The following is a 54,722-nucleotide window of genomic DNA, read 5'->3' as shown; positions in this document are numbered from 1 at the left end:
CGGCTGGAACCGCATGGCCGTTGGCTTCGGCCTCTGGTTTGAACCAGCAGCGGCAAAGGCTCCGGCCCAAAAGACTGCTGAGGCGGTCGCCTGATGGCAGGGGGGGCGGCGCATGACGATGCAGCGGAGATTTTCGATCCGCTGCGTTCGAAACTGATCCGTGTCGCCTATCGCATGCTCGGCTCCGTCGCCGATGCGGAAGATATGGTGCAGGAGGCGTTCATCCGCTGGATGAACGCCGACCGCAGCGCGGTGCGCGAGCCGGAAGCTTTCCTGCGGCGCACGGTGACGCGGCTTTGTCTCGACCGGCTTAAATCCGGCCAGCGACAGCGCGAAACTTATTTCGGCCCGTGGATTCCAGATCCGGTGGTCGAGGAGGAAGAGGAAGACGACGATGTGACCCTGCCGTTGATGCTGGCGCTGGAGCGTCTTTCACCGCTGGAACGCGCGGCCTTTCTGCTGCACGATGTCTTCGGTCTCGACTTCGACGAAATAGCGAAAACAATTCAGCGCGATGCGGCGGCCTGCCGACAACTCGCGACCCGTGCGCGCAAGCATGTTCGCGAAGAACGACCGCGTTTTCAGGTCGATAGAGCGCGCGGGATTGAGCTGGCGCAGGCTTTCTTCACGGCATCGCGTAGCGGCGACATGAATGCGCTGGGCACCATGTTGGCCGCCGACGTGCATATGCATGCGGATGGCGGCGGAAAACGCCCGGCCTTCCCGAAGCCGATTTTCGGCTTTACCGATGTTATGGAAATTCACGAGAAGCTTGCCGGCTATTTCAGGGCCAATGGTTCAACGCTGGTGCGCACCACCTTCATCAATGGTCTGCCGGGCTTCATCTCGCTGGAATCGGATGGTCAGATCCAGACCACGGCGCTCGATATCGAAGACGGAAAGATTGCGGCGATCTATGTCGTCCGCAATCCCGACAAGTTGCAGCACCTGCACTGACCTGTGCTGCCGCTATCCGATCAGGTAGCGGCAGAGACCGGCAGCACCGATGCCGATGATCACGGTCGGCAGCATGGAAAAGCGCGTGGCGGCGAAAATGGTGATCGCCAGAGCCAGAAGATCGGCGGGCTTGTCGGAGACGAAATCCGGTGCGATCACCGATATCAGCACACAACCGGGCGCGGCTTCCATAACGGCGGTCGCGCGTTTGCTGAGTGTGCGATTGCGCAGCAGTACATATCCGCCGATGCGGGTCAGATAAGTGACGCTGGCCATCAAAACGATGGTGAGAACGGCTAACGGATCGATCATTCTTCACCTGCCAGAAGATAGGCGGCAACGAGGCCGGAGAGTGCACCGGCGGCGACATACCAAGCGCCGGGAATGGTGAGATAGGTAACGGCGGCGACGACAAGGCTGACCAGCCACGGGCGCGCTGCGGCGATGCCCTTCCACATGCCTGCCAGCAGCACCAGAAACACCGCCGGAAACGCCATGTCGAAACCATAGGGCCGCAAGTCGCCCATCATCGGGCCAAAGGCGGCGCCGAGCGTGGTGAAAAGCACCCATGCAATGTAGAACGGGATGGCGACACCGGCATAGAATTTGAGGCTCAGCGCCGGATTGACGCCCTTCGCCTGACGGCGCTTCGCATCGGCGAGGCCGAGCGCCCAGCTTTCATCGCACATCAGAAACAGGCTGGCGAAAGCCTTGCGCTTTGGCAGATGGCGGATGAAAGGCGCAAGGGCGGCGCCCATCAAAAGATGGCGGCTGTTGACCAGAAGCGTGATCGCGGCAATGAGCAAAACATGCGGCGGCGAGGTCCAGAGCTGGATCGCGGCAAATTCGGAGCCGCCCGCGAAATTCAGGCCCGTCATCAACGGCACTTCGAGGACGCTTAGGCCCTTTTGTGCAGCCTGCGCGCCCAGCACCAGAGCATAGGGAATAATGCCTAGCAAAACCGGTAGTCCGGCGGTGGCACCCCGACGGAATTCCGACGCCGGTTTGCTTTGCTGTGGCACATAGGCCTGTGAAATATCCATAAAACCGCCGTTGGCTGGCCTCGCGGCTGCCCCTTGTCTATTACCCCAGCATCTTTGCTTGAGAGCGAACGGCAATATAGCCAATGTCTTGAGCAATCGGATTGCAAAGATTGGCCGATTGCAGCAATATTTGGCAGTGAATGCCAACAATATCGGCATAAATGGAATTCGTGGCCAATGAAGCGCGGGGCGATATAGAAGCTATCCGATAAAGTGGCGGCAAAGACCGGCAGTGCCGATGCCGATCAGCACGGTCGGCAGCATGGAAAAGCGCGTGGCGGCGAGAACGGTAATCGCCAGCGCCAGAAGATCGGCGGGCCTGTCGGAGACGAAATCCGGTGCGATGACTGAAATCAGTACACAGCCGGGCGCGGCTTCCATCACCGCCATCGTCCGTTTGCTGAGTGTGCGATTACGCAGCAGTACATAGCCGCCGATGCGGGTCAGATAGGTGACGCTGGCCATCGCGATGATGGTGAGCAGGACTAAGGGGTCAATCATTCTGCACCTGCCAGAAGATAGGCTGCAACGAGGCCGGAAACTGCGCCAGCGGCGACATACCATGCGCCTGGAATGGTGAGGTAGGTGACTGCGGCGACGGCGAGGCTGACGAACCACGGACGCGCTGCTTTAAAGCCTTTCCACATGCCTGCGAGCAGCACCAGAAAGACCGCTGGAAACGCCATGTCGAAGCCATAGGGGCGGAGATCCCCCACCATCGGTCCGAGGACAGCGCCCAACGTGGCGGCGGACAGCCATGCCACGTAGAATGGGATGGCAACGCCCATATAAAATTTCAGGCTCAGCGCCGGGTTGACGTCCTTAGACTGGCGGTGCTTCGCATCGGCTAGACCAAGCGCCCAGCTTTCATCGCACATCAGGAACAGGCTGATGAAGGCCGTGCGCTTCGGCAAATGGCTGATGAAGGGCGCAAGGGCGGCACCCATCAGCAGATGGCGGCTGTTGACCAGAAAGGTAATCGCCGCGATGAGCAGGACATGCGGTGGCGACGTCCAGAGCCGGATTGCCGAAAACTCCGAACCGCCCGCGAAGTTCATGCCGGCCATCAACATGACGGACAACAGGCTGAGGCCTTTGTGTACAGCCTGCGCGCCCATAACCATGGCATAGGGAAAAGCACCCAGCAGAACCGGAAGCACGGCAATGGCTCCGCGGCGGAATTCTGACCTTCTAATTTGATGGCTGCTAAATGTGCTTTCTTGAGATGCATAGAACGGTGGAGTATCCATAAAAATCCCGTTGGCTGGCCTCGCGGCTGCCCCTTATCCGGGTGGTTTCCAGTCCAGACACAGCTGCTGGAACCACTTGATCTCTTTCTTGCTTTGCGCGGCAAACTGGCCGCTTCATAACCTTTGCCGGAAATTCGCGCATGCGGTGCGCTGATCTGGAAGTACTCGATAATTTAATCAATATCTTGAGCGATTACCTTGTAGGAGCTAGTATATGGCATCAATATTTGGCAGAAAATGCCAATAGTTTGGGTGTAAATGAAATCGGTGGCCCATGAAGCTGGATGAGATCGACAAGCGGATATTGCGTGTGCTGCAACGCGACGGGCGCATCGCCAATAATGATCTGGCGCGCGAGGTCGGACTGTCGCCGTCGCCGTGTCTGCGGCGGGTGAAGCTTCTGGAAGAGGCGGGCGTGATCGACCGCTATGTTGCGGTGCTTAATCCGGCCAAGATCGGCAAGGGGCTGACCTTCTTCACTCGCATCCGGCTGGACAGGCAGGATGAGGAAACGCTTCAGGAGTTTGCGCGCGAAATATTGAAGCTGCCGCAAGTGCTGGAATGTTATTTCATGCTGGGCGATTACGATGCGATGATCCGCGTGGTCGCGGCGGATATCGAGGAATATCGGCGTTTCCAGTCGGAATATCTAAGCCGCATCAAAGGCGTGCAGAACCTGAAGACCGACGTTCCGAGCCAGACGGTCAAGCAGACTTCGGCGATGCCGCTTTAGGCGTTCCGGGAAGCGCGAGCAGGCTCACAAGCGCTATGGCCGAAAGAGTCGCTCCGGCGAGGAAGGTTGACGACGAGCCATAGGCTTCCCATAGCCAGCCAGCGCCGACATTGCCCGCCAGCATGACAAAGCCGGTGATCACATTGAAGATGCCGAAGGCGGTGCCTTTGAGATGCGGGGGTGCGGTATCGGCGATAAGCGTCGCCAGAATGCCTTGTGAAAAGCCCATATGCAGGCCCCACAGGACAATACCCGCCAGAAACGGATAGATCGTCGTTGAATGAGCGATCACCAGATCGGCGGCAACGAGAAAGCCGAGGCTTGCGGCGAGCAGGCCCTTGCGGCCCATCCGGTCCGACAGGCTGCCGACGGGATAGGCGGTCAGCCCATAGACGGCATGCATGACGACCATGGTGATTGGCACCCAGGCGGCGGCGAAACCGGCTTCTTGCGCCTTGAGCAGCAGAAATGCTTCGCTGAACCGGGCCAGCGTCGGGACCGACGCGACGGCGATGACGATCCAGACGGCGGTGTTCACCATCATCGCGGATGCGCCCAATCCCGCCACCAGATAAAGCGGCAGCAGCGTCTGCACCATTTCGGATGAAATATCCATCAACAGGCTGACAACGCCCAGAACCCACACGGTTGAGGGGATTGCGTGCGTCTTGTCGGTGGAAGCTGAACCTGTCGCCATGCAGAAAATCCGAACCTGTCGAAGGATTATGTGTCTGATAGCACGGGTTGATGAAATATGAGCGCTGTGCTCACATTATTTGAGATAGGCGCGAACGACGTCCACAAGTTCGCCAGCGCCTTCGTCGCGCTCTTTCTGCGGCAGATCACCATCGGCGACATGCATGAGAATATGATCCTCGATCACCTCGGCCATCAGCCCGTTCACCGCGCCGCGCACTCCGGCAATCACCTGCATGACTTCAGAGCAGCCCTTTTCCTCCTCAAGCATCCGCTCCACACCTTCAAGCTGCCCGCGAATGCGGCGCACGCGGTTGATAAGCTTCTGCTTTTCGCGGATGGTATGGGTCATGGGGACTCCTGATTTTGCGATATGTCAGGCGGGGCGGACTTCCACCTCCACCGTCACATGCGACAAATCGTGTATCGCTGCAAGCTTCTTGCGGTAATAGGACGGCGCCTTTGGCGTGGCCGTGACAATCGACACGATGGCACCGTGATGGCCCGGCCCAAGCTGCCAGACATGTAGATCGGCGATTTCGCCGCCTTCCTTCTCAATGATTTCACTGATCTCTTCGGGGAGGTCCTCGCCTTCAGGGATGTAATCGAGAAGCGTCGCGCCCGCATCGCGAATGAGGCCCCAGGACCAGCGCGCAATCACCAAGGCACCGACAATGCCAATGGCCGGATCGAGCCAGAGCCAGCCGTAAAGACTGCCGAGAAGAAGGGCGGCAATCGCCAGCACCGAAGTCAATGCATCCGCCAGCACATGGATATAGGCAGCGCGCAAGTTCTGGTCGTGACCGCTTTCGTGGTGATGGGCGTGGTCATGTCCGTGGTGGTGATGCGCGTGATCGTCTTTCAACAGCCAGGCGCAGACGAGATTGACCGCGAGGCCGAGGCAGGCAATCAGAATGGCTTCATGGAAGTTGATGGCGACCGGGGCGCTGAAACGCTGGAAACTTTCCCAGCCGATCAGCAGCGCAATCAGTGCTAGAACGATGGCGCTGGCAAAGCCCGCCAGATCGCCGAGCTTGCCGGTGCCGAAGGTAAAGCGCGGATTGTTGGCGTGCTTGCGGGCATAGAGATAGGCGAGTGCTGCGATGAGCATCGCTGCTGCATGGGTGGACATGTGCCAGCCATCGGCAACCAGCGCCATGGAACCATAAAGGTTCCCGGCAACGATCTCGATCACCATCATTGCGGCGGTAATGGCGATTACCATCCACGTGCGCCGCTCGTTGCGCTGGTGGTTGTCACCCAGAAACACATGGTCGTGCCGCGCTTCCAGCTGACGTTCATACGGATGATGCGTGCCCATATCGCCGCCTCCTATAAAATAGGGGGGTATACTATTTTTGACGGTTCGACAAGAAGTGGAATCGGATGTTTCAAATGATGGGAATTAATCTCGATCAGTTCGCACTGCTTTGAGACGGACGGGAAAATGCCAAAAAACCTGCACCTTTGGAGGTAGGTTTTACGCCTGTTTATGGAGGGTTTCGTCCGTTTTGCCGGAATATTCAGCGGGGCATGATCGGCTAAGATCAGAAACGTAGTCTTGGGGCAAAGCGTTCGAAACGACGAATTTCCACGTAATGGCGAGCGGCGTTTCGGGTTTTCAATCTGCGCATCGTGCTTTGCAAAACTCCGCACTGGTTTTCTGGCCGATGTTCAACTGCATTTCCGGCAAAAGCGCGCGGCGCTTGATGCTGGCGATGCGTCGAAACAGACAGACGGAGCGGAGGGACTTATGTCGACAGAACAACAAAACAGGCATTCACCACGCAATCGTGCGCGACGCCATTTTTTAGGAGTGGCGGGCGCTGCTGCCGCAAAGGCCGCCGCGCTTGGCGCTTTGGCGTCGTCTCTCACAACGCCAGCCGGCGCCTTGGGGACGAAATGGTGGGAGGATGGCGGTGGTGACGGCGGCGGTGGCACCAACTGCCTTTTGAAAGGCACGCTGGTTGAAACAATGAGCGGACCCGTTGCCGTGGAAAACCTGGCCGTTGGCGATCTTGTCGTGACCGCCAATTGCAAGGTGGTGCCGGTGAAATGGATCGGCTGGCAGCGCTACAGAAAGGGCGGTGCGGAATGGGGCGAGGAAGTGATGCCGATCCGTATTGCACGTCACGCGCTCGACCGCATGACGCCGCGACGCGATCTTTATCTGTCGCCCAACCATGCGCTTTTCATCGATGGCGTTTTGATCCGCGCCAAGGATCTCGTCAACGGGCGTTCCATCACGCGTGTGCCGATGGAGCAAGCAATCGACTACTACAATATTCTGCTCGACAGCCATGAAGCGATATTCGCCGAAGGGGCTGCGGTGGAGACCTATCTGCTGCTGGGCGACAGCTATAAGAGCTTCATGAACTTCGCCGAATATCAGGAGCTTTATACCGACGAGCCGAACATCGTGATGCAGCCCTTCGCGCCGATCATGGGCTATGAGGGCGGACGCGAACATATGCGCGCCTTGTTGTGCCTGAGCGGTGTTCTGCCGATGCGCGATGTGGTGGAGGAAACCTATCAGCGTCTGGCTTTGAGGGCCGGGGAGCAAATAGTGTAAGGGGAGCGGTCTGCAAAAATGCAGGTCGAAGAAAGGCGAGGCGCCAAATGGCGCCTCGCCTTCATTTCATATCCGATCCATCAGCGCATACCATGACAGCGCAAGGAAGAGCAGCGGCGCGCGGAATGTGCGCCCGCCGGGGAAGGCGGGAATGCGCAGTTCTTCGAACAGTCTCAGTTTGTCGCGCTTGCCGGAAATGGTGTCGGCATAAAGCTTGCCCATGAAATTCGCCAGCATCACACCATGGCCGGAATAACCGCCTGCCGAAATGACGCCGGGCATCACTTCGCGGACAAAAGGCTGGCGCGGCATGGTTATGCCGACCGAGCCGCCCCAGGCATGGGTGATCTCGACATTGCCGAGTGCGGGATAGATTTCAGCGATCTGGCGGCGGATATGCGTGCTGATCTCACGCGGATTATCCGCCGTATAGGCTTCGCGACCGCCGAACAACAGTCGCCCATCTTTCGAGCGGCGGAAATAGCGGACCACAAAGCGGGAATCGTCGACGGACTCGCCGCCCGGTATCACTGGGCTTTCGTCGCCCAGCGGCACCGTCGCCCCGATGAAGGAGCGGATCGGCATGACATGCGATGCGCTGGTCGGTTCCAGCGTTCCACCATAGGCATTGACCGCGATGAAGGCATGTTTCGCAACAATCGTGCCTTTTGTGGTCGGCACTTCCACGCGTCCGCTGGACGTGCTTATCCCCGTTGCCCTGGTGTTTTCATAAAGCTGCGCACCCGCCGCTTTCGCCGCCTTGGCCGTGCCGATGAGCAACTTCAGCGGATGGATGTGGCCGGTGCCCGCATCATAAACGCCCCCGTGATAGCGGCTCGACCCTAACAGAGAGGCGGTTTCATCGCGGGTGACAAAACGCAAATGCGGATAGTGGAAGCGGCTCTGCATCAGTTCCGCATGGCGCTCATATTGCTTGAGATAGCGCGGCTTGTGCACGACGGAGATCTGTCCGGGGACATAGTCCATGTCGATCTGATGTTCGCTCGCAAAGGCGAGCAGATAGGCTTTCGCTTCTTCGGCCACATCGAACAGGGCCTTGGCGCGCTCGAAGCCATATTCGGCTTCAAGGTCTTCTGCCCATGTGCGCTGACCGGTGCCGAACTGGCCGCCATTGCGCCCCGACGCGCCATCGCCGAAGCGTTCGGCCTCGATCAGAACCACATCTGCGCCCTGTTTCGCCAGATGATAAGCAGCCGAAAGCCCCGTATAGCCGCCGCCGATGATAACAACATCGGCCTGCCGCGAACCGTCAAGTTCCGGATATTCTGGCCGCTCGGGCACACTGGCTTCGTACCACGAAAGGCCGGGGGAGATTGGGGACTGGTGGGGCATCGGCGATTCCGCGCTTTAAGGAAGTAGGGGAATAGGGGAGTAAGGGAATAAGGGAATAAGGGAATAAGGGAGTGTGTTAGCCGTCCGATAGCTTGCGAATGAGAAGCCTAAGTAATTTTCCAATACTCTCACTCTTCGCCATGATCGGATCGATAGTGTCTTGTTTGATGAATCCCAATCTCTCAGCAATCAGTATATGGGTTTCCACTTCTTTCAACGAACCTTGCGCGATACGCAAAAAGTTCTGGTAGGCGCCACGTGTATCCCGCCCGTAACCTTCCGCTATATTCGCCGGAATTGATACTGCTGCGCGACGCACCTGACTTGTCAGCCCATAGACCTCTTCTTTTGGCCACATCTCCGTCGATTTATAGATTGCCGTTACCAGCTCCATTGCCTGCTGCCACGCAAGAATATCGCGATAAGAATTGATTGCCATATCTATGCCCCCGCATATTTTCTACTCCCCTACTCCCCTACTCCCCTACTCCCCTACTCCCCTACTCCCCTAACCTACACATTAAGCAACAGGAACTCGCGTTCCCACGGGCTGATGACTTCCATGAAGGTTTCGAACTCGGCGCGCTTGATGGCGGCATAGGTCGTGACGAAGGAGCTGCCGATCAGATTGCGCAGTTCGTCGTCCTTTTCGAACAGTTCTACGGCGTCGATCAGGCCGCGCGGCAGCTCCACTTCCTTGGTGTTGACGCTGGTGGTGGCGGGCTGTTCCGCCTCGATCTTGTTGACGAGACCGATCAGGCCGCAGGCAAGCGAAGCTGCCAGCGCAAGATAGGGATTGGCGTCGGAGGAGGGGATGCGGTTTTCCACGCGGCGCGCATTGGGGTCGGAGCGCGGCACGCGGAAGGCCGTGGTGCGGTTGTCATAGCCCCATTTAACGTTGACCGGCGCGGAAGCGTCCGGCGTCAGGCGGCGATAGGAATTTACATAGGGCGCGAACATCACCAGAGCATTCGGCACATGGCGCTGCATGCCGCCGATGAAGTGGCGGAAGGCTTCGCTTTCGCTACCGTCTTCGTTGGTGAAAATGTTGCGGCCTGTTTTCTTGTCGACGATCGACTGGTGGATATGCATCGCCGAGCCCGGCTGGCCCTGAATGGGCTTGGCCATGAAGGTGGCATACATGTCGTGCTTGAGCGCCGCCTCGCGGATCGTGCGCTTGAACATGAAAACCTGATCGGCCAGTTCGACAGGATCGCCATGGCGCAGGTTGATTTCCAGCTGACCGGCGCCTTCTTCGTGGATCAGCGTGTCGATCTCCAGACCCTGACCCTCGGAGAAATGGTAGATATCGTCGATCAGTTCGTCGAACTCGTTGACGCCCGCAATCGAATAGCCCTGTCCGCCGCCAATGGCGCGGCCCGAGCGACCGACCGGCGGGGTCAGCGGATAATCCGGGTCGGGGTTTTTGCGCACCAGATAGAATTCGATTTCCGGCGCAACAACCGGCTTCAACCCGCGCTTGTTGTATGCGGCGACGACATTGCGCAGCACATTACGCGGGGTGAATTCGACCAAGCGTCCGTCCTGATAGACCAGATCGCAGATTACCTGCGCCGTCGGGTCAGATTCCCACGGAACCGCCGACAGGGTGGAGAGGTCGGGCAACAGTCTGAGATCGCCATCGTCTTCGGGATAGTGGAAGCCGTAGCCGTCTTCCGGGTAATCGCCGGAAATCGTCGTCATGAAGACGGCGGAAGGCAGGGCCAGCGATGTGTTGGAAGTGAACTTCTTGGACGGCATCATCTTGCCGCGCGCGACCCCCGCCTGATCGGGGGTGATGCATTCGATGTCTTCGATATCCCGCCAGGCCAGCCATTCGGTTGCCTGCTTCCAGTTCTTCACCCCACGCAGGGATTTGACATAGGCAGGCGTACGGCGACGCGGCGCACGCGTAACCTTCTTTTCCGTCGTATCAGCAGACATCCATCACCAGAAAATGATTTCGATGGGTGCATGATAGCTGCGTCGGCTGTGGTTGACAAATGGGGCCAGCAGGCTTTTTTGGGAGCCGGAAAACGGGTCCGGCTGGCAGCGTTGTGGTGGTCTTAAAGGCCGAACCGCGCCTTCAATTTCCGAAAATGCTCTTTGATCTCGTCCGCGAGGAGGTCGTCCAGTTCCCGAATGTGACTGAGGGCATGCAAGCCGACATGCCTGATCTGCTCCATGGTCAGACCGCTTGCTTTCAGCGCGGCGAGCCCCTTCAGCAATGCGCCGATTCTCTCGCCCGCAAGATTGCCGGCAGCATTGGCGATCCAGCTGAACAAGCCGCCTTCCGCGTTTTTGGCCATGACGTCATTGGCGTTGGCCAGTTCTTCCGCGCCTGGAATTTTGTCGAAAAGGCGTGTCGCCAGATCCGGTCTTTCGTGTTGAACGACGGAAAACATGATCCCTGCAACGCGTTCGGCGACCGCAGAGTCGATGCCGGTCTTCAATGCGACGCTATCGATGATGGACTGGACGGACATTTTATCCTGCGTGATCCGGACGGTGTTGAATGCCCAGAATGATCAGGATCGTTGCGGCTTTCTACGGTCAGAAAAGACAGGAGCACGCAGGAGCACCGGACCGCAACTGTTCTGTCCTTGACGCCCGGGTGATGAGGGGCTGATGCGATTGCCGTTACCATTGAGGCCAAGCTGCGGGGAGCCTTGGGAACAGGTAATCCGCCGGACCTCCCGCATCCTGGCAATTACCTGCTGACGCGAGAAGCTTGGGCTGATGCCCAAGCTCCATCTGTGAGTTCTTACTTAAATGGGCACCACTTGCCGAAAGGTGTTACGATGCAAATAATGCTCTTGGCCTGGCCGTCCGCGGAAAGCTGGCTCTGAGCATCCTGAAGAGGGCTTGCATAAGATTGCCCAGCAGTAGCAGCCATGGTTGCAAGTGCAAGTGTCGTGTATACAAAATATTTCTTCATAATATAGATCCTAATGTTAATTTTAAAATTAAATGTTAATTAATGCATCTAGAGTTAAGCACAATGTTTTTCGATTTATACATTCCAATAATGAATTATTTTTTTGCAAGATATTTCATATTCGTTTGAAATTGATCTTATTGGCATGCTTTGTCAAAAAAGCACGGCGTCAATAACGATTGGGTGCGGCCTGAAATTTCTGCGTAAATATGTGGCGCTGTCTGGAACGCCCGGTGTTCTTCCCTTCGCGAGCGTCAGCATGTCGTCTGACTGATATGGGATAGAATAAAGAAAAATCTGCGGGAGGCGTTGGCGGAGGACGTTCATGCGCTACCCGCAGACAATCGACCTCTTTATAGTTCCGATTTGCGGGGCGAGCATAACTCTCGGCTATCAACGCATATGGGAAGCTTGAGATCTGCGGAATTTGGGTTCGATACTTGCTGCGCTTTTAACGCGTCAGCATTCGCATCTTTAACAAACGAATATTTTTGCCCGAAAGCCAGTGCTATAAGCGCCGTCGCCAGAAATATGAGAAGTGAATTCATAGGAATATCCTTATGCTTATTGGGTGCCACTTGCGTTTATGAATACCAGCATTCGAGATGGAGAAATCCCTTCTCGTAGAAGCAAAACAAATCGTTGATAAGGCCGCGCACCGCTTGATCCGGGCGCAAATCAGCACTCATTGCACTGGCGGCGGAATAGTTTGCTTCGGAAATTAAAGCGCTTGAAACAATTGAAAGAATGAAGATATACTTACTCATATTTTTCTCCTTTTCGCTATATTGCGCTTTTATTGAAAACACAGAATTTATTTTACTTCGATATCCAATATAGAATTAAATTTATATTCACAATTATTCAAATTTCGATAAATGCAGTATTTATTGAAATAGCGTCTGTCGACTGTCTGTTTTTCTTTTCCGGCGCAAAAAAATCCCCGGCTGGAGGGGGCAGCCGGGGTGGAGTTCAGGCAAGGAAGGCATGGGACAGAGAGCCGGTCAAAGCCTTTTGAAGGCGTTGGCCGGGGTGGGATTGCTGCCGCCGCCACCGGCATGAAGAATAGTTATGGTGGCGACGGCGATTGTCAGGATCGGCATCATTTTTCGTGGGTGACGATGAGGGGGATCAAGAGTTCGCCCCAGTTACCGCCGCCATTCCCGTGTTGCCGAAGGCACACAAAATAAAAGAACATGGTGGCGACGGCGATTGTCAGGATCGGCATCATTTTTCGTGAGTGACGATGACGGGGATCAAGAGATCACCCCAGTTACCGTCGCCACCATGATGCCGGGCGGAGCGGACCAGTTCCACCGAGACGCCTGCCTCGACCGCCTTCATGACGGTGTAGTTGAGGCGATGCAGATCGTTGGCGAGCATGCGGATAACGGTCTGCTGATCCGTGGTCATGCTTGACGATTGTTCTTCTGCTCTTTCCTTGACGCGTGCTGGCGAATTCATGGAACTGTTCCTCCTATTGGTCGCCGGGCTGTTATTCAGCAGCCGGTCTGAACTGTGCTGTTTCAGTCGATTCCTTCATGGCGGTGGTCGAAGACTGGCCGCCGGTGATTGCAAGTGACACGGCATCGAAATAGCCGGTGCCGACTTCGCGCTGATGCTTGGTTGCGGTGTAGCCGTTGGCTTCGGCTGCGAATTCCGCCTGTTGCAGTTCGGAATAGGCTGCCATCTGCCGGTCCTTGTAGCCGCGCGCCAGTTCGAACATGCCGAAGTTGAGCTGGTGGAAACCGGCCAGCGTGATGAACTGGAACTTGTAGCCCATCGCGCCCAGCTCGCGCTGGAACTTGGCAATCGTGGCGTCGTCGAGGTTCTTCTTCCAGTTGAACGACGGCGAGCAGTTATAGGCGAGCTTCTTGCCCGGATGCGCCTTGTGCACGGCTTCCGCGAAGCGACGAGCCTGTTCGAGATCTGGCTTGGATGTTTCCATCCAGATCAGATCGCAATAAGGCGCATAGGCAATCGCACGGGCGATACATGGCTCGATGCCGTTCTTCACCTGATAAAAGCCTTCCGCCGTGCGGCCTGCGTCGTAATCGACGAAGGGCCGGTCGCGCTCGTCGATGTCCGAGGTCAGAAGCTTGGCAGCTTCCGCATCCGTGCGGGCGATGACCAGCGTGGCCGTGCCCATCACATCTGCCGCAAGGCGCGCCGCGTTGAGGTTACGGATATGCGCTGCCGTCGGGATCAAAACCTTGCCGCCAAGATGGCCGCACTTCTTTTCCGAAGCGAGCTGGTCTTCATAATGCACGCCTGCTGCACCGGCCTCGATGAAAGCTTTCATGATTTCAAAAGCGTTCAGTGGTCCGCCAAAGCCTGCTTCGGCATCGGCGACGATCGGGGCAAACCAGGTGTCGACCGAAAGTCCCTTGCCTTCGGCGGTTTCGATCTGGTCGGCGCGCTGCAAGGTCTTGTTGATGCGCTTGGCCAGTTCCGGGGCCGCATTGGCCGGGTAGAGAGACTGGTCCGGATACATGGCCGAGGCGGTGTTGGCATCCGCCGCAACCTGCCAGCCGGAGAGGTAGATCGCCTTCAGTCCGGCGCGAACCATCTGCATGGCCTGATTGCCGGAAAGCGCGCCCAGCGCGTTGACGAAATCTTCCTCATGGATCAGCTTCCAGAGGCGGTTCGCGCCCATTTCAGCCAGCGAATACTTGATCTCCACCGAACCGCGCAGCCTTTTTACATCTTCGGCCGTATGCGCACGTTCGATACCGTCGAAACGACCCTTGGGCGCCGAAGGAATAAGGCTGTAAAAATCTGTCATTTCGGTGTCTCCTCACACTTATCACTGGTTTTTCAAGAGCGGTTGGTCGCTGCTCTTTCTGTGACTGAATTTACATTCGCAGTCGGTGGGACGCTAGAAAAAGCAGCAAATACGCCTGATAATTGAAGTTAAGCTGTCGGGACTTTGACGGACTGGCTCTGTAAATTTGTAAAGATTGTCAAAAGTAGAATTTACGGCTATTTTGTCATGAATTGTAAAAGTCGCCGTTGCGGGTTTGGGAGGACGGAGTTGAGCGAACGCAAGATTTTTGCCGGACCGCGCATCAGGCGTATTCGCAACGAGCGGTCCCTGACGCAGACGGCTATGGCCGAAGCGCTCGGCATTTCACCGTCCTATCTCAACCTGATCGAGCGCAACCAGCGGCCCTTGACGGTGCAGCTGTTGTTGAAGCTCGCCAGTGTTTACAAGCTCGATCTCGATAGTTTGCAGGCAGAAAGCGGTGCGACGATCACCGGACTGAAGGAAGTGTTTTCCGATCCGCTTTTGACCGGCGAATTGCCGGGCGATCAGGAACTGGTGGAGATTGGCGAGGCGGCCCCCAACGCAGCTGTGGGTATAATGAAGCTTTATCGCGCCTATCGCGAACAGCAGCAGCGCCTGTCCGATCTCTCGCAATTGCTGTCGCATGAGGGGAGCGCTGCGCAGCTTTCCGCCACGCGCCTGCCGCTGGATGAAGTGCGCGATGTGATGGCGCGACGGCCCAATCATTATCCGCGTATCGAGGAAGAGGCGGAAAGTTTTTTCGCGTTGTTGAAGCCGGATGGCGATCTGTCGGCAGCTTTGAAGGATTGGCTGCGGCGTGAGCATGGCATCACGGTGCGCACTTTGCCTGTCGCGACCATGCCCAATTGGCGCAGGCGCTATGACCGCCATTCGCAACGCCTGTTCATTTCGGAGCGTCTGTCGCCTTTCGATCAGTTGCAGGAAATCGCCATGGAGGCGGCGCTGATCCGTATGCAGGTGGTGATCGGCGCAGAGACCGAAGGGCTGAAACTGTCTTCCGGTGAAGCAAAGCGCATCGCCCGGTTCGAGCTGGCGCGCTATGCCGCGCAGGCGCTGATGATGCCCTATCGCCAGTTTCGCGATGCTAGCGTGCGGATGCGCTATGATGTCGATGCGCTGCGCTCGCGATTTGGCGTTTCGTTCCAGCAGGCGGCGAGCCGGCTGACGACCTTGCAGCGGCAGGGGGCGAGCGCGCTGCCCTTCTTCGTGATGGAAATCGACCATGCCGGCAATCGGCTGCGCGTTGCAGGCGCGGAGGGGTTTCCGGCGCGGTTTGGCGGCCAGTGCCCCAAACTGCCGGTCTATGCGGCTTTTGCGCAGGCGGGGCAGGTGCTGGTCGAACCGGCGGAACTGCCAGACGGGACGGCATTCCTGACCATTGCCCGTACGCTCGAAGGGCCGCAAGGCGCATTTAATGAGCGCCCGCGCCGCACCGCGATCCTGCTTGGCTGCGCGCTCGATGCGGGGGAGGAAACCGTTTACGGCGGAGCTATCGCCAAGGCTGGCAATACAGGGATCGGCCCCGCCTGCCGTTTGTGCGAGCGGCAAGGCTGCGTGACCCGCGCCGAGCCGCCGCTGACGCGTCCGCTGGGGCTGGACGAGATGGTGGCGGGGTTGTCCGCCTTCGACTTTCAGTAGGAGCGCGATATTTCGGCTTTGCTGACCTGCAAATGGCGTGGCTTTTCGCTTCCGGTGCTCACGTACCCAAAAGTACGCTCCGCTCCGGTTCTCATGCCCCACCATTTTCGGCTCAGCACAGCCGAAATCTCATCGCCCCACTTAGCTGCACTCAGGTTGCAATTTTTTATGTTCGTGATGGCCGCAGGCGGTTGACGAAACCGGTGCAATCTAAAAAAGTGCAATCAAGGAATAGTATATCCAAACCTGTACCTGCACCGGAAATGACCGTGTAGAATGGAGCAAAAAATGGGGATCAAATCCTTCCTTCTGGCCACAACCGTCGTGACGAGCGTTGTCGCCGCCGCCACATTCTCCGCCAGCGCGCAGGAGCGGGTGGTCAATATCTATAACTGGTCGGATTATATCGACGATTCCATCCTGAAGGATTTCACCAAGGAAACCGGAATCAAGGTCGTCTACGACGTCTATGATTCCAACGAAATCCTCGAAACCAAGCTTCTGGCTGGTGGCAGCGGTTACGATCTCGTTGTCCCGTCGGGCGAATTCCTGGGTCGTCAGATTCCAGCTGGCGTGTTCCTGAAGCTCGACAAGGACAAGCTGCCGAACCTCAAGAACATGTGGGATGAAATCTCCACCCGCGCTGCCACCTACGATCCGGGCAACGAATACTCGGTCAATTATATGTGGGGCACGACCGGCATCGGCTACAACAAGGCCAAGATCAAGGAAGCGCTCGGCACGGATACCATCGATTCTTGGGATGTGCTGTTTGACCCCGAAAAGTCGGCCAAGCTGAAGGATTGCGGCATTTATCTGCTGGATTCCGCCAGCGAAATGCTGCGTCCGGCCCTGAATTATCTCGGTCTCGATCCGAATTCGCCGTCGCCGGACGATCTGCAGAAGGCGCAGGACCTTTATCTGAAGATCCGTCCGAATATCCGCAAGTTCCATTCGTCGGAATATATCAATGCGCTGGCCAATGGCGATATCTGCATGGCCATCGGCTATTCAGGCGATATTTTCCAGGCGCGTGACCGCGCCGAGAAGGCCAATCAGGGCGTCGAGATCGGTTACTCGATCCCGAAGGAAGGCGCTTTGATGTGGTTCGACCAGATGGCGATCCCGGCTGACGCCAAGCACGTGCCGGAAGCGCTGGAATTCATGAATTACATCATGCGTCCGGAAGTGGCGGCCAAGGCTTCGAACTATGTGTTCTACGCCAACGGCAACAAGGCGTCGCAGGAATTCATCGACAAGGAAATCCTTGAAGATCCGGCGATTTATCCGACGGACGACGTCATGAAGAAGCTGTTCGTGCCGACGCCTTACGATACCAAGACCCAGCGCGTCGTTACCCGTGCCTGGACCAAGATCGTCACAGGCCAGTAATAATCGAACGCTAGAGCATTTCCAGCAAAAGTGCGTAGCGGTTTTGCGTAGGATAATGCGTAAAAATAAATAGATAGAGCGGTTGCCCGATTCCGTTTTAACCGGAACCGCTCTAAGTCGGGGTGTGATCCCGGAATGCCCTTGGGCATGACATTGTGAAGAGCGGCTCACTGTTGGACAGAGAGCCGCTCTACGTCTTGTAAAACCTGACGAAACATCGGGCATGGCCAGATCGATAGGGGAACGGAATGGAATCTTTTGGCAGCTTTCGCCGCAAATTTGCACCCTGGAACGATCCGGCGGCCAAGCCCTATATTTCTTTCGAGAATGTGACAAAAATCTTCGGCGATTTCACTGCCGTCGATGATCTGTCGCTGAATGTTTTCAATCGCGAATTCTTTGCGCTGTTGGGCGCTTCTGGCTGCGGCAAGACCACGCTGATGCGCATGCTGGCAGGCTTTGAGGAGCCGACATCGGGTCGCATCACGCTGGACGGTCAGGACATGCGCGGCATTCCGCCCTATAAGCGCCCGGTCAACATGATGTTCCAGTCCTATGCGCTGTTTCCGCATATGACGGTGGAGAACAATATCGCCTTCGGCCTCAAGCAGGACGGCATGGCGAAATCTGAAATCGATGCGCGCGTTGCCGAAATGCTCAAGCTGGTGAAGCTGGAGCAATATGGCAAGCGCAAGCCGCATCAACTGTCGGGCGGCCAGCGCCAGCGCGTCGCGCTCGCCCGCTCCGTCGCTAAGCGTCCCAAGGTGCTGCTGCTCGACGAGCCGCTTGGCGCGCTCGACAAGAAGCTGCGCGAGGAAACCCAGTTCGAACTGATGGATTTGCAGGTCAAGCTCGGCATGACCTTCATGGTCGTGACCCACGATCAGGAAGAAGCCATGACCATGTCCGACCGTATCGCGGTCATGGACAAGGGCCGCATCAAGCAGGTGGCGACGCCAGCGGAAGTCTATGAAGCGCCGCGCTCGAAATTCGTGGCCGACTTTATCGGCAATGTGAATATCATCGAAGGTGAAGTCGTGAAGGCCGCTAATGGCGAGGCGGAAATCGCCACCGAAAAATTCGGCTTCCATATCCAGACCGAAACCCGCGAGGAGCTCAACCCCGGCCAGAAGGTCTGGTATGCGGTGCGTCCGGAAAAGACCCGCATCTCGCGCAGCAAGCCGGAAGAGGCTGCGGTCAACGCCGTCGAGGGCGAGCTTTGGGATATCGCCTATTTCGGCGACATGACGGTTTTCCACGTCCGCCTCGACAATGGCCGCACCATTAAGGCCGCGAGCCTCAACGCGGTCCGCAAGACGGAAAATCCGCTGACCTATGACGAGCGCGTCTGGGTCTCTTTCGATACCGATGCCGGTCTGGTGCTGACCGCCTGAGGAGGGTAAGACCATGCAGAAGCTGATCGCTTCCATTGCCAGCCGCCTCGTCATCACGGTGCCCTATTTCTGGCTGCTGGTTTTCTTTCTCGTCCCGTTCTTCATCGTCTTCAAGATTTCCCTGTCGGAAGTCGCGATGGCGATCCCGGCCTATATGCCGACTTTCGATCTGACGCAGGGCTTTGCGGCGAACTGGGAGAAGATCAAGCAACTCTCCTTCGATAACTATTTCTGGCTGCTCGACGATCCGCTTTACTACAAGGCCTATCTGTCGAGTGTCCGCATCGCAGCCATTTCGACCTTCCTGACCTTGCTCGTCGCCTATCCGATGGCCTATGGCATCGCGCGCGCGCCGACGACGATCCGCCCGACGTTGCTGATGCTGGTGATCCTGCCGTTCTGGACCTCGTTCCTGATCCGCGTCTATGCGTGGATCGGGATTCTGAAGCCGGAAGGTTTGCTGAACCAGTTTCTGATGTGGCTCAACGTGATCGATACGCCGCTCAACATTTTGAACACAGATACGGCGGTCTTTATCGGTATCGTCTATTCCTATCTGCCTTTCATGGTGCTGCCGATCTATTCGTCACTCGAAAAGATGGATTATTCGCTGATCGAAGCGGCACAGGACCTGGGCTGCACGCCGTTTGCCGCCTTCTGGAAAATCACGTTTCCGCTGTCACTGGCCGGTGTTCTGGCAGGCTGCTTCCTGGTCTTCATTCCGGCGGTCGGCGAGTTCGTGATCCCCGATCTGCTCGGCGGATCGCAGACCTTGATGATTGGCAAGACGATCTGGAGCGAGTTCTTCTCCAACCGCGACTGGCCGGTGTCGTCCGCTGTGGCGGTGGTGTTGTTGATCCTGCTGATTGTGCCGATTGTGATCTTCCAGCAGGTGCAGGCGCGCCAGCAGGAAAAGGGGAAATAAGCGATGAACAACAACTGGTCCCGTTTCAATATCGCATCGGTGGTTGTCGGCTTCGCCTTCCTCTATCTGCCGATCGTGCTGCTGGTCATCTATTCCTTCAACGAATCCCGGTTGGTGACCGTCTGGGCAGGCTTCTCGACCAAGTGGTATGGGGAACTGTTCCGCAATCAGGCGCTGATGGATGCGGCATGGGTGACGATCCGCGTCGCCTTCCTGTCGGCAACGATTGCAACCGTGCTGGGCACGCTCGCGGCACTCGCGCTGACGCGCTATACCCGCTTTCGCGGGCGCATCCTGTTTTCCGGCATGGTCTATGCGCCGCTGGTTATGCCGGATGTCATCACGGGTCTGTCGCTTCTGCTGCTGTTCGTGGCGATGAATTTCGACCGTGGTTTCTGGACGGTTACACTGGCGCATATCACATTTGCCATGTGTTTCGTCGCCGTCGTGGTGCAGTCGCGTCTGGTGAGCTTTGACCGTTCGCTGGAGGAAGCGGCGATGGATCTTGGTGCGCCGCCGGTTACAACCTTCATGAAGGTCACCTTGCCGGTGATCCTGCCTGCCGTGGTGTCCGGCTGGATGCTGGCTTTCACCCTGTCGCTCGACGATCTGGTGATCGCAAGCTTCACGTCAGGGCCGGGCGCAACCACCCTGCCGATGAAGATTTACAGCCAGGTGCGCCTTGGCGTGACCCCGGAAATCAACGCGATCTGCACCATCCTGATTGGGCTGGTGACGACGGGCGTCATCGTCGCATCCATCGTCAACAAGCGCCGCGAAGTGCAGCGCCGCCGCGATGAGCAGGCGGCATTCCGTATGTCTTAAAAAAGGGGAAGGGGCTTTATTGCCCCGATGCGCCCGATCCCGCCGATCCCATTGAGGACGGCGAAATGAAAGGCCGGTCCCAGGAACCGCCGACAAAGAAATGCAGCGGCGGCTTGGCGGGCGTGGCGTTTTCAGCTGGCGCGGGCGCTGGCTGGCCTTCCGTTCCTGCCTGCGGTTGCTGTTGCGGCGTTTCCGGCTGGCTGTTGGGGAAGATGACTTCGCCGCTCAGCGCAAGACTGCGATCCACGAAAGGCACGATGCCCGCCAGATTGAGCGTGCCATCCGATGTGTCGAGGCGCGCGCTTTCCAGCGATGCCACGCCTTCGGAAAGATTGGCCTTGAGGTCGAGCCGGTTGAAGGCCAGCGCAACATTATCTTTCCGTTCCAGCGCGAAGAAGCGCTCGCTCTCAGCCTTGGTCAGAAAATCCTGAACGGCAAATCCCTGCATCTGACCGTTGTTCAATTGCACGGATACATTGCCCTGCGCGCCGGAAAGCAGGCTGGACCAGCGATTGACCGGCCCCTTCATGAACAGCGAAACATTGCCCTTGCCGCTGATGAACGGCTTTTCGAAACCAAGCGCCGTGAGAAACTGCGTGCTTTCAATATCGCTGGCGTTGAACCGCAATTCGCCCGTGGCGCTCTTGAGATCGCGCACGATCTGCACATTCGTCTGCAAGGTGCCGTTGAACGCTTTGGCGTCGCCAATGTCGAAAATTGCGCGGCCACCGCGAATCTGGATCGCCGCCGCAACACCCGTCAGCGCCACAGGGCCTGCCGTAGCATTCTGGGCGGAAAGGCGCAGGTCGAATTCGGAGCGGTCGAAGAAGCTGGTATTGATGGTGTCGACATTGCCGCGATCATTCGGCGCGCGCGCGGTTGTATCCGGCAAGGGCACGAAAGCGGCAAAAAGGCTGCGCAGGTCCAGCTTGTCGAAGGCGAGCGTGCCCGTGACGGCGGGCTGTTCCTGTTCAAGGCCGATCTCGATCACGCCTTTGGCGAGGCTGTCACCGGCGGTCATGTTCACATCGGCAAATTTCCAGCGCTTTGGCGTGGCGGTGATGGTGGATTCCAGCGAGAAAGCCCCGACTTCCGAGCTGCCGGCAATCGGCGGCAGGCTCAGCCACCGCACCGCGCCGCTCAAGGACGGCGTCTTGGCGCTGAGGTCCCCTTCGAAGAAGCGGTCTTCCGAAATATTGGCCTTGCCCTGAAAGGTCAGGCTCAGCGGATTGGCCGTGAGGCTCGCCGTTACGTCGGACGTGCCGCCTGCCAGAAGCGGCAAAGCCTGCGCTGCCGTGATGCTGAATTGCGATTCTTCGTTGCGCCATTTGCCGCTGCCGCGCAAGGTCGCTGCGCTCGACGTCTGGGGCCATTCCAGCGTCATGTTCACATTGGTCAGCTGTTCGTCTTTCGCGGTGTCTGCGCCGTTTTCGGCACGCGGAAACGAAACCGTGCCGTCGCGCACCACCACACGGCCAAAAGGCTGCGATGCCTGTTCGGTGGCCTGCGTGTCGTTGTTCGTGCCGCGCTGTTGCAAGGCGCGCTGGGCGCGGATGGCCGTGCCAAGCCGACCGTTGGAATTGGCAATGGCATCGAGCAAGGCAGGGAAATTGGAAACCGGCCCATCAAGATTGACATGCGGGCGCACGATCTGCGTCTCCGAAAAGGAAATATGCCCCATGATCGCATCGAGCGGCGACAGTTCCACATCGATGCGGGCGGCGCTCATGAAGGGTTTTTGGCCCTGATCCGTCATCTTGCTCAAGGTGACGCCGTTCAGCGAGGCGCGCAGCATGGGGAAGACTTTGAGGCGCGGGGCTTCGCGCAATTCGACGCTATAGCCGGTCCAGGCGCTGATTTCCTGCGCCACACGCACGCGGATTGCGTCGGTCGAGACGATGAAAGGCACCACGGCCAGCAAGGTCGCTGCAGCCGCGGCACAAAGAATGACGAGCGCGATGACAAGGCGTGCGAATTTAGGCCAGCGCATCAACCATCCGATCCCTAATTCCCCTTACTATCGTTTAAACGAGCGAAATCACAAAGCAAAGCCGCCTTCGCAGATTCGGTTTAGAACGGTTCTTCCTTCAAGGGAATCGCTCAAATTGTTTTCGCGCAGTTCCTGACGCAAAACCGTGTCACAATTTTGCTGGCAACGCGCTATGGTTAATCAATTGTGTGCTGAAATTTAACCCTGATTTTACAGTGGCTACTAATGCGTAAATTTGGAACGGTGAAATTAATTTCGCATTAACTGGGATTATGCGAGAAAGCGTTAACACAACGGGTAATGATCGAGCCGCCGTTTCCGGCATCCTCTTGCAAGTTGCTTTTGTGTCTTTGTCTCTGAGATTCTCGTAGCGCCGGTTTTATCCGGCGCTTTTTTTTGGTCCGGTTATGCTGAGACTGATTAGTCAGCCAGAACCCGTGTTGGCGGGAAAAGGATTTCCACAACAGTGCCGCGTCCAGGCGTCGAGTCGATAGCGAACTGGGCGCGGTTGGCTTCGACCATCGCCTTGGTGAGCGGCAGGCCGAGGCCGGTGCCCTCATTGCGCCAGTCGCGTGACTGCTCGCTTTGGCGGCGCTGCGAAGCGTTCACCTGACGGAACGGCTTCAGTGCCTGTTCGACTTCCGACTTGGTCATGCCGATACCGGTGTCGCGCACCCGCATGGCCACATCGCCATTCATCTCATAGCTGGTCGAAACGATCACCTGACCGCCGGGCGCGGTAAACCGCACCGCATTGGACAGGAGATTGAGCGCCACCTGCTTGATCGAACGCGCATCGGCGACGATGTCGGGCAGATTGGACTGGAAACTGGAGCGGATGATGATGCGCTCGCGGTTTGCCTGCGGCTGCATCAGCGCAATGGCCTCGGCAATCGCATCGTTGAGCGACACCGCTTCAAACTGCATTTCCAGCGCACCGGCTTCGATCTTGGAAATATCCAGCAGGTCGTTGACGAGCGCCAGCACATGATTGCCCGAGCGGTTGATATCCCGCAGGTAATCGCGATAGCGGTCATTGCCGATGGGGCCGAATTTCTCGTCGGCCATCAGTTCGGAAAAACCGATAATGGCGTTGAGCGGCGTGCGGATTTCATGGCTGATGCGCGCCAGAAAATCGGTCTTCTGGTTGGAGGCGCGTTCGGCCTCCTTGCGCGCATTGGTCAGTTCTTCCTCGGTGCGCTTCCACTGCGTGATATCGCGCAGCACGGCGCAGAAACCACGCTTTTGAGGCAGCTTGCCGATGGTCATGAAGAGCGGGATGAAACCGCCCTTGGCTTCACGACCGATCACTTCGCGTCCGTCATTGAGCACGCTCAGCACGCCATTGCCCGAAAGTCCGCTCAGATAATCCATCGCGGCGCGCTGGCTTTCAATGGCGAACAGCATAGAGAAGAACTTGCCTTCCGTCTCGTCGCGGTCATAGCCGAAAAGTGCGGATGCCGAATGGTTCATCGAACGGATGCGTCCTTCCGGGTCGATCAGCACTACGCCGTCGGTTGCCGTGTCGAGGATGGTCTTCAACTCATCCACATGGGCTTCCAGCGCCTGCTTTTCTTCGTCGTCGGTGACGGATTGCGGCACGGTTGCCCCGGCAGGTGCTGGCGCGGCTGGGGTCTCTGTAACCGGCATGAGGCTCAGCAACAGGGCGCGACCGTCCTGCCAAGCAATCGCATTGAGATGCGCATCGACCGGCTGCTCGCTGCCATCGGCACGACGCAACACCATGCCCTGGCGGGGCGCATTGTCGTCGCTCTCGCTGTTGAACAGCGCTTCCACGCCGCCCGCATGGCGAATGTCTTCAATGGCGTCATAGCCGGTCAGGTCCAGCAGGGCCTGATTGACGTAATGCACTTCATCGCCGGAATGAATGATGACCGGAACCGGCAGATTGGCCAAAAGGGCTGTCTCGTCGATGGCCGCCGGTTCATGCGCGGCCTGTTCAGCCTGCGGCTCTTCGACCTGTGCAAGGGGTGCAAGGGGGATATCTGCAACCGGTGGAACCGGCGTTGTTTCCGCCGCCACGTCTTGCGTCTCAACGGCAGGCGCCTCGCTCTGCGTGCTGGAAAGTCCCTGTTTGCGCAGGCGATCGGCGATTTCGCGGAACGCATTGCGCTCGGTCTTGGTCAGCCCGCCTTCGGGACGCTGTTCGCGTTCCCTGACTTTCAGGAGCTTCGCCTGATCGGCGGCCACCTTTTCCTGTGCAGCCGCATTCAGAAGGTTGATCACCTTGTCGGAATCGCGACGCCCGGCTGTCGGCGCAATATTGAGCGGCGGCTTCGGCAGAATATCACCGGGATGATCGTCATTGGCGATTTCTTCGGTCAGCGCCAGCACGTCGTCATCGGGAGCGTCGGCGTTGATGGCATCCTGAATTTCCGGTTTGCGCTTTTGCGGAATGCCTCCGGCCAGAGCGAGGCCGATTTCTTCCGGGTCTTCCACCGCTTCATCAGGCCGCACGAGGCCAAAACCGCGAAAACCGATGAACACGCGGTCCCGGGAATAGACCGGCAAAGCCGCCAGTTCCACCGGCACGCGCAGATTGGTGCCTTCGACCGGCCACATCAGCCGCTTGCCCGACCAGGTGTCGCGCTTGTTGAGCAGCGAGGCAATGCTGCCATCATGATCGAAGCCGAATACATTGGCGACATCGCTGAAACGGCGTCCGGTGACATCAGCCGCGTTGGGGCCGACGGTTATGCCGAACTCCGGCGAAATTTCGCTGAACACAGCGTCGGCGCTGGTTTTCCAGATGAAGCGGGCAGGCGGCGCATCCCGGTCGAACTGGAAGCCCTGTGGCTTTGGCGTTTCGGCTGCGGGTTCGGCGACCGGCTCTTCCCGAAGGGTTATTTCCTGTTCAGGGAGCATCTCTTCAAGAATTTCTTCCGCGCCTTCAGGCTGCTGGGCAGCTGGCTTCGCCACTGTCTGCGCCGGCGCTTCAGCAACGATGCACAGAAGATGCAGAGCGGGTGCGTCGATCAGCCGGGCAATGGCGCCCGGAACCGACTGGCGGCCAGCGCGGATGCGGCGCTTGACGATGCGGTCAGCCGCATCGGCGACTTCCACGACCAGATCTTCAAGCGTTCCGGCGGAAATATCGAGCGCGGCGAAGCGCGGGCTTGCGGCAATGACCTTGCAGTCGGCATCGATCAGCGCGACATGGGTGTCGTCATCGCTCAGACCGGCAATGATGTCTTCCGCGTCGCTCGATGTGCCGCTGGTGGTCATCGCAAGACCGGCCACGCCATCGGGCAGGACAATATGGGATATCCAGAGACGCGTCAGTTCCGAACGCAGACCACCGCCAAGACGCACGGACACGGAGCGGGGTTCGGCGCTGTTATCGTCGCTGGTGGCTGCTATCTGCCGGCGCGTGGCGACGGGCAGATCAATGGCGCTGCCGATCATATCCTCGATACGGTCAAAGCCGAACAGCTGGGCTCCGGCGCCGTTCACCCAAAGCACAGCCGACAGGTCGCGCGTCAGCACGATCTGCGCATCACCCTTGGCAAAGCCCTCGCGGATAGTATCCAGCGCGGCAATATCGATGAATGGGTATGATCCAGACATACCGGTCCTTATCTGTTCTTTCGACCGCCCCGTCGTAGCCATTAACCGCCTGTTAATAAGCTCACTGAGGCCGCGGGTCCATATTTCCATACGGTATGAGCCCGATTTTCTGTTTCATTAGTTAATGCCGGAAAGGCAATTTTACAGGTTGCGGTCAATAATCCGGTTGTTCACAGCCAGCCAGCCGCGATGGTTACCAGTCTGTCTAGATTATCGGTGGAATTGGACATTGAATCCGACTATTGGGAATTTCTGAAAAAAGAGCGCTATAATCGCTTGCAATATGGATCGATTCTCCGTATGTGACCCCCTGTCGGCGGCGCTGAGCGCTTATACCGGCAAAGGTACGCGGTCGTAGCTCAGTTGGTTAGAGCGCAGGATTGTGGCTCCTGAGGTCGTTGGTTCAACTCCAACCGACCGTACCATTTTTCTCAGCCACTCATCGGAAATTGTGTTGCCATATCAGCCGGTTACGTGGAGTGATTGCCGTCCCGGCATAGACACCCTAATGAGGCAGGCGCCACAAAAGAATGCCGCCAACCACTGCGGCGACAATTGCGCCGATAAGCAGGAATATGTGGTCGTATAGAGCGATATCGAACATCGTCAGTCTCGGTCTCGTTCTGCCCAAGCCGTGAATCCGATGAGCGCGAACAGCGACACCATCATTGTGCCAATGAACCATACAAACCAGCTCATACCGGGTTCCTCCGGCGACCAAACAACCCCGACCGGCAAAAGTTCATCCGACTTACGCAAATTGAACGAAAAACCCCGGCGACGCGGCGCGATACCGGGGTTATGTCGTCAGCGCACTTCGAGCACTTCGCCCGTGCGGCGGTCTATCACAACGCGCATATCGTCATTTCGACGGTCCACGCCCCGAACAACATACACGTTTCGACGTCGCGAAACGCTTTCGACTTCATCCATACCCTCGTTACGTGCGATTCTGGCAGCTCTACGCTCGCTTATCTCGTCGCCGTAACCGCGTCGATCACGATCCATGCGCCGGTTATCGTCTGGATTGACCTGTATCCCGTTGGGTCCGATTTCGATGCTTTGGGCCTGTGCTGGAACGGTCGCCACAAGCGCTGTCACCATCACCGCTGCAATTGCCGAAAACTTATACATGGCACCTATCCTTATCTCGCGCCCGCCGTGCAAATGAACGGCCAGACCCGCCTGTGGTTCCTGTTGGCGCGGTCAACTCTTTATAACGGGGCGATATATTGATCGTTGCGCTGTTGGGCGTGGCGCGGTGCAGCGTCCATGAGAACGACAACGGGGGCGAGAGGCATAAGTGGTGTAGAAATTATGCCTCTCGCGGGGGCGGGCAATTGCTTAGGCTGCCCGGCTCGGGACTTAATACTCACGTGTTTTAGCTGCAACTTTTAAACGCATAGCGTGTGTCTTATTCGATCAGAACGGGACATTTCTGGCACGATTAGACAAGAAAGGGGACCAGTCCGCTGCTTGTGCCGCAGAACGGCCCGAGCGGATGAATAAAAAACCCCGGACAAGCCGGGGTTTCAAGCTATTGCCGCCGTCTGGTATCCCAGAAAAGCATCGATACGACCCAGAGAAACGCAAAGAGGATCGTTCCCTCAATCAGAAAATACCAATGCATTGCCATTCCCTCATACAGGAACGCGGCCACCGCCATTGCCATGCGAAATCATCCACGGCATGGCGGCTTCAGGTTTTTCGAGAATATTTCGCTTTCGCGCAAATCCTTCAAATGCGTTTTGCGCCACGATCAGCGGCTTTTGTCCGCTGTGAGCGTCGCAACAGGCGCTCCATGCCACTTCATAGATAATATCGCGATCATCCTGTGGCCATTCATAAAGAAAATCGATTGCGTCGATCGGGCCTGCAATCTCCCTGATTAGAAATTTGCCGTCCTTCACAAAAACAGGACTGTCAAACAAACGGTCGCTCATCGGAACCTCCATTTGATCGAACGATAAAGTTGGAATGACGGCTTCGATTTAGTAATCGCTCCGACGGTTTCAAGAACCCCACAGCATGAATTTCAGCAAAACTCAGCGCGCAAAACGGCACGCTTCGCAGATGCAAGGCGCGCACCTTTTAACGGAAAAGGAGTGCACCTATTGCTGGTGCCCAGTCCTGTGATCAGTTTCTGGTTCGAGCATTGACTGGCGTCTGAAATAGGCGTTAACGCGACGTTCGCTACGAGTGTGCAGCCAATATATTGCAATTGGCAGTATGATCAGCGCCATCGCTCCTAGACGAAATAGCCAGATTGCCCCGGTCGGGCCAAGAAGTTTGACAAACAGGACACTGAGCGGAGCGCTGCCTCCAATTGCATCGTCAAAGATAAGACCGAGTATGCCAGCGGATATAAATAAAGCCCCTACCAAGCGAATTTTCCAAATGTCACTCATGTTGCTCCCCCAACCCCGAAATTCCGGGAGCTTACATTCTAATTTGAACCTAGTCTCGGCTTATTTTCTTCGTTCAGCCGTGTCGAAATACGACAGATGCCGTATAGCGTTTCATCCGGCTTTGTCGTCCTCTGTGTCAAGATCGTGCACGTCACCTGCACGGTCGTTTCTGTGTTTGGCGAATTGCTGGCGAGACCAGCAGAGGAGGGCATATGAAAGCCATAGCGATAATAGCAATCGGATCGATGATGGTGTCTGGCACCGCGCTTGCTGCGGCACCGGTCGTGGGCGCACAAAAACCTGCGGTAGCGACCAGCAAGGAAAACGGTAAGCCTGTTTTGCTGGCGGTCGGACCGACGCGAAATATAGGTCCAGGCAAAATATTTGGTACCAAAGGCGCTTAGCAGAGGCATTTGCCCCGGTTGACAGCGGGGCAAGTCTTCTATGGCCCCATTCGTATACCAACGGCATAGCAGCGGGATTGCATAATCCCGCCGTGAAGCCGTTGTCGCTGACGCTAAATCTCGCTAGATATGGGGCTACAAACGGGTGCACTTATGGGTGCACAAATATCGGATCGTGTTTGTAGGACCTCGCAATGATTGGATGCCTGCCGCCGCTTATCCTGCTGATTTTAGGGGCTGGCATTGGGGCATTGATCGGCGGCAACACCGATGCCGTCTATGGCGGTTTGATTGGTTTGGCGATCGGCCTCGTCGTAATGATCGTTCTCATCTGGATTCTGATGAAGGCCCGCAACCGATAGGCTCAGAGGCGCGCGTCGTCCTCATGCGCGCGCACTGGTGATAGCCTTTCATGGACGCAGAAATAGTGAACTATCTCTGGCAGTTTTCTGTGCAATATTAAAAATATAACTATGCGTCATCTGTTACAGGAGTGGCGCATGCAGCGTATCGTTTTATCAATATTCTTATTGTTTTTAAATTTTCCTTTGGCCAATGCTGCGGACAAGGCCGCGGGGGTTCAATATACAAATATAGACAAAAGCTTCACCTTTTTAGGCGGTGTCGGCTACACTTGGGTCAAGGCGGACGAAATCGTCTATAACGGCGGAAACCGCATGAGCCATCTGTTCTGGCAGTCGCAAATGCCTGTCCTGACCGGCGCTTTCAGGGCCGAGCCCATGAAAAATATAACTGTGGTTGGCCGTGTGAAAATCGGGCTGGGTGGCACCCACAAGATGGAAGACTACGATTGGTTAGCGCCATATTTGAAAAGTTATGATTTTGATGACTGGACAGATCGTTCGGTTAGCGATGAGACAGATCTGGATCGTTACATCAATCTGGATATTGCCGTTGGGCATGATTTCGAGATCAATCAACATAACGTCTTCAATCTGCATGGCGGGTTCAAATATACGAATGTGAAATGGACCAGCGGTAACTCGCAATATGTCTACAGCGAAGAGGGATTTCGCGATAAAACGGGCGTCCTCTTTGGGAAGGGGATCAGCTACGAGCAAAGTTTGCCAGCGCTGTTTGTGGGCGGCGAATGGCGTTCAACATTCGAAAAATGGTCTTTTTCGTTGCTGGGGCGCGTAGGAGCAGCTGTCGCTGCCAAGGACATCGACGATCATTGGCACGGGGATAAGCGTTTTACTGATACGTTCGGAAGCCGGGCGTTTCTGGATACGCAGGCCGAAGTCGCTTATGCCTTTACCGAGCGCACAAATGTCTATCTCTCGGCGGCTTATGAAAAATACTTCCGCATGAGGGGCGACACGATGATGGAAAACAGAACAACGGGGGAGGTTAAGAGCTTCCCCGATGATGCAGGCGCCGGCTTGCAGGCGTTCACGCTTGGCGGCGGCCTGAAAGTCAGTTTCTAACATTGCAAAAAGAAAATCGGCCAGAGTTTTGCTCTGGCCGATTTTTAGAAACACTGAGGCTTGCGGCTTACCGGCCAGCGAGAATGCCAGCGATGATGCCCGTTGCCGTGGTGACCAGCAGGAACTGGTTGTCAACCTTCACCCAGCGCTGGCCCGGACCCGGGCGGCGCAGACCATAACGCTTGTAGTCGCGCACTTCCGGCTGGCGGCGCCAGTCATTGTAGCGCTGGCCCTTGGACCAATGCTGACGGCCATGGTCACGCGGGTCTTTACGACCGAATTCCTTGCCATGCGGCGGACGCGGTTTCTGGTCCATGCGGTGCGGACCCGGCTTGCGCTGATAGTCCTGCGCCTGTGCGGCCAGCGGTGCGCCGATGAATGAAAGGGCTACGGCTGCAAGAATGACTTTTTTGAACATCATGTTCTCCTTTGCTGTTGGGTGGACACTATTGGGAGACGAATGAACGGAAGATGAATGTCTGCATTTTGAAACATTAAATAAAATCAATGTGATATTAACGCTTTGTTAACCATGGCTTTATGCGCTTGGGCAAACCGCCAAATGGAACAGAGCCACTTGACCTCAGCGCAATGCGAACGTAATAGTATTACGACGGTTCCCCGACCGAGAGTGAAGGGGATTAATAGGGAACACGGTGAGGACGACCCGAAAAGGGACCGAGACCGTGGCTGCCCCCGCAACTGTGAGCGGATTGCTGTTCATCCTTGTGACGCCGACGGGCGTCATGCCACTGTGTTCAACCGGCGAAAGCTGAAAGACACGGGAAGGCAGATGGAAGCGATTATCTGCAAGCCAGGAGACCTGCCGTCATAGGGCCTTTGGGCCATCATTATCCATTGTCACGGGCGGGGATGCCCGGAGCAGGAGCAGGTTATGACAGCACATCGCGCCGCAAGGCGCTTTCTTTCATCGTCATCCATATCCCCGGATATCTCCGTTTGCTCACGGCGCCTTATCGCCGTCGCTTGCTGACGTGGCCATTTCTCTCACCATTTCGGGGTTTCCCATGACATTGCACGGCAAGACGTCGTTTCGCATCGCTTTATGCGCTCTTTTTCTGTTTGCAGGCGCGCCAGCACTGCAGGCGGCGGAAACGCAATATCCGCTGACGCTGAAGAACTGCGGACGCGACGTTACATTCAAACAGGCCCCGACGCGCGCGGTGGCTGTCGGTCAAAGCAGCACGGAGATTTTGTACAGCCTTGGTCTGGGTGACAAGGTGGTCGGTACGGCGGTGTGGTTCGGCCCGGTACTGAAAGGCTTTGAAGAGGTCAACGCCAAGGTCAAGCGACTGGCCGATAACGACCCGAGCTTCGAAAGCGTACTGGCGCAGAAACCCGATATTGTGACGGCGGATTTTCAATGGCATGTCGGGCCGAATGGCATTGTCGCCAAGCCGGAGCAGTTCGAGGAACTGGGCATCCCGGCCTATACCTCGCCTTCGGATTGTGTCGGCAAGGATAATTCCGGCGGTGGCGACGGCGTGCGCACGGCAGCCTTCACGATGGATATCGTCTATCAGGAAATCGGCGAGCTGGCCGCAATCTTCAACGTGCAGGATCGCGGTGAAAAGCTCATTGCCGAGCTGAAAGGGCGCGAAGATGCGGCGCGCCGCAAGATTGGCGCCAGCGGGGCCAAGCTTTCCGCTGCGGTGTGGTTTTCCAGCACGCAGATTGACGCCGATCCCTATATCGCCGGAAAGTTCGGCGCTCCGGCCTATATCCTGTCGGCGCTCGGCATCAGGAATGTGGTCGACAGCCAGGAAGAATGGCCGACCATCGGCTGGGAAACCATCGCCAAGTCTGGCCCGTCGATGATCGTGGCGGCGAAGCTCGATCGTCGCCGCTATCCGGCGGATGATATTGCCGTGAAGCACAAATTCCTTGAAACCGATCCGGTGACAAGCCTGATGCCTGCAGTCAAGGACGGCCACGTCTTTGACATGGATGCGCAGTCGATGAGCACCTCGCTGCGGGTGATTGAGGGCATCGAAACGCTGGCGGCGGCCATCGCTGCCTCGGACCTTAACAAATGACGGCATTGGTAGCCATAGGAAGGCTTCCGTTCAGCAACAAGGTGAGCGCCGGGGTTCTGGCGCTCATCCTGCTGCTTGCCGCCTTGTGGCTGGGCGCAGCGATTGGCGAAACCGCCATACCGCTCGATGTGGTGGCAAAGACCGTCGCCAACCGGCTGTGGCATGCAGGCTATGTGCTCGATCCCATCGATGAGGGCATTGTGTGGAGCTATCGTCTCAGCCGTGCCGTTGTGGCGGCGTGCTGCGGGGCGGCGCTGGCGCTTTCCGGCGTTGTGCTGCAATCGCTGCTGCGCAACTCGCTGGCTGACCCGTATATTCTGGGCATTTCCGCCGGGGCTTCGACCGGGGCTGTCAGCGTCGCCATTCTTGGCATCGGCGCTGGCGTTCTCACTTTGTCGCTTGGCGCATTCATCGGGGCGATTTTTGCCTTTGTGCTGGTGTCGCTGCTGGCGTTGAAGGCGGGGCGGGGCAACAGCGCGATCATTCTGGCCGGTATTGCCGGATCGCAGCTTTTCAACGCGCTGACCTCGTTCATCGTGACCAAGGCGGCCAATGCCGAGCAGGCGCGGGGCATTATGTTCTGGCTGCTTGGCAATCTGTCCGGCGTGCGTTGGCCGGATGTGACGCTGGCGCTGCCTGCTTGCCTGATCGGGCTGGTGGTCTGCCTGTGGCATGCGCGTGCGCTCGACGCCTTCACCTTCGGCGCGGAATCGGCTGCTTCGCTCGGCATTCCAGTGCGGCGTGTTTATGCCGTGCTGATTGGCGCAAGCGCCATGATGACGGCGGTTATGGTCTCCATTGTCGGGTCCATTGGCTTTATTGGCCTTGTCATTCCCCATGCGGCGCGGATGGTGGTGGGTGTCCGGCATGGCGTTTTGCTGCCCACATCCGCTTTGATCGGCGCGATCTTCATGATCGCAGCAGACATCGTGTCGCGCATCATCGTGCCGGGACAGGTGCTGCCCATCGGTGTGGTGACGGCGCTGGTCGGCGCTCCGGCCTTTGCGCTGCTGCTTGGACAGAGGAGGGCGCGGGCATGATGCTGTCGGCACAGAATCTTTCATGGTCGGCAGGCAGCGTCGAAATCCTGCGCGGCGTTTCGCTTGATGTGATCGAGGGCGAGTTTCTCGGCATTATCGGGCCGAACGGTTCCGGCAAGACCACGCTTCTATCGCTGCTTTCAGGTCTGAAGCGCCCGCGCAGCGGTACGGTTTATCTCGGTGAAGCACCGATTGAACGCTTCAACCGCCGCGAGATTGCGCGCTTGCTGGCGCTGGTCGAACAGCAGGCGGAAACGACCGAGCGCATCACCGCCCGGCAGGCAGTGGAGCTTGGGCGCACGCCTTATCTCGGTGCGCTTTCACCATGGTCTGCGGAGGATGACGCCATCGTCGATCAGGCGCTTGCGCATGTGGACATGTCGCATCTGGCCAAACGCAACTGGCACACATTGTCGGGCGGTGAACGCCAGCGCCTGCATATTGCCCGCGCTCTGGCGCAGCAGCCGCGCATCCTGTTGCTGGACGAGCCGACCAATCATCTCGATATCGGCCACCAGATCGGCCTTCTCGATCTCGTCCGGCGTCAAAGTCGAACGATGGGCCTGACGGTAGTGGCAGCGCTGCATGATCTTAATCATGCAGCCATGTTCTGCGACCGCATTGCGGTGATGGATAGGGGGCGTCTGGCGGCGCTGGGCGCGCCGCGAGAGGTTTTAACCGTGGAACGCATTCGCTCCGTGTTCGGTGTCGATGTGGAGGTCGAGCATAGCGGCGAGCGCGGCTGTCATATCCGTTACTGCGCCTGCGCCGCCTGACGGCTTACAGCGCCGCTTTCAACCGGCGCTGTTCCAGACCGAGCCCCAGCTCTTCCGCCCGCGCGATGATGGGCGCAAAGCGGCGCTGCTTCTTTTCCTCGTGATTGGAAGCAATATCGGCGATGCGGTGCTTCAGGAACGGGTTGAGAAAACGATTGCGCACGGAAACCACATAGGCTTCCGCTTCCGCGCCAAGCCCGTCTGCTGCGAAAACCGGTAGCACTTCCTCACGCCACAGGGCTTCCAGTTCGCTGCGGATGGTTTCATCCTGCATGGCTTCCAGCACGATTTCGTCTTTCGGGCGATTGCCCTTCAGCCAGCGTTCGGCAAGGAAACTATGGCCGAGATTGAGCAGATAAAGCTTCAACCGCTCATAGCGCGCCAGATCGTCGGTGACGACGATATCCTTGTGACGGCATGGCAGCGTCAGACTGTCAGCCTGTTCGATAGCCCAGATCGCATAGGGTTCGGCGATGGCGCCGACCGGTTCGATGGCCTCGGAGACGATGCGGTCCACCAGACTATTGGCAAAGATGCATCGCGTTTCCAGCCAGTGGGCAAAGCTGTCCGGCAGTTTCCAGTCCTGCGTCAGCCTGATCAGAATAGCGCGCAGCTTGTCGCCGTTGCGGGAGATCAACTCGCACGGAAAAATCGAGAGCGGTGCATCCGGGTTGTTCTGCCAGCGATTGTGCAGCAGCACGAGCAGCTTGGCCGGAAAGCTTTTCGGCAGGGTTAGCGGATTGGCGATGAGCGATGCGTCGTCGCTTGCATCCAGCTCATAACCCCTGTCGCCGGTGTTCGAGAGGATCACCTGGACCGTCGCGCCGAGATCGAGAATCGCGGCCCAGTCGGTATGCGCGGAATAGGCAGCGGTCACGCCCCTGGCGTTGTGCTCTGTTTCCGACGGCTTGCCATCGACCAGACCACGGATCACGACCGGATAACCCTTGCCCTCGTTCAGTGCGGCGATGCGTTGCGCGCTTTGCGGATTGGAGGTGGTCTGCACCACGGCAATCGTGCCGATTGCATCGCCCGTTGCCAGCGCTTCGGCAATGAAGAAATCGGCATGGGCGAGCAGAAAACGGCTGGTGCCGAATTGAAGAATCGCTGGCGTGTCTTGCATGGAATGCTCCCGAATTTGCAGGACACAACTAAGCAATCCGCACTAAATTGGTCAAGCCAATAGGCTTTATAGCCCGAAAATAGCGTTGAACTTTTCGGTGGTACTGCGCGATTTGCCGCATTTTCGCACCGATTCAGGCATATTGCGCTTCGGGCTGACCGGAATTATGGTAAGGCCAATTTGGGAGCGACGATGAGCGACTTTGCGGCCACAGCGGAACCCCGCAGGCTTTACCAGCAGATTGCCGACCGGTTGAGAGGTCTCATTCAGGCCGGGCAGTTTCCGGCGGGAAGCAGGCTTCCGGCTGAGCGCGAGCTTGCCCAGCAATTGGGCGTGTCGCGCCCGTCGCTGCGCGAGGCGCTGATCGCTCTCGAAATTGCCGGCAATGTCGAAATCCGTATGGGTTCCGGCATTTATGTCAGCGCGGAGCCGGAAAAGCGCGTTGTGACGCAAGGCGTTTCGATCGGCGAAAGCCCGCTTGAAATCATGCAGGCGCGCGAGTTGATCGAAGGCGGTTTGGTGGTGATGGCCTGTGCGCGCATGACGCCGGAGACCTTGGCTGCCTTGCGCGCCACGCTCGACGAAATGCGCGCCCAGGTGCATGTCGACCGCCGGGCGATGGAGCTTGACCGGCAGTTTCACCTGTTGTTGGCCGAACAGGCAGGCAATTCGGTGGTGGTACGAATTATCCGCGATCTCTTCGATGAGCGGCACAGCCCGCTGACGTCGCAGATCAGAACGCGGTTTGAGAATAACGATACGTGGGTTCTGGCTTTGGCAGAACACGAAATCGTCTATGCAGCGCTGGAGGCGAGGAATCCGCTTCAGGCGCAGGCGGCCATGCGAACGCATCTGGAGCAATCCAAGCAGCGTTGGATGGATAACGAGCCGCGCGACAGATCGCCCATAGCGACATGACCGCGACGACATGAATTGGGAGTGAGGTCAGACCCATGAATATTTCCGTTTCTCCGGCTGCCGCAGCGCCGGTCATTCTCTTGCATCCGTCCGACGATGTCGCGGTTGCGCGTATTTCCGTTCGTGCTGGCGACCCCATCGGTCTGGAAGGCATCAATGCACGCGAACTGATCGGACGCGGCCACAAGGTGGCGATCCGCGCCATTCCAGAAGGCAAGGAAGTTCTGAAATACGGACAGGTCATCGGCGTTGCCACCAAGGACATTGCGCCCGGAGAGCATGTACATCTGCAAAACCTCGCCATGCTGCCTTCCGAACATGAACACCAGTTCTCCATCGATATCGAAGAACGCGGCATGTTGCCGGAAGCCGAACGCCGCCATTTCATGGGCTATGACCGCGGCGCTGGTGGCGTGGGCACGCGCAACTATATCGGCGTCATTTCCTCGGTAAACTGTTCGGCCACCGTGTCGCGCTATATCGCTGACTATTTCAACCGCATGGGCGGTCTCGACGGATTCGACAATGTGGATGGCGTTGTGGCGCTGACCCATGGCAGCGGTTGCGCGCTCAACACCAAGTCTGAAGGCTATCGCCTTTTGACCCGCACCATTCAGGGTTATGCCAAGCACCCGAATTTCGGCGGTATCCTGCTGATTGGCCTTGGCTGCGAAACGAACCAGATCGCGCCGATCCTCGAACATTACCGCATGGAAGAAGGCTCGCGCCTGCGCACCATGACGATCCAGCAGCATGGCGGCACACGCAAGACCATTGATCATGCGATTGCGGAGATCAAGGAAATGCTGCCGCTGGTCAATTCGGCGGTGCGCACCAAACAGCCGTTGTCGAAGCTGAAAGTGGCGCTGGAATGCGGCGGCTCGGATGGTTATTCCGGCATTTCGGCCAATCCGGCGTTGGGCTATGCCTCTGACCTGATCGTTCGCAATGGCGGCACGACCGTTCTGGCTGAAACGCCGGAAATCTATGGTGCAGAACATCTTTTGACCCGCCGCGCCGTGACGCCAGCGGTTGCGGAAAAGCTGTTGCAGCGCATCGACTGGTGGCGCGATTACACGGCGCGCAACGGTGATGAACTCAACAACAACCCGTCGCATGGCAACAAGCTTGGCGGTCTCACCACCATTCTGGAAAAGTCGCTCGGTGCCGTTGCCAAGGGCGGCTCGATGCCGCTCAAGGCGGTCTATGAATTTGCCGAAACCGTCACGGAGCCTGGCTTTGTCTTCATGGATACGCCGGGCTATGATCCGGTTGCCGTGACCGGACAGGTGGCGGGCGGCTGCAATGTCATTTGCTTCACCACGGGCCGTGGTTCGGTTTCCGGCTTCAAGCCCTCGCCCTGCATCAAGATCGCCACGAATTCCGAAATGTACGAGCACATGAAGGAAGACATGGATATCAATTGCGGTGGCATCGTCACCGGCGAGGAAACCATTGAGGAATCCGGCACGCGCATCTTCGAATATATCATCGCGGCCGCCTCCGGCGAAAAGACGCTGAGCGAAATCTACGACTATGGCGACAATGAATTCGTGCCATGGCAGGTCGGCGCCGTTACCTGATCCGCATCTTTCAATCTGTAACCGACAGGAATATCCGATGGTCAAAGCTCTGCGTATCGAGAGCGAAAACGTTACCCGCTTCGCCGAAATCGACGAAGCGCCGCTGCTCCCCGGTCATGTGCGCGTCAAGGTGCGCCATGTCGGCCTGTGCGGCAGCGATCTGAACACCTTCAAGGGTCTCAATCCGCTGGTGCAGTTGCCGCGCATTCCGGGGCATGAAATCGGCGGAGAAATCATTGAAGCCGGTGCGGGCGTCAGTGCGGCCTATGCCGCAGGCAAGCGCGTCATCGTGCTGCCCTATACGAATTGCGGCGAATGCTCGTCCTGCCGCAAGGGACGTCTCAATGCGTGCCGCTACAACAAGACGCTCGGTGTGCAGCAGAATGGCGGTCTGGCCGACCAGATCGTGCTGCCAGCCGAAAAGCTGATCCTCAACGATACGCTGGAACCACGCCATTTGGCGCTGGTCGAGCCACTTTCGGTCGGTTTCCATGCCGTGGCGCGTGGTCGCGTCGAGGCGGGCGATACGGTTGCGGTGCTTGGCTGCGGCATGATCGGCATGGGTGTGCTGATTGGCGCTGTGGCGCGGGGCGCGAAGGTCATCGCCATCGATCCGAGCGCTGAAAAGCGCGAGCTGGCGCTGCAATTCGGTGCCACGCATGTTCTGGCGAGCGGCGAGGATGTTGTGCAAAAGGTCTTGGAACTGACCGGCGATGACGGCGTGGATGTCGCTTTCGAAGCGGTTGGCTTGCCCATCACTTTCACGCAGGCCGTCGATCTTGCGGGCTTTGCGGGACGTGTGGTCTACGTCGGCTACTCCAAGGCACCTGTCACCTATCAGACCCAGTTCTTCAATCTGAAGGAACTCGACATCATGGGCTCGCGCAATGCGACGCTGACCGATTTCGAGGCAGTGGTTTCGCATCTGGAGAAGCTTGGTGCCGACGCCGACAAGCTGATTTCAAAGGTGTTCCCGTTCGATGAAGCCGAACAGGCGCTGCCCTATTGGGATGGCGATCGCAATGTGCTGAAAATCGTGATCGAGCGGGCGTAAGCCGTCGCAAATCGAATAAAGGGGAGCCGGTCTGGCTCCCCTTTTTTTATCGCTTTAGGCAATGCCGATTCTCTTTCAGACCGCATTTGCCGGACCTTGCGTAAAAATTTTTTTGGGTGCTGCCGCGAGAAACCGGCAGCCACTTTCCTTTTGCCATCGCAAGGCCGTGCACCGAAAAAATACGGGCTTCGTCGGCTATAGCAGATACCGCTAAAAATAGCGGATTCAGGCCGTTTGGGGCGCAAATGGGGCAGGTTTCTGCCCATTTTCATGTATAGACCAATACATATCGGACGACAGTATAATCATACTGTTTTTCTATAATTATAGCGATTTCGTCTTCAATCTATAGTCGTCGGTCTGATGTCGCAGCTGATGGCATATTTGTCGCACGCCGTTCGTGCAATTGAGTGGCGGAGGACTACTATTGTCCTCATGCTGGCCGACTTCGACCTACTTAAGTAATGCCCCGGCCAGCCTGCATATTTCGTCGCGCAACCTTTCAAAAAAGCATTAAAGGGGATGGGTGCGCTTGGATGAATTCACGGCTGTGGGTGGACATGTCGGGAAATGACCTATATAGAATCAGGCAATCTTTCGCTAATCATTCCGTGCGAACCGTTCGCGGTTCGCAGATTGTGTGTGCGCGATTCGCGCTGGAATGAAGTCATATCAATCTTGAAAAGGAGATTAAGTCCGCCAGCACAGCGGGGTTAAACTTAATGCATGGTATTTTATACAAGGATGAAAGTATGAAGTCGCCGGCTAAGACAAAGATAAGCTTGAATGGCGTGTTTAAAGTCTTCGGCGACGACCCGAAGCGTGCAATGGAAGCGTTGCGCGCAGGCAAGTCAAAAGCGCAGATTTACAGCGATCTCGGGGCCACAATCGGCGTCGATGATGCAAGTTTCGATATTTATGAAGGCGAAGTATTCGTCATCATGGGTCTGTCCGGCTCGGGCAAATCGACCCTCCTGCGCCTGCTCAACCGGCTTATCGAACCGACCGCCGGTTCCATCGAAGTGGAAGGCCGCGATATCGTCAAAATGACGAAGCGCGAGCTGATCGATCTTCGCCGCCGCGACATGAGCATGGTTTTCCAGTCATTCGCGCTGTTGCCCAATCGTTCGGTGCTGAACAACGCCGCCTTTGGCCTTGAAGTGGCCGGGATGGGCGAAGCCGAGCGCCACGCCAAGGCGCTGACCGCGCTCGCAGCCGTCGGTCTCGAACCCTATGCCAACAGCATGCCGGACCAGCTTTCCGGCGGTATGAAGCAGCGCGTCGGCCTGGCGCGGGCTCTGGCCAGCGAGCCGACGATCCTTTTGATGGATGAAGCGTTTTCTGCGCTCGATCCGCTGATCCGCACCGAAATGCAGGATGAGTTGAAGCGCCTTCAGGCCGAGCATAGCCGCACCATCATCTTCGTCAGCCATGACCTTGATGAAGCGATGCGCATCGGCGACCGTATCTGCATCATGCAGCACGGCAAGGTCGTGCAGGTGGGCACGCCGAACGAGATCGTCTCGGAGCCTGCCAATGATTATGTCCGGTCCTTCTTCCGCAATGTGGATGTGTCGCGTGTCTTCAAGGCCGCCGATGTCGCCCGCGAGGATGAGCTGATCGTGTTTGAACCCGAACAGCTTGCCACCGCTCTTGAGCGCTTTGACGCCAGCGGCAAGACCTTTGGCGTGCTGGTGGATGCAGACCGCACCTATCGTGGTCTTGTCAGCCGGGATGCGCTGGCCAAAGGCGTCCCCGCCGAGGCAGGAACGCGACTTGACGATGTGGCCGCCATCGAGGCGGAAGCGCCACTGTCGGGTCTCCTGACGCAGGTTGCCGCCAGCCCGTGGCCGATGCCCGTCACCGACCGGCACAACCGCTACGTGGGCGCGATCAGCAAGTCGGCATTGCTTGAAACCTTGGGCCGGGCGGGCTGATTGTCCGCCGCCAATTCGTTCTCGCACGCTTTGTATGACGCATTTCCAGCAAAACCGGTTACCACTTTTGCTGGAAATGTTTCCCACCCAGTCCAGAAATACGGAAATGGACGGTAAAACATGGATTTGAATTTCAGTGTTGGTGGTGCGGCTGATGTTGTGGTCAATTACATTCTCGACCACTTCACGCCTGCACTCGACATAATCGCAGCGACCATCGGTTTTGTGACCGATGGTATTCAAAACGCTCTCATCGCTATTCCACCCGTTGCTGGTGTGGCCATCCTCACTTTGCTCGCGCTGTGGCGCGTGGGCTGGAAGTTTGCGATCTTCACCCTTCTCGCATTGGCGCTCATCATCCACATGGAATTGTGGAGCGGCACAATGGAAAGCCTGTCGCTGGTGCTGGCATCGACCGTCATCGCGGTGGTGATTGGCATCCCGCTTGGCATCGCCATGGCGCGCAGCGACACGGTGGCGTCAGTCGTGCGCCCGGTGCTCGACCTGATGCAGACGATGCCAGCCTTCGTCTATCTTATTCCGGCGGCGATGTTCTTCGGCCTTGGCGCCGTGCCCGGCACGATTGCGACGGTAATTTTCGCCATGCCGCCGGTGGTGCGCCTGACCAATCTCGGCATTCGGCAGGTTCATGCAGAATTCGTCGAAGCGGGTCTGGCCTTCGGCTGCACATCGCGCCAGCTTCTGTTCAAGGTGCAACTGCCAAACGCCATGCCGTCGATCATGGCCGGTGTAAACCAGACGATCATGCTGTCGCTGTCGATGGTGGTCATCGCGTCGATGATTGGCGCGGGCGGCCTTGGAAACACGGTCTTGACCGGCATTCAGCGCCTCAATGTGGGGCTTGGCTTCGAAGGCGGACTGGCCGTGGTCATTCTGGCGGTCATTCTCGACCGGATTACCCAGAGCTTCGGCAAGGGAAATGGCACCGGTTTCTTCAAGAGACTGGCATCGTTGAGAAAGGCGGCGGACACACAATCCGCCTCATCCTTTCGCAAGCAGGAAGCATGAGACAACCAGAAACAATAACGGGAACTGAATCCAATCGAAAAGGAGTAGGCATGTTGAAGAAACTTGCAGGTTTCGGTCTGGCTGCAGTGGTGGCGGGTACCATGACAATGGGCGCGGCCTTTGCGCAAGATAGCAAGACGGTGAAGATCGGCTGGGCCCCATGGTCCGACGCCGAATTCGTCACCAAGCTGGCGAAGAAGCTGATCGAAGACAATCTCGGCCAGAAGGTCGAACTGGTGCAGACTGATGTTGCACCGCTTTATCAGGGCGTCAGCCGTGGCGATATCGACGCCATGATGATGGCCTGGTTGCCGGAAACCCACGCCGATTATTACAAGCGCGTCGAGGGCAAGGTTGAAGATCTCGGACCGCTTTATGAAGGCGCAAAGCTTGGCTGGATCGTACCGGATTATATTCCGGAAAGCGAAATCAGCTCGATCGCCGATCTGAAGAAGCCGGAAGTGAAGGAAAAGCTGAAAGGCGAAATTCAGGGCATCGATCCGGGCGCCGGTCTGACGCGCCTTTCGCAGGAAGCGATCAAGAAATACGGGCTTGATTACAAGCTCAATATTTCGAGTGAAGCGGCAATGCTCACGACTGTTGACCGCGCTACGCGCTCCGATGGCTGGTTCGTGGCAACCTCGTGGAGCCCGCACTGGATGTTCGGCAAGTATAAGCTTCGCTATATTGCCGATCCGGAAGGAGCGCTGGGTGGCGCTGAACATATCAACGCCATTGCACGCAAGGGCTTCAAGGAAGACAACCCGAAAGTTGCTTCGCTGCTGACCAAGTTCAGCATTCCGATCAGCGAACTCGAAGCGGCGATGTTCGATGCGCAGGAAACCTCCTACGAGAAGGCTGTCGATAAATATATCGCCGATCATCCGGACCGCATCAAGGAATGGCTTGCCGAATAATTAGGTAGCTCTGACAGGAAAAAGCCCCGCTCGCGCGGGGCTTTTTTAGCCCCTGCGGGCGATCAGAATACCGGCAATGACGATTGCGCCGCCCAGCCCCTGCATCATGCCGAGCGGTTCGGACAAAATGGTCCAGGCGAGAAACGCCGCCACCACCGGCTGAAGCAGCAAGGTGAGCGACGAGAAGGAAGCCGGCAGAAATGCAAGCGCATAGGCGATCATGCTTTGTCCGGCGGCATGGGTGAGCCACGCAAGTCCTGCCAGTATCAGCCAGCCGTAGAGCGTGATGGGCACGATCTGCCCTTCGGCAAAATAGGCGACTGGCAGCGAAACGATCGCCGCGATGGCGCTGCTCCAGAGCATGATGCGCATGGTCGAAAACCGGTTGCGCAGGCGTCCGACCGCCAGAATGTAACCGGCATAGAACACGGCAGCCAGCAGTGCGAGCGCATCGCCCGATGATTGCGAATGCAGGAGTTCGCCCGGCCCGCCTTTCAGCACGACCACACCCAGAATGGCCACAACCAACCCGATGATGAAGGACTGGCTGACATGCGCCTTGTAGAGCAGCCATGCGGCGAGCGTGACGAAGATCGGCGCCATATTGGCCAGAAGCGTCGCATTGGCGACCGACGTATAATGCAGCGACAAATGCCACGCGCCGAGATCGGCGGCGATGAACAGGCCGGGCACGGCCAGCAGCAGGCAATCCTTGAGGGTGAGGCGCTTGTTGTCTTTTATGTCGCTGCGTTCGCGTCCGCTCATCAGCATGAGCGGGATGACGGCCAGCGCCACGCGCCAGAAGCCGGTGGCAAGGGGGCCGACTTCCGACAGGCGGACAAAGATCGGCGAACTCGCAATGGCAAAGCCACCGGCCACCAGAATGGGCATGGCCCAACGCTGGCCAAAGGTCTGGGCGCTTGAAGGGGACGGGCCCGTTACGGGGCTTTCTGGAGCGGTCGTCTGCGACATTATCAAACTCGGGTCAAACTCGGGCGAAACCGGCGTTGCAGAGCGAATTCAGCATATTTTTTCTGCAACACATGTTCTGAAACCGTCTGTCATGTCGCAAAGCAGTCGAATTATAGAAATTCTTGACTGTTGGCATGCAGACGCCGAGATGCTTATTCCTGTTTGATGACAGCGTCCAGAAGAAAGAATGCGGGCATGACTGCTTTACAGCCGTTGCTGCCACAACGCTTTCAGGAGGACGGCGAGAACAAAAAAGCGCCCCGCAGGGCGCTTTCCGATTGTCGATCTATGGCGCGTTACCGATAGGGCGAGACACATTGTCTGCGCGGGCCGCTGTTCGGCTGGAAGGTGTTATCCGATACGCGATAGGTGCGATAACGGTTCTGACACCAACGAACGTGGTTGTTGCTGTGCACAACGCGGGGCTGGTTCAGCGCGCCGCCGACGATTGCGCCTGCCGTGAAGGCTGCCAGCGGATACCACCAGCCATCACTGTGGCGGCGATAGCCGTTGCGGTAGTAGCGCGAGCCGTGATGGCCATGCCAGTAACCGGGACGGTTCGACGGACGGTGGCTGCTATGGGGCGGGCGACCGGGGCGATGGGCATTGCTTGGAGGGCGGCCCGGCCTGTGGGCGTTGCTCGGCGGACGTTTGTGGCGCTGGGCATGACCGCGCGGCGGACGGCGATCATCGCGAACCTGTTCGACGTTCTGATTGAGAGCAGGACGCTCAAGGTTCATCGGCGCAGCCATGGTTGGTACGATGGATGTAAATCCAAAGACCAGCGCCAAGGTCCCCGCGCACGCCTTTTTCAAAATTTTCATGTGCAACCCTCCGTATGGAATGACGCAACTAAACGCCTGAAAACACAATTGGTTCCGTTTCCAGGCGATGATTGGCCCACAATTTTGACCGGAGGATTGTGAAATCTATTCCGTGCCGATGCGCACGATCTTGTCGACCAGAGCGGACGCCAGATGGAGCGCGCTGCCGGTAGCAGCCACGATCTGGGGCAGGATCATCCATTCCAGCATCCATGCCGCGCCCGAACGTTCCTGCTCATGCACCATGGATTGATGCAGGCCGGAAACTTGCACCGCGTTGAAACGGGCAAGGCTGACCAGCACTTCCGCACCGACCGGATTTTGCTTGTGCGGCATGGCCGATGATCCGCCGCCGCCCGAAAGCGAAAGCTCTGCGCCAAGTTCGGCCATCAGCGCAATGTCCTGCCCGAATTTGCCGAGCGTACCGGTGATCAGCGACAGAAGGCTGCCGAATTCCGCGATGAAAGCGCGCTGGCTTTGCCATTGCGGGCGGTCGTGCAGACCAAGTTTCTCTGCCAGAAGCGCGCGCAGGGCTGGGCCGCTCTCGCCGAACTTTTCAAGCGTTCCCGCCGCGCCGCCAAATTGCAGCGGAAAGGCGAGGGTGCTGAGCTTCTGGTCGTAACCGCCGAGCGGCGTCTGCCAGCTCGCAATCCGGTCGGAAACCGTGACGGGAATGGCGGCCTGCATCCGGGTATAGGCGGTGAGGCTGTTTTTGCCGAAGGTCGCATCGAGCCATTTGAAGCGGTCGGAAAGCTGATGCAGCCGACCGCGCAGAATTGCATTCGCCGCCTGCAGCCGCAGCATCAGGCTTGTGTCGATGACATCCTGACTGGTGGCTCCGAAATGCAGCTGTGCGGCGAATTCCGGGCCTGTGGCCTTGCGCAGTTCCTTCACGAGTGCCGGAATGATCACGCCATCCCGTGCCGTCCCGCTTTCAAGAACGGACAGGTCCGGTTCGAAAGTCTCAGCCGCCAGCCTGATCGCATTGGCGGCTTCGACCGGGATTATGCCGAGCGAAGCCTGGGCATCCGACAATGCCACCTCGAAGCGGACCATTCCGGCGATGTCAGCCGCAGCCGTGAAGAGACTTAATATCTCTTCGTCATCGCCGAAAAGCCCGGCCAGAAACGGATGTTCGAATACCGAAATGCTCATGCGTCAAATATCGAAAAAGACGGTTTCTTTTTCGCCCTGCAAATAAATGTCGAAGTGATAGATGTCACCTTCGCGCTGGCCGATCAAGGTCTCAACGCGCGCACGATGCTCGACGCGCGCCAGAACCGGATCTTCCGCATTGGCGTCTGCCTCATCGGAGAAATACATACGCGTCTGCAAGCCGAGATTGATGCCGCGTGCAACGATCCAGAACGTGATATGCGGCGCCATCAGGCGTCCATCCCGGAAGGGAACGCGACCGGGCTTGATCGTCTCGAACACGAACTCGCCAGTTTCCATATGGCTGGGGCAGCGGCCCCATCCACGGAAATTGGGGTCGGCCTTGCCGCCGGTTTCCGAAGGGCTGTTGTAAAGCCCCTTGGCGTCGGCCTGCCAGATTTCCACCAGCGCATCGCGCAGCGGTGCGCCCATGCCATCGATAACGCGACCCTTGATGGTCACACGCTCGCCGGACGTCTTGTCGTTGGTGAGCGGGCCGGACCCGAGATCTTCCGCGAAAACGCCATTGATTCCGACGAAATTCGGCGTCAACCCGATATGGACGTAAGGGCCCGCAGTTTGCGATGCGCTTTCCTTGAGATAACCCAGTGGCTGTACCATATCAGTTGCCCTCCGGCCGGTTTTCAAAGAAGGTCGAGCGGCGTCCGCGCAACACAATGTCGAACTTGTAGGCCAGCATGTCCATCGGCAGGCTCGCATTCATGTCGAGCGGTGCGATAAGGCGCTCAACCGCGCTTCTGTCGGGAACAGTCTTCACAATCGGGCAGCGCCAGATCAGCGGATCACCTTCGAAATACATTTGGGTGATCAGACGCTGCGAGAAGCCATGGCCGAAGATCGAGAAATGGATATGCGCCGGGCGCCAGTCATTGACGCCATTTGGCCACGGATAAGCGCCGGGCTGGATCGTCTTGAACCAGTAATAGCCATTCTCGTCGGTGATCGTGCGGCCCACGCCGCCGAAATTCGGATCGATGGCCGCGAGATAGGTTTCCTTCTTGTGCCGGTAGCGACCGCCAGCATTGGCCTGCCAGAATTCGACAAGCGCACCAGGGATCGGGCGATTGCTTTCGTCCAGCACACGACCATGCACCAGAATGCGCGGGCCGACCGGCATTTCGCCGGGGCGCGCATAGTTGCGGATCAGGTCGTTATCGAGTTCGTTCAACATGCCATGGCCGAAAACCGGGCCGGTAATCTCGCTCTTGGTGCCTTCCAGCGAAAGCAGCGCGCGGGTGGGCGAGCGCAGAACGGATGTCTTGTACCACGGCGTATAGGCCGGTGGATGCATGGTGAGATCACGAGCGAAAAAAGGGCTCGTTTCCGGCGGTGTGTTTTTCATTTCTCGGCTTCCTCCGCTTCCATCTGCGCGTAGGTCTGTTTGGCGATCTTGAACGCATGGTTCGATGCAGGCACGCCCGCATAAATCGCAACATGCAGCAGAGCTTCGCAGATGTCTTCCTTGGTTGCGCCCGTATTTTTCGTGGCGCGGATATGCATTGCAACTTCATCGTCCTGGCCAAGAGCGGCCAGAAGCGCAATCGTCACCATGGAGCGCTCGCGCTTTGTCCATTGCGGACGCGACCAGACCGTTCCCCATGCCGTTTCGGTAATAAGCTCCTGAAAGGGCGCATCAAGTCCCGTGGCAGCCTTCGATGCCCGGTCCACATGCGCATCGCCCAGAACCGAGCGACGGACGCTCATTCCAAGCTTGTAACGCTCGGAGCGCTCGACAGTGTCACCCATGGCTATTCTCCCTGTGGAAGCTTAATTTGAAAGTCGGGTTGAAAGAAAATCGCGCAACAGCGAGACATAGGCGTCTGGCTGTTCAACGCAGGGTATGTGGCCGCTATGCGCAATTTCAGCGAAATGCGCGCCGGGCACGAGGCTTGCCAGTTCCTTGACGAGCGCTGGCGGTGTTGCGCCATCCTGATCGCCGACGACACAAAGCACGGGCACGGCAATCGCCTTGGCCGCTTGCGTGAAATCCGCATCGCGCAGGGCTGCGCAGGTTGCCGCATAGCCATCGAGTGGCTGGCGCACGAACATGTTGCAATAGGCGCGGAAGGCGTCATTGTCCGGCTTGCGGAAATCGTCTGTGAACCAGCGCGGCATCGTGCCGTCGAGAATGCTGGCAAGACCGTTTTGCATAATGGCGTCGATGCGGGCGTTCCACATCTCCGCGGTGCCAATCTTGTGGGCGGTGTTGGACAGGACCAGACCCGCGACGAGATCGGGACGGGCGGCATAAACGCCCTGCGCAATCAGTCCGCCGACCGAAAGGCCGCACAGAACCACGCTGCGGATCGACAGTTTTTCCAAAAGCGCGATCAGATCCTGCGCCAGAAGTTCGATGCTGTAGGGCGTATTGCCGATATCGGAAAGGCCGTGCCCGCGCTTGTCGTAAACCAGCGTCGGGATATCGTTGCCGAGCTTCGCCCTCACGTCATCCCAGATGCGCAGGTCGGTTCCCAGTGAATTGATGAAAACCAGAACGGGCTTTTCATCACCACTCCACTGCAAATCATAGTGAAGGACGATATCGTTGACGTTTGCGAACTGCACGGCTTTCTCCTCTTGATCAGCACTGTTGCGCTTTCCAATTGGTTAAGTAAAATGATATTATCAGTCTAAAACATAACTCATAGGTTATCCAATAAGTGATCGGAAACAGGATCAAGTTTCGCCATCTGCACACCTTTGTTGAAGTGGCGCGGCAGAAGAGCGTGGTCAAGGCGTCGGAGATTTTGAATATCAGCCAGCCCGCCGTCACCAAAACTATCCGTGAGCTGGAGGAGGTGCTGGGCGTTCCGGTTCTGGAGCGCGACGGTCGCGGCATTCGTATTACGCGGTTTGGCGAGGTATTCCTGCGCCATGCGGGTACGGCGCTGACGGCCTTGCGGCAGGGGCTGGATTCGGTCTCGCAGGAGCTCGACGGTTCCGGCCCGCCCATTCGTGTCGGCGCCTTGCCGACAGTTTCCACACGCATCATGCCCAAGGCCATGAGCCTGTTTCTGGCGGAAAAGGCGGGCAGCCGCGTGAAGATCGTGACGGGCGAGAATGCGGTTTTGCTGGAGCAGTTGCGCGTCGGCGATCTCGATTTGGTTGTCGGGCGTCTGGCCGCGCCGGAAAAGATGACCGGCTTTTCCTTCGAACACCTCTATTCCGAGCAGGTGCGGTTTCTGGTCCGGGCAGGGCATCCGCTGACCGACGGGCGACCCGTCTTCGACCATCTGGCGGATTATCCGGTGCTGATGCCGACGCAAAATTCGATCATCCGTCCTTTTGTGGAGCGGTTGCTGATTGCCAACGGCATTGGCGCGCTGCCCATTCAGGTTGAAACCGTGTCGGATGCTTTCGGGCGCGCTTTCGTTCGCGAGAGCGATGCAATCTGGATCATTTCCGAAGGTGTCGTGGCGCGCGATGTGGCGGAAGGCAAACTGGTCATGTTACCGATCGATACCAGCGAGACTGTCGGGCCGGTTGGTCTGACAATGCGGACGGATACGGTCAGCTCCGGGGCGCTGCAAATGCTTATCCAGATATTGCGCGATGTGTCCGGCGCGTCTCTGTCCCGCTCGTCCACAAGCAGACTGCAATGAGGCTAGTGGATTGAATTTGACGTTTGAATCCCGGCTGACATAGATGCTGTTTCAAACGTCAAATTCGAAAAATCCACTAGATACATATACTTGCTAGTGGTCTTTTTGATTCCAACATTTGCTCAGCGCGTGAACCGAGGGATGCAGATGTTGGAATCAGACCACTAGTGGTGCAATAGTTCGCCCAGAAATTTGCGCGTGCGTTCCTGCTTCGGATTGGCGAAGAATTCGTCCGGGGACGCCTGTTCAATAATCGCGCCTTCGGCCATGAAGATCACGCGGTCGGCCACCTGACGGGCAAAACCCATTTCATGGGTGACGCAGATCATCGTCATGCCTTCTTCGGCAAGGCTGACCATCGTGTCGAGCACTTCCTTGACCATTTCCGGATCAAGGGCCGAGGTCGGTTCATCGAAGAGCATGACCTTCGGCTTCATGCAGAGCGCTCGCGCAATCGCAACGCGCTGTTGCTGGCCGCCCGAAAGCTGCGACGGATATTTATCGGCCTGCTCGAGAATTTTCACCCGGTCCAGAAGCGCCCTGGCGCTTTTTTCCGCATCGGCCTTGCTGGCTCCAAGCGAGCGCATGGGCGCCAGCATGCAGTTTTGCAGCACGGTGAGATGCGGGAACAGATTGAACTGCTGAAACACCATACCGACCTCACGGCGCACCGCATCGATGGTTTTGCCCGCATGGCCGAGCAAAATGCCGCCAACGTGGATTTCACCCTTCTGGTAGGTTTCGAGATGATTGATGCAGCGGATGAGCGTGGATTTTCCACTGCCGGAGGGACCGCAGAGAACGATCTTTTCTCCCTTGCGCACCGCCAGATTGACATCGTGCAAGGCTTGAAAATTGCCATACCATTTCTCGACATTCTGCAAGCGGATCATCGCTTCGGAAGGATCGGCGGATGGCTGGTGGATCATCGGGTCACTCCGGGCATGGTTCAGGCTCAGCGGCTCGACGCGGCAAATTTACGTTCAAGATGCGCGCCGAAGATCGTCAGCGGGCAGCACATCAGGAAGTAGAGAATGCCCACAATGCCGAAGACAGTGAGCGGCTCGAAAATCTGGTTCGAAATGATGTTGCCAGCCCGTGTCAGCTCGGTGAAGCCGACGATGGAGGCAAGCGACGTTCCCTTGATAAGCTGCACCAGAAAGCCGATGGTGGCGGGCAGCGAAATGCGGATCGCCTGCGGCAGGATTACATCCTTCATGCGCCAGAAATAGCGAAGGCTCAGCGCTTTCGCGGCCTCCATCTGCCCCTTGGGAACCGCCTCAATCGAGCCGCGCCAGATTTCGCCAAGATAGGCGCTGGCATGCAGGCTCAGGCCGATGGCGACGGCCAGCCATGCATCGAGTTTCAGCCCGATCAGTGCAAGGCCATAATAGACGACGAAGAGCTGCATCAGGAGCGGCGTGCCCTGAAAGACCGCGATATAGCCAGCGGTCAATCGTTCCAGCACAGGAAAGCCCGATGTGCGAAGCAAGGCAATGCCAAGACCGGCCGTGCAGCCGCAGACGAAGCCCACGGCGGAGAGCGCGACCGTCCACTTCAATCCGATCAGCAGGAAGACGAATTCATCGTGACCCATGGGAATGCTCCTACTTGACCGGATAGGCGAAATAGCGCGCCGAAATGAAGGAGAAGAGGCGCATCATGACCCAGGAAATCACCAGATAGAACGCCGTGACGGTGAAATAGACCTCGAAGCTGCGGAAGCTGTCGGATTCGATGCGCTGGGCTACTGAGGTCAGTTCATAGGCCGAGATTGCCGAGGCGATGCTGGTCGTCAGCGTCAACAGGATGAACTGGCTGGTCAGCGATGGGAAAATTGCCCGCAAGGCCGGTTTCAGCACGATCAATCGGAAGACCTGCGCCTTATGCAGACCAAGCGCGATGCCCGCCTCGATCTGGCCTTTCGGAATGGATTGAACACCGCCACGAATGATTTCGATGGCATAGGCGCCGCCATTGATGCCGAGCGCAATGATGGCGGTCGGCGTCGGGTCGAGCCGGACACCGGCCAGCGGCAGAGCGAAATAGATGAAGAATATCTGGACGAGAAAGGGCGTGTTGCGGATGAGTTCGACAAAGCCGATGACCAGCCATCGCAAAAACCAGTAGCGCGAACCGCGCAGCAGAACACCGCCAATGCCGATGACGATTGCCAGCAACATGCCGAATATGGCCAGGGTAAAGGTGCCCAGACAGGCAAGCAGCAGGTTGGGGAGGCCATCGATGACCGGCGTGAAATCCAGAGTATAATTCATCGTTCGCTCTGTCTGTTTTTATCAAGGCGCGGCGAGATCGCCGTTGCTCTCTTGCTCCGATTGACCGGCGCGGCTTGCCAGATGTTTGTCGGTCAGTCCTTGTCGACCATTTTGGCCATGGCTTGCACGGCCAGTTCATACCCATTCGCGCCGAACCCGATCAGAATGCCGGTTGCGACACGCGAAATGAGCGAATTGTGGTAGATGCTCTCGCGGGCATGGACGTTTGAGATATGCAGCTCGATCTTCGGGCCGTCGAACATTTTCAACGCATCGAGTAGGGCGACCGACGTGAAAGTATAGCCCGCGGGATTGACGATGATGCCGCAGGCTCCTTTGCGCGCCTGATGCACGCTTTCCACCAGTTCGCCCTCGAAATTGGTCTGGCGAAAATCGACCGCAAATCCCAGCGTCTCGGCCACCTGTGTCGCGCGGTCGCGAATATCGGCAAGCGTCGTGGTGCCATAGACTGTCGGCTCCCGCTCGCCGAGCAGATTGAGATTGGGGCCGTTCAAGATAAAGATTGTTCTGGACATGGTGCTTCCCGAAACGGCGGGCAAGCCGTTTTACGACATGAGGAAACGGTTGCAGACGCTGGCGTTTTTAGGATCGGATTGGCGCCCCCCGGTGCCAATCCAAATCTTGTTTTTATGCATTTGAACGCAAAGCGGCTTCGCGCTTTTGCCGGGAATGCTTTTTAGCCAGCGTCCGCAATCAGGATCGCTGAATTATCAGTTCGCCGTGAAGGAAACGCCTTCAAGCTTTTCCGGGAATTCCGGAACCGGCACCTTCATCCACTTGTCGTAGATTTTCTTCAGCTCGCCATTGTCCTTGATCTTGTCGATGAAGCTGTTGATGGCGGCGTTGAGTTCCTTTTCGCCCAGACGCGTGCAGGCGCCGTTATAGAGCTTCTGGAATTCCAGCTTGTTTTCGAATTCGCCCGGACGGGCCTTTTCGACGCGGTCCATGTAGAAGATGTTTCCGCCCAATGCCTGCACCTGACCCGAAGCCAGAGCCTGAACGCTTGGCGCATCGCCGTCATAGCGGCGGATGGTGGCGCTGGATGGTGCGTTCTTGGTCACCTGCGTGTCCTGCGCAGCGCCCTTCGCAACCGCGATGGTGAGATTGGCCATATCTTCATTGGTCTTGATCGACATGGATTTCGGGCCGATCAGCACAATGGCATTGGCCACATAGGGCTTGCTGAACTGTACCGCCTTGGCGCGTTCCGGCAGCATCGCCATGGTTGCGAACAGCACGTCGACGCGACCGGTGGTCAGCGCGGGAATGCGGTTGTTGACTTCGAGCGGTACGAATTCGACCGGCACGCCCAGTTCCTTGCCGAACAGATTGGCGATATCGGCGTCAAGACCGTCCTGCTGGCCAGCGCTCGTCACGAAACCCCATGGCGGATTGTCGCCCTGAATACCAACGATCAGCTTGCCGCGCGCCTTGATTTCCTCTGGCGTGATGGCGGATGCGGGCTTGGTCATCCCGGCGGCGGCAACCAGCGCCGCCGCACCCAGCATCATGTTGCGACGTGTCAGCATCGATTTAAACATTCGTTCCTCCTCCCAAAAACTGGCGCTCTGTCGATCCTCTCCCGTGGATCAGATGGCCGTATGAGTATATTTTTGTCAGATGATGCTTGGCAAATCAACCGAGTTTATAAAAATCATATGAGATTTTGTATTTTGCACAAAACGCATTTTTCCGACAGACAACCGACGGATATGTACGAGCGAATGCGGTTCAGACGATGCGCCCGCTTTTGAGAATATGATCCATGCCGCTCTGGATATGGCGGCGCACAACGGCTTGCGCGCCTTCGACATCGCGTGCCACGGCCAGTTCGAATAGCAATTTGTGGTCATCCACGACGGGCCGTCCGCGAAAGGTCTGCGCCAGCATGTGATAGCGCAAAAAGCGGTCGAACACCGAGGACAGCGCCGTCAGCAATGTTTGCGAATCGCATGCCGAGACGATGGCCTGATGAAACTCCCAGTCGTAACGCACCCAGTCGATGGTGCGCGATGCATCGCCCGCAAGCAGCACTCTTTCCGCAGCGGCGAGCTTGTGGTGGGCCGCAACGATACGCCCTTCCCATTCCAGATCGCCGACCGCGAAGGAAAGCCCGATGGCGTGGGTTTCGAGAACCGAGCGCAGATCGGCCAGTTCCTCAAGCTCCTTGCGGGAAGCCGGGCTCACTTCAAAACCGCGCTGCCCTTCAGCGACGACCAGATTTTCCGTGGTCAGCCGGTTGAGGATCTCGCGCAGCGACGAGACGCTGATCGAATAGCGCTGCTTTGCCTGTTCCAGCTTGATCTTGGCCCGTGGCGGTAATGTCCCGGAGATGATGTCCTTGCGGATCTGCCGGAAAACTACATCGCTGACGGTTTCGGTGGGTGCGCTTTCTTCCCGCAGCATGGTGCTTCCTTTTCCGTGGCGGTCACGATCAACGGCAGTGGCAAATCAGGGCAGGGTGCCCCCGGCCAGCGCATGTTGGACGCCGCCATCTATGTGCTTGATAAGAATAGCTTTTGCTTCGGTCGCATTGCGCGCTAGCGCAGCGTCGAGCAATTGCTTGTGTTCCTTTTCGGCGACATCGCCGCGATAGGACAGCGCAACCATCTGATAGCGCAGATATTTGTCGAAGACGGTGGCGTGGGTTTCCATCAGCAATCTTGAACCGCAGGCGGAAATTAGCGCCTGATGAAACTCCCAGTCATAGCGTTTCCATTCTTCCGCCCGGCTGGCGTCGCCTGACGCCATGATCTGCTCCATCCGCGAAAGCTTGTAGTGCGCGGAGACCAGTTGCGCCTCCCAATCCATCCCGCCGAAAGCGAAGGATTGCTCCAGCGCGTGGGTTTCGAGCAACAGGCGCAATGCAGCGATTTCCTTGAGATCGGCATCCGACATGGGCGCGACTTCGAAGCCGCGCTGGCCTTCGGCAACGACAAATCCTTCCGATGACAGCCGGTTGAGGATTTCGCGCAACGTGCTCACGCTGGTGTCGTAGGAATCCTTCAGGCTTTCCAGCCGCAACCGCTGCGCAGGCGCCAGCCGCCCGAAGAT

At 57.6% G+C, this 54,722-nt stretch carries 56 protein-coding genes, 1 tRNA gene and 1 riboswitch (2 of these 58 cut by a window edge); of the genes, 23 read left to right on the top strand and 34 right to left on the bottom strand.

Annotation, left to right across the window (positions count from 1 at the left end; translation table 11 throughout):
• Together FIC94_RS03815 and FIC94_RS03810 are read left to right on the top strand one after the other, a co-directional pair.
• Window positions 1-94, top strand: partial view of a carboxymuconolactone decarboxylase family protein gene (locus FIC94_RS03815; protein WP_109367028.1) — the 3' end only. 389 nt of this gene lie to the left of the window's left edge; the window shows 94 of its 483 coding nt (coding positions 390-483); its start codon lies beyond the left edge, outside the window; its stop codon occupies window positions 92-94.
• Window positions 94-957, top strand: a complete 864-nt coding sequence (locus tag FIC94_RS03810; protein WP_140023964.1) for a sigma-70 family RNA polymerase sigma factor — start codon at window positions 94-96, stop codon at window positions 955-957. The genes FIC94_RS03815 and FIC94_RS03810 overlap by 1 nt, the downstream gene beginning before the upstream one ends.
• 12 nt (window positions 958-969) lie before the next feature.
• Here FIC94_RS03810 and FIC94_RS03805 read toward each other — a convergent pair whose 3' ends face one another.
• The 4 genes from FIC94_RS03805 to FIC94_RS03790 form a co-directional block, all read right to left on the bottom strand.
• Window positions 970-1,269 carry an AzlD family protein gene (locus tag FIC94_RS03805; RefSeq protein ID WP_109367030.1) on the bottom strand — a complete coding sequence of 100 codons (300 nt, stop codon included), beginning with the start codon at window positions 1,267-1,269 and terminating at the stop codon, window positions 970-972.
• Window positions 1,266-2,000, bottom strand: coding sequence for an AzlC family ABC transporter permease (locus tag FIC94_RS03800; RefSeq protein WP_140023963.1), 735 nt, complete (start codon window positions 1,998-2,000; stop codon window positions 1,266-1,268). The genes FIC94_RS03805 and FIC94_RS03800 overlap by 4 nt, the downstream gene beginning before the upstream one ends.
• 201 nt (window positions 2,001-2,201) lie before the next feature.
• Window positions 2,202-2,501, bottom strand: a complete 300-nt coding sequence (locus FIC94_RS03795; RefSeq protein ID WP_140023962.1) for an AzlD family protein — start codon at window positions 2,499-2,501, stop codon at window positions 2,202-2,204.
• The gene (locus FIC94_RS03790) at window positions 2,498-3,250 is read right to left on the bottom strand and encodes an AzlC family ABC transporter permease (protein WP_140023961.1); all 753 of its coding nucleotides are present in this window, start codon (window positions 3,248-3,250) and stop codon (window positions 2,498-2,500) included. Before FIC94_RS03790 ends, FIC94_RS03795 begins: the two co-directional genes overlap by 4 nt.
• Before the next feature lie 274 nt (window positions 3,251-3,524).
• On the opposite strand from FIC94_RS03790, the gene FIC94_RS03785 reads away from it, so the two are divergent.
• Window positions 3,525-3,983, top strand: a complete 459-nt coding sequence (locus FIC94_RS03785; protein ID WP_109367034.1) for an Lrp/AsnC family transcriptional regulator — start codon at window positions 3,525-3,527, stop codon at window positions 3,981-3,983.
• On the opposite strand, the gene FIC94_RS03780 is transcribed toward FIC94_RS03785, so the two are convergent.
• From FIC94_RS03780 to dmeF, 3 genes are all read right to left on the bottom strand, one after another.
• The gene (locus FIC94_RS03780; RefSeq protein WP_140023960.1) at window positions 3,955-4,680 is read right to left on the bottom strand and encodes an MFS transporter; all 726 of its coding nucleotides are present in this window, start codon (window positions 4,678-4,680) and stop codon (window positions 3,955-3,957) included. The two genes, FIC94_RS03785 and FIC94_RS03780, sit on opposite strands and share 29 nt — an antisense overlap.
• Window positions 4,681-4,755: 75 nt before the next feature.
• Window positions 4,756-5,031, bottom strand: coding sequence for a metal/formaldehyde-sensitive transcriptional repressor (locus FIC94_RS03775; protein WP_078339803.1), 276 nt, complete (start codon window positions 5,029-5,031; stop codon window positions 4,756-4,758).
• 24 nt (window positions 5,032-5,055) lie between these two features.
• The gene (dmeF, locus tag FIC94_RS03770; protein WP_140023959.1) at window positions 5,056-6,000 is read right to left on the bottom strand and encodes a CDF family Co(II)/Ni(II) efflux transporter DmeF; all 945 of its coding nucleotides are present in this window, start codon (window positions 5,998-6,000) and stop codon (window positions 5,056-5,058) included.
• Window positions 6,001-6,432: 432 nt separating this feature from the next.
• Between dmeF and FIC94_RS03765 the strand changes: the two genes are divergently transcribed.
• On the top strand, window positions 6,433-7,251 hold the full coding sequence (locus FIC94_RS03765) for a Hint domain-containing protein (protein ID WP_140023958.1): 819 nt from the start codon (window positions 6,433-6,435) through the stop codon (window positions 7,249-7,251).
• Window positions 7,252-7,317: 66 nt separating this feature from the next.
• Here the strand turns inward: FIC94_RS03765 and FIC94_RS03760 are convergent, their stop codons facing one another.
• From FIC94_RS03760 to aceA, 7 genes are all read right to left on the bottom strand, one after another.
• Entirely contained in the window at window positions 7,318-8,604 is a 1,287-nt protein-coding gene (locus FIC94_RS03760; RefSeq protein WP_140023957.1) for an NAD(P)/FAD-dependent oxidoreductase, read from the bottom strand.
• Between the two features lie 76 nt (window positions 8,605-8,680).
• Window positions 8,681-9,043 carry a four helix bundle protein gene (locus FIC94_RS03755; protein ID WP_109367039.1) on the bottom strand — a complete coding sequence of 121 codons (363 nt, stop codon included), beginning with the start codon at window positions 9,041-9,043 and terminating at the stop codon, window positions 8,681-8,683.
• Window positions 9,044-9,117: 74 nt separating this feature from the next.
• Window positions 9,118-10,548 carry a glutamine synthetase family protein gene (locus tag FIC94_RS03750; protein WP_109367040.1) on the bottom strand — a complete coding sequence of 477 codons (1,431 nt, stop codon included), beginning with the start codon at window positions 10,546-10,548 and terminating at the stop codon, window positions 9,118-9,120.
• A 122-nt stretch (window positions 10,549-10,670) separates the two neighbouring features.
• On the bottom strand, window positions 10,671-11,090 hold the full coding sequence (locus FIC94_RS03745; protein ID WP_140023956.1) for a DUF2267 domain-containing protein: 420 nt from the start codon (window positions 11,088-11,090) through the stop codon (window positions 10,671-10,673).
• Window positions 11,091-12,126: 1,036 nt separating this feature from the next.
• Window positions 12,127-12,309 carry a hypothetical protein gene (locus FIC94_RS03740; RefSeq protein ID WP_140023955.1) on the bottom strand — a complete coding sequence of 61 codons (183 nt, stop codon included), beginning with the start codon at window positions 12,307-12,309 and terminating at the stop codon, window positions 12,127-12,129.
• Between the two features lie 460 nt (window positions 12,310-12,769).
• The gene (locus tag FIC94_RS03735) at window positions 12,770-13,006 is read right to left on the bottom strand and encodes an SMc00767 family acetate metabolism repressor (protein WP_006473055.1); all 237 of its coding nucleotides are present in this window, start codon (window positions 13,004-13,006) and stop codon (window positions 12,770-12,772) included.
• A 31-nt stretch (window positions 13,007-13,037) separates the two neighbouring features.
• Window positions 13,038-14,327 carry an isocitrate lyase gene (gene aceA, locus FIC94_RS03730; RefSeq protein WP_140023954.1) on the bottom strand — a complete coding sequence of 430 codons (1,290 nt, stop codon included), beginning with the start codon at window positions 14,325-14,327 and terminating at the stop codon, window positions 13,038-13,040.
• A gap of 249 nt (window positions 14,328-14,576) precedes the next feature.
• On the opposite strand from aceA, the gene FIC94_RS03725 reads away from it, so the two are divergent.
• The 5 genes from FIC94_RS03725 (at window position 14,577) to FIC94_RS03705 (ending at window position 20,525) form a co-directional block, all read left to right on the top strand.
• Window positions 14,577-15,989, top strand: a complete 1,413-nt coding sequence (locus tag FIC94_RS03725) for a helix-turn-helix domain-containing protein (protein WP_109367044.1) — start codon at window positions 14,577-14,579, stop codon at window positions 15,987-15,989.
• Between the two features lie 288 nt (window positions 15,990-16,277).
• Window positions 16,278-17,381: a polyamine ABC transporter substrate-binding protein gene (locus FIC94_RS03720; RefSeq protein ID WP_109367045.1), complete on the top strand. Its 1,104-nt coding sequence runs from the start codon at window positions 16,278-16,280 to the stop codon at window positions 17,379-17,381.
• A gap of 248 nt (window positions 17,382-17,629) precedes the next feature.
• The gene (locus tag FIC94_RS03715; protein WP_121539089.1) at window positions 17,630-18,775 is read left to right on the top strand and encodes an ABC transporter ATP-binding protein; all 1,146 of its coding nucleotides are present in this window, start codon (window positions 17,630-17,632) and stop codon (window positions 18,773-18,775) included.
• A gap of 13 nt (window positions 18,776-18,788) precedes the next feature.
• Window positions 18,789-19,700 carry an ABC transporter permease subunit gene (locus FIC94_RS03710; RefSeq protein WP_140023953.1) on the top strand — a complete coding sequence of 304 codons (912 nt, stop codon included), beginning with the start codon at window positions 18,789-18,791 and terminating at the stop codon, window positions 19,698-19,700.
• Window positions 19,701-19,703: 3 nt separating this feature from the next.
• A complete protein-coding gene (locus tag FIC94_RS03705; RefSeq protein WP_109367048.1) occupies window positions 19,704-20,525 on the top strand; it encodes an ABC transporter permease in 822 nt (273 codons plus the stop codon).
• Between the two features lie 16 nt (window positions 20,526-20,541).
• Here FIC94_RS03705 and FIC94_RS03700 read toward each other — a convergent pair whose 3' ends face one another.
• Window positions 20,542-22,515 (bottom strand): AsmA family protein, encoded by a 1,974-nt coding sequence (locus FIC94_RS03700; protein WP_140023952.1) that lies wholly within the window; start codon window positions 22,513-22,515, stop codon window positions 20,542-20,544.
• 420 nt (window positions 22,516-22,935) lie between these two features.
• Entirely contained in the window at window positions 22,936-26,103 is a 3,168-nt protein-coding gene (gene pdhS, locus FIC94_RS03695) for a cell-division control histidine kinase PdhS (protein WP_140023951.1), read from the bottom strand.
• A gap of 348 nt (window positions 26,104-26,451) precedes the next feature.
• Between pdhS and FIC94_RS03690 the strand changes: the two genes are divergently transcribed.
• Window positions 26,452-26,528, top strand: a tRNA-His gene (locus tag FIC94_RS03690).
• Window positions 26,529-26,910: 382 nt separating this feature from the next.
• On the opposite strand, the gene FIC94_RS03685 is transcribed toward FIC94_RS03690, so the two are convergent.
• Together FIC94_RS03685 and FIC94_RS03680 are read right to left on the bottom strand one after the other, a co-directional pair.
• On the bottom strand, window positions 26,911-27,237 hold the full coding sequence (locus FIC94_RS03685; protein WP_109367116.1) for a hypothetical protein: 327 nt from the start codon (window positions 27,235-27,237) through the stop codon (window positions 26,911-26,913).
• A 506-nt stretch (window positions 27,238-27,743) separates the two neighbouring features.
• On the bottom strand, window positions 27,744-28,046 hold the full coding sequence (locus FIC94_RS03680; protein ID WP_109367117.1) for a DUF982 domain-containing protein: 303 nt from the start codon (window positions 28,044-28,046) through the stop codon (window positions 27,744-27,746).
• A gap of 677 nt (window positions 28,047-28,723) precedes the next feature.
• Here FIC94_RS03680 and FIC94_RS03675 point away from each other — a divergent pair.
• The 3 genes from FIC94_RS03675 (at window position 28,724) to FIC94_RS03670 (ending at window position 30,363) form a co-directional block, all read left to right on the top strand.
• Window positions 28,724-28,915, top strand: a complete 192-nt coding sequence (locus tag FIC94_RS03675) for a hypothetical protein (protein ID WP_109367119.1) — start codon at window positions 28,724-28,726, stop codon at window positions 28,913-28,915.
• Window positions 28,916-29,109: 194 nt separating this feature from the next.
• Window positions 29,110-29,277 (top strand): hypothetical protein, encoded by a 168-nt coding sequence (locus tag FIC94_RS22365; protein WP_167836071.1) that lies wholly within the window; start codon window positions 29,110-29,112, stop codon window positions 29,275-29,277.
• Between the two features lie 138 nt (window positions 29,278-29,415).
• Window positions 29,416-30,363, top strand: coding sequence for an omptin family outer membrane protease (locus FIC94_RS03670; protein WP_140023950.1), 948 nt, complete (start codon window positions 29,416-29,418; stop codon window positions 30,361-30,363).
• Between the two features lie 67 nt (window positions 30,364-30,430).
• Here the strand turns inward: FIC94_RS03670 and FIC94_RS03665 are convergent, their stop codons facing one another.
• On the bottom strand, window positions 30,431-30,781 hold the full coding sequence (locus FIC94_RS03665) for an RcnB family protein (protein ID WP_109367121.1): 351 nt from the start codon (window positions 30,779-30,781) through the stop codon (window positions 30,431-30,433).
• A gap of 179 nt (window positions 30,782-30,960) precedes the next feature.
• A riboswitch (cobalamin riboswitch) is annotated at window positions 30,961-31,208 on the top strand.
• Between the two features lie 183 nt (window positions 31,209-31,391).
• On the opposite strand from FIC94_RS03665, the gene FIC94_RS03660 reads away from it, so the two are divergent.
• From FIC94_RS03660 to FIC94_RS03650, 3 genes are read left to right on the top strand one after another with little or no spacing between them, the layout of a single operon-like run.
• Window positions 31,392-32,420 (top strand): ABC transporter substrate-binding protein, encoded by a 1,029-nt coding sequence (locus FIC94_RS03660; protein ID WP_140023949.1) that lies wholly within the window; start codon window positions 31,392-31,394, stop codon window positions 32,418-32,420.
• Entirely contained in the window at window positions 32,417-33,460 is a 1,044-nt protein-coding gene (locus tag FIC94_RS03655) for a FecCD family ABC transporter permease (RefSeq protein ID WP_109367123.1), read from the top strand. The genes FIC94_RS03660 and FIC94_RS03655 overlap by 4 nt, the downstream gene beginning before the upstream one ends.
• A complete protein-coding gene (locus FIC94_RS03650) occupies window positions 33,457-34,236 on the top strand; it encodes an ABC transporter ATP-binding protein (RefSeq protein WP_140023948.1) in 780 nt (259 codons plus the stop codon). Before FIC94_RS03655 ends, FIC94_RS03650 begins: the two co-directional genes overlap by 4 nt.
• A gap of 4 nt (window positions 34,237-34,240) precedes the next feature.
• Here the strand turns inward: FIC94_RS03650 and FIC94_RS03645 are convergent, their stop codons facing one another.
• Window positions 34,241-35,359, bottom strand: a complete 1,119-nt coding sequence (locus FIC94_RS03645) for a mannitol dehydrogenase family protein (protein WP_140023947.1) — start codon at window positions 35,357-35,359, stop codon at window positions 34,241-34,243.
• 192 nt (window positions 35,360-35,551) lie between these two features.
• On the opposite strand from FIC94_RS03645, the gene FIC94_RS03640 reads away from it, so the two are divergent.
• The 6 genes from FIC94_RS03640 to FIC94_RS03615 all read left to right on the top strand — a co-directional run bounded on the left by FIC94_RS03640 (window position 35,552) and on the right by FIC94_RS03615 (window position 42,797).
• Window positions 35,552-36,277, top strand: coding sequence for a FadR/GntR family transcriptional regulator (locus FIC94_RS03640; protein WP_140023946.1), 726 nt, complete (start codon window positions 35,552-35,554; stop codon window positions 36,275-36,277).
• A 35-nt stretch (window positions 36,278-36,312) separates the two neighbouring features.
• A complete protein-coding gene (locus FIC94_RS03635) occupies window positions 36,313-37,860 on the top strand; it encodes a UxaA family hydrolase (protein WP_140023945.1) in 1,548 nt (515 codons plus the stop codon).
• Between the two features lie 37 nt (window positions 37,861-37,897).
• On the top strand, window positions 37,898-38,914 hold the full coding sequence (locus tag FIC94_RS03630) for a zinc-binding alcohol dehydrogenase family protein (protein ID WP_140023944.1): 1,017 nt from the start codon (window positions 37,898-37,900) through the stop codon (window positions 38,912-38,914).
• 752 nt (window positions 38,915-39,666) lie between these two features.
• Entirely contained in the window at window positions 39,667-40,851 is a 1,185-nt protein-coding gene (gene proV, locus FIC94_RS03625) for a glycine betaine/L-proline ABC transporter ATP-binding protein ProV (RefSeq protein ID WP_140023943.1), read from the top strand.
• A 120-nt stretch (window positions 40,852-40,971) separates the two neighbouring features.
• Window positions 40,972-41,880 (top strand): ABC transporter permease, encoded by a 909-nt coding sequence (locus tag FIC94_RS03620; RefSeq protein ID WP_121538183.1) that lies wholly within the window; start codon window positions 40,972-40,974, stop codon window positions 41,878-41,880.
• 50 nt (window positions 41,881-41,930) lie between these two features.
• Window positions 41,931-42,797 (top strand): glycine betaine ABC transporter substrate-binding protein, encoded by an 867-nt coding sequence (locus FIC94_RS03615; protein ID WP_109367130.1) that lies wholly within the window; start codon window positions 41,931-41,933, stop codon window positions 42,795-42,797.
• A gap of 45 nt (window positions 42,798-42,842) precedes the next feature.
• Here the strand turns inward: FIC94_RS03615 and FIC94_RS03610 are convergent, their stop codons facing one another.
• The 7 genes from FIC94_RS03610 to pcaD form a co-directional block, all read right to left on the bottom strand.
• A complete protein-coding gene (locus FIC94_RS03610) occupies window positions 42,843-43,769 on the bottom strand; it encodes a DMT family transporter (protein ID WP_140023942.1) in 927 nt (308 codons plus the stop codon).
• Between the two features lie 296 nt (window positions 43,770-44,065).
• Complete coding sequence (locus FIC94_RS03605; RefSeq protein WP_140023941.1) at window positions 44,066-44,593, bottom strand: BA14K family protein; 528 nt, start codon at window positions 44,591-44,593, stop codon at window positions 44,066-44,068.
• 105 nt (window positions 44,594-44,698) lie between these two features.
• Entirely contained in the window at window positions 44,699-45,748 is a 1,050-nt protein-coding gene (locus FIC94_RS03600) for a 3-carboxy-cis,cis-muconate cycloisomerase (protein WP_140023940.1), read from the bottom strand.
• Window positions 45,749-45,751: 3 nt separating this feature from the next.
• The gene (pcaG, locus tag FIC94_RS03595) at window positions 45,752-46,369 is read right to left on the bottom strand and encodes a protocatechuate 3,4-dioxygenase subunit alpha (RefSeq protein ID WP_121538191.1); all 618 of its coding nucleotides are present in this window, start codon (window positions 46,367-46,369) and stop codon (window positions 45,752-45,754) included.
• A 1-nt stretch (window position 46,370) separates the two neighbouring features.
• The gene (pcaH, locus tag FIC94_RS03590; protein WP_121538193.1) at window positions 46,371-47,111 is read right to left on the bottom strand and encodes a protocatechuate 3,4-dioxygenase subunit beta; all 741 of its coding nucleotides are present in this window, start codon (window positions 47,109-47,111) and stop codon (window positions 46,371-46,373) included.
• Window positions 47,108-47,515, bottom strand: coding sequence for a 4-carboxymuconolactone decarboxylase (gene pcaC, locus FIC94_RS03585; RefSeq protein ID WP_121538195.1), 408 nt, complete (start codon window positions 47,513-47,515; stop codon window positions 47,108-47,110). The genes pcaH and pcaC overlap by 4 nt, the downstream gene beginning before the upstream one ends.
• A gap of 21 nt (window positions 47,516-47,536) precedes the next feature.
• Window positions 47,537-48,334, bottom strand: coding sequence for a 3-oxoadipate enol-lactonase (pcaD, locus tag FIC94_RS03580; RefSeq protein WP_140023939.1), 798 nt, complete (start codon window positions 48,332-48,334; stop codon window positions 47,537-47,539).
• A gap of 95 nt (window positions 48,335-48,429) precedes the next feature.
• Here pcaD and pcaQ point away from each other — a divergent pair, with 95 nt between their 5' ends.
• Window positions 48,430-49,371, top strand: coding sequence for a pca operon transcription factor PcaQ (gene pcaQ, locus FIC94_RS03575; RefSeq protein ID WP_140023938.1), 942 nt, complete (start codon window positions 48,430-48,432; stop codon window positions 49,369-49,371).
• A gap of 164 nt (window positions 49,372-49,535) precedes the next feature.
• On the opposite strand, the gene FIC94_RS03565 is transcribed toward pcaQ, so the two are convergent.
• The 7 genes from FIC94_RS03565 to FIC94_RS03535 all read right to left on the bottom strand — a co-directional run.
• Complete coding sequence (locus tag FIC94_RS03565; protein WP_140024038.1) at window positions 49,536-50,264, bottom strand: amino acid ABC transporter ATP-binding protein; 729 nt, start codon at window positions 50,262-50,264, stop codon at window positions 49,536-49,538.
• Window positions 50,265-50,326: 62 nt separating this feature from the next.
• Window positions 50,327-50,968 carry an amino acid ABC transporter permease gene (locus FIC94_RS03560; RefSeq protein ID WP_140023937.1) on the bottom strand — a complete coding sequence of 214 codons (642 nt, stop codon included), beginning with the start codon at window positions 50,966-50,968 and terminating at the stop codon, window positions 50,327-50,329.
• Between the two features lie 10 nt (window positions 50,969-50,978).
• Window positions 50,979-51,647 (bottom strand): amino acid ABC transporter permease, encoded by a 669-nt coding sequence (locus FIC94_RS03555; RefSeq protein WP_140023936.1) that lies wholly within the window; start codon window positions 51,645-51,647, stop codon window positions 50,979-50,981.
• Window positions 51,648-51,739: 92 nt separating this feature from the next.
• On the bottom strand, window positions 51,740-52,183 hold the full coding sequence (locus FIC94_RS03550) for a type II 3-dehydroquinate dehydratase (RefSeq protein WP_109367141.1): 444 nt from the start codon (window positions 52,181-52,183) through the stop codon (window positions 51,740-51,742).
• Window positions 52,184-52,378: 195 nt separating this feature from the next.
• Entirely contained in the window at window positions 52,379-53,209 is an 831-nt protein-coding gene (locus FIC94_RS03545; RefSeq protein ID WP_109367142.1) for a transporter substrate-binding domain-containing protein, read from the bottom strand.
• Between the two features lie 190 nt (window positions 53,210-53,399).
• On the bottom strand, window positions 53,400-54,074 hold the full coding sequence (locus FIC94_RS03540; protein ID WP_140023935.1) for a GntR family transcriptional regulator: 675 nt from the start codon (window positions 54,072-54,074) through the stop codon (window positions 53,400-53,402).
• A 45-nt stretch (window positions 54,075-54,119) separates the two neighbouring features.
• A protein-coding gene (locus tag FIC94_RS03535) for a GntR family transcriptional regulator (RefSeq protein ID WP_109367144.1) crosses the window boundary here: on the bottom strand, window positions 54,120-54,722 show its 3' portion. 66 nt of this gene lie beyond the right edge of the window; 603 of the gene's 669 nt are visible here — the last part of the coding sequence; its start codon lies off the right edge, out of view; its stop codon occupies window positions 54,120-54,122.

This window comes from Ochrobactrum teleogrylli, from assembly GCF_006376685.1.
GTDB classification, from domain to species: domain Bacteria; phylum Pseudomonadota; class Alphaproteobacteria; order Rhizobiales; family Rhizobiaceae; genus Brucella; species Brucella teleogrylli.
Note: the sequence above shows the minus strand (reverse complement) of the source record. Positions and strands in the feature narration are given on the sequence as shown.

What these genes read in the sequence shown, in the direction of transcription:
- FIC94_RS03670 (WP_140023950.1), top strand. Translation starts at nt 29,416, where the DNA reads ATGCAGCGTATCGTTTTATCAATATTCTTATTGTTTTTAAATTTTCCT.
- FIC94_RS03615 (WP_109367130.1), top strand. Translation starts at nt 41,931, where the DNA reads ATGTTGAAGAAACTTGCAGGTTTCGGTCTGGCTGCAGTGGTGGCGGGT.
- FIC94_RS03630 (WP_140023944.1), top strand. Translation starts at nt 37,898, where the DNA reads ATGGTCAAAGCTCTGCGTATCGAGAGCGAAAACGTTACCCGCTTCGCC.
- FIC94_RS03655 (WP_109367123.1), top strand. Translation starts at nt 32,417, where the DNA reads ATGACGGCATTGGTAGCCATAGGAAGGCTTCCGTTCAGCAACAAGGTG.
- FIC94_RS03780 (WP_140023960.1), bottom strand. Translation starts at nt 4,680, where the DNA reads ATGGCGACAGGTTCAGCTTCCACCGACAAGACGCACGCAATCCCCTCA.
- FIC94_RS03735 (WP_006473055.1), bottom strand. Translation starts at nt 13,006, where the DNA reads ATGAATTCGCCAGCACGCGTCAAGGAAAGAGCAGAAGAACAATCGTCA.
- FIC94_RS03675 (WP_109367119.1), top strand. Translation starts at nt 28,724, where the DNA reads ATGAAAGCCATAGCGATAATAGCAATCGGATCGATGATGGTGTCTGGC.
- FIC94_RS03665 (WP_109367121.1), bottom strand. Translation starts at nt 30,781, where the DNA reads ATGTTCAAAAAAGTCATTCTTGCAGCCGTAGCCCTTTCATTCATCGGC.
- FIC94_RS03790 (WP_140023961.1), bottom strand. Translation starts at nt 3,250, where the DNA reads ATGGATACTCCACCGTTCTATGCATCTCAAGAAAGCACATTTAGCAGC.
- FIC94_RS03680 (WP_109367117.1), bottom strand. Translation starts at nt 28,046, where the DNA reads ATGAGCGACCGTTTGTTTGACAGTCCTGTTTTTGTGAAGGACGGCAAA.
- FIC94_RS03640 (WP_140023946.1), top strand. Translation starts at nt 35,552, where the DNA reads ATGAGCGACTTTGCGGCCACAGCGGAACCCCGCAGGCTTTACCAGCAG.
- dmeF (WP_140023959.1), bottom strand. Translation starts at nt 6,000, where the DNA reads ATGGGCACGCATCATCCGTATGAACGTCAGCTGGAAGCGCGGCACGAC.
- FIC94_RS22365 (WP_167836071.1), top strand. Translation starts at nt 29,110, where the DNA reads ATGATTGGATGCCTGCCGCCGCTTATCCTGCTGATTTTAGGGGCTGGC.
- FIC94_RS03605 (WP_140023941.1), bottom strand. Translation starts at nt 44,593, where the DNA reads ATGAAAATTTTGAAAAAGGCGTGCGCGGGGACCTTGGCGCTGGTCTTT.
- FIC94_RS03555 (WP_140023936.1), bottom strand. Translation starts at nt 51,647, where the DNA reads ATGAATTATACTCTGGATTTCACGCCGGTCATCGATGGCCTCCCCAAC.
- FIC94_RS03795 (WP_140023962.1), bottom strand. Translation starts at nt 2,501, where the DNA reads ATGATTGACCCCTTAGTCCTGCTCACCATCATCGCGATGGCCAGCGTC.
- FIC94_RS03785 (WP_109367034.1), top strand. Translation starts at nt 3,525, where the DNA reads ATGAAGCTGGATGAGATCGACAAGCGGATATTGCGTGTGCTGCAACGC.
- FIC94_RS03635 (WP_140023945.1), top strand. Translation starts at nt 36,313, where the DNA reads ATGAATATTTCCGTTTCTCCGGCTGCCGCAGCGCCGGTCATTCTCTTG.
- FIC94_RS03540 (WP_140023935.1), bottom strand. Translation starts at nt 54,074, where the DNA reads ATGCTGCGGGAAGAAAGCGCACCCACCGAAACCGTCAGCGATGTAGTT.
- FIC94_RS03700 (WP_140023952.1), bottom strand. Translation starts at nt 22,515, where the DNA reads ATGCGCTGGCCTAAATTCGCACGCCTTGTCATCGCGCTCGTCATTCTT.
- FIC94_RS03600 (WP_140023940.1), bottom strand. Translation starts at nt 45,748, where the DNA reads ATGAGCATTTCGGTATTCGAACATCCGTTTCTGGCCGGGCTTTTCGGC.
- pcaG (WP_121538191.1), bottom strand. Translation starts at nt 46,369, where the DNA reads ATGGTACAGCCACTGGGTTATCTCAAGGAAAGCGCATCGCAAACTGCG.
- FIC94_RS03800 (WP_140023963.1), bottom strand. Translation starts at nt 2,000, where the DNA reads ATGGATATTTCACAGGCCTATGTGCCACAGCAAAGCAAACCGGCGTCG.
- FIC94_RS03685 (WP_109367116.1), bottom strand. Translation starts at nt 27,237, where the DNA reads ATGTATAAGTTTTCGGCAATTGCAGCGGTGATGGTGACAGCGCTTGTG.
- FIC94_RS03715 (WP_121539089.1), top strand. Translation starts at nt 17,630, where the DNA reads ATGGAATCTTTTGGCAGCTTTCGCCGCAAATTTGCACCCTGGAACGAT.
- proV (WP_140023943.1), top strand. Translation starts at nt 39,667, where the DNA reads ATGAAGTCGCCGGCTAAGACAAAGATAAGCTTGAATGGCGTGTTTAAA.
- pcaH (WP_121538193.1), bottom strand. Translation starts at nt 47,111, where the DNA reads ATGAAAAACACACCGCCGGAAACGAGCCCTTTTTTCGCTCGTGATCTC.
- FIC94_RS03560 (WP_140023937.1), bottom strand. Translation starts at nt 50,968, where the DNA reads ATGGGTCACGATGAATTCGTCTTCCTGCTGATCGGATTGAAGTGGACG.
- FIC94_RS03705 (WP_109367048.1), top strand. Translation starts at nt 19,704, where the DNA reads ATGAACAACAACTGGTCCCGTTTCAATATCGCATCGGTGGTTGTCGGC.
- FIC94_RS03760 (WP_140023957.1), bottom strand. Translation starts at nt 8,604, where the DNA reads ATGCCCCACCAGTCCCCAATCTCCCCCGGCCTTTCGTGGTACGAAGCC.
- FIC94_RS03660 (WP_140023949.1), top strand. Translation starts at nt 31,392, where the DNA reads ATGACATTGCACGGCAAGACGTCGTTTCGCATCGCTTTATGCGCTCTT.
- FIC94_RS03550 (WP_109367141.1), bottom strand. Translation starts at nt 52,183, where the DNA reads ATGTCCAGAACAATCTTTATCTTGAACGGCCCCAATCTCAATCTGCTC.
- FIC94_RS03745 (WP_140023956.1), bottom strand. Translation starts at nt 11,090, where the DNA reads ATGTCCGTCCAGTCCATCATCGATAGCGTCGCATTGAAGACCGGCATC.
- FIC94_RS03775 (WP_078339803.1), bottom strand. Translation starts at nt 5,031, where the DNA reads ATGACCCATACCATCCGCGAAAAGCAGAAGCTTATCAACCGCGTGCGC.
- FIC94_RS03610 (WP_140023942.1), bottom strand. Translation starts at nt 43,769, where the DNA reads ATGTCGCAGACGACCGCTCCAGAAAGCCCCGTAACGGGCCCGTCCCCT.
- FIC94_RS03805 (WP_109367030.1), bottom strand. Translation starts at nt 1,269, where the DNA reads ATGATCGATCCGTTAGCCGTTCTCACCATCGTTTTGATGGCCAGCGTC.
- FIC94_RS03755 (WP_109367039.1), bottom strand. Translation starts at nt 9,043, where the DNA reads ATGGCAATCAATTCTTATCGCGATATTCTTGCGTGGCAGCAGGCAATG.
- FIC94_RS03720 (WP_109367045.1), top strand. Translation starts at nt 16,278, where the DNA reads ATGGGGATCAAATCCTTCCTTCTGGCCACAACCGTCGTGACGAGCGTT.
- FIC94_RS03565 (WP_140024038.1), bottom strand. Translation starts at nt 50,264, where the DNA reads ATGATCCGCTTGCAGAATGTCGAGAAATGGTATGGCAATTTTCAAGCC.
- FIC94_RS03810 (WP_140023964.1), top strand. Translation starts at nt 94, where the DNA reads ATGGCAGGGGGGGCGGCGCATGACGATGCAGCGGAGATTTTCGATCCG.
- FIC94_RS03765 (WP_140023958.1), top strand. Translation starts at nt 6,433, where the DNA reads ATGTCGACAGAACAACAAAACAGGCATTCACCACGCAATCGTGCGCGA.
- FIC94_RS03645 (WP_140023947.1), bottom strand. Translation starts at nt 35,359, where the DNA reads ATGCAAGACACGCCAGCGATTCTTCAATTCGGCACCAGCCGTTTTCTG.
- FIC94_RS03620 (WP_121538183.1), top strand. Translation starts at nt 40,972, where the DNA reads ATGGATTTGAATTTCAGTGTTGGTGGTGCGGCTGATGTTGTGGTCAAT.
- pdhS (WP_140023951.1), bottom strand. Translation starts at nt 26,103, where the DNA reads ATGTCTGGATCATACCCATTCATCGATATTGCCGCGCTGGATACTATC.
- FIC94_RS03750 (WP_109367040.1), bottom strand. Translation starts at nt 10,548, where the DNA reads ATGTCTGCTGATACGACGGAAAAGAAGGTTACGCGTGCGCCGCGTCGC.
- FIC94_RS03650 (WP_140023948.1), top strand. Translation starts at nt 33,457, where the DNA reads ATGATGCTGTCGGCACAGAATCTTTCATGGTCGGCAGGCAGCGTCGAA.
- FIC94_RS03740 (WP_140023955.1), bottom strand. Translation starts at nt 12,309, where the DNA reads ATGAGTAAGTATATCTTCATTCTTTCAATTGTTTCAAGCGCTTTAATT.
- FIC94_RS03710 (WP_140023953.1), top strand. Translation starts at nt 18,789, where the DNA reads ATGCAGAAGCTGATCGCTTCCATTGCCAGCCGCCTCGTCATCACGGTG.
- FIC94_RS03545 (WP_109367142.1), bottom strand. Translation starts at nt 53,209, where the DNA reads ATGTTTAAATCGATGCTGACACGTCGCAACATGATGCTGGGTGCGGCG.
- aceA (WP_140023954.1), bottom strand. Translation starts at nt 14,327, where the DNA reads ATGACAGATTTTTACAGCCTTATTCCTTCGGCGCCCAAGGGTCGTTTC.
- pcaC (WP_121538195.1), bottom strand. Translation starts at nt 47,515, where the DNA reads ATGGGTGACACTGTCGAGCGCTCCGAGCGTTACAAGCTTGGAATGAGC.